This window comes from Streptomyces sp. NPDC004284 (genome assembly GCF_042874035.1).
Lineage (GTDB): Bacteria > Actinomycetota > Actinomycetes > Streptomycetales > Streptomycetaceae > Streptomyces.
In genome coordinates, this window is record NZ_JBIAMJ010000018.1 from 54,367 (window position 1) to 112,037 (window position 57,671).

Here is a 57,671-nt window from a genome sequence, read left to right on the forward strand (position 1 = left end):
CTGGAGAGGGCCCGCGAAGGACTTGCGCAGAGACGAAGGACCGACCAGGGGCAGCAGCGAGGCGAGCATCTTGCCCTTGACGGTGCTCGGCTCGCGCGTCAGCTCGACGTCGACCCGCGTGCCGTCGCCCTCCGGGGTCATCTTGAAGACCCAGCCGCCGCCGGTGCCGAAGAGCTTGGAGTCGAGGGTGGTGATGGTCACCGTGTCACCGTCCGGTTCCCACTCGTACCGCGCGCGCTCCCAGGCGGCGGCGGTGCCCTCGGTGACCTCCGCCCACGTGTCGCCGAGGTCGTGGACCTGGAAGTGCTCGGCGTCGATCGTGGGCCAGGCCTCGGCGCGGGACGGGCCGAAGTCGGTCAGCACCTCCCGTACGTCCTTCGGGCTGAGCGTGGAGACAAGGTGGAAGCGTACGACTGCCATGGAACATCCCCCATCAAGGAGTAACCTCTGTAACCGGTGACTGAGGCTCCCATGTGTGCAGAGCACCTGTCAAGGCGGTGACAATCTGAACCGGGTTTCACACCTTCGCTCCTAAGGGGAACAGCGCTCCTCGACATGCCGGTGAACCCGAGAGGGCGATCGGAACGTTCCTCAGGTGGGAGCACCTGCCGCCGAACAACGGCCCCGGCGTCAGGTGAGGGGGAGTCCTCGTTCCCCGTGGTCGCGACGAGGACCTCCCGGCCGGCGACCCGACCACCACCATGCGCATCGGGTCGCCGGCCTCTCCCGGGCGTGCGTCGCCACGCGGTGGAGCCGTCGGGGGAGACGTCCCCCTCAGTGCGACGGCGCGATCCGGATCGTCGCGGCCCTCGCGTCGGCGTTGCAGAGAAGGAAGCCCGCCACCCGGCCGTACTTGGCGCGGAAGGCATCGTCGATCTCGGCAGAGGGCTCGACGCCCTCGGCGCGGAGCAGGACCTCGTGGGTGACGCCGTCCACCCGGATCCGCCCGTGACCGTGCTCCTGTGCCGCCTGATACCAGCGGGAGCGGACTCCGCCGTAGGCACGGACGTACAGCTGACCGCCCGCGGTGACCATGCCGACCTCCACACCGAGGTCGCCGCTGTCACCGGCGGTCAGGACCAGGGCGTGGGCCTCGGAGAACAGGGCCAGTTCCTCCTGCGTCCAAGCGGTCATCGGGGCAGCTCCTTCGTCCGGTCGGGGGCGAATGGCTCGTCGGTCCAGGTGGTGAGGATGTGGAGGGCGTCGTGGGAGGGGGTCTGGGGCGGGGCGGTGAGGAGCATGAGGCGTTGTCCGGAGTCGTCGGGGCTGTTCCAGGTGTCGCAGTCGAGGGTCAGGTGGCCGACGAGGGGGTGGTGGTAGTGCTTGGTGCCGTGGGCGGTGGTGGTGACGTGGTGTTGGGCCCACCAGGTGCGGAAGTCCTTGTCGGTCACGGAGAGGGAGCCGACGAGGTGGGCGAGGTGGGGGTCGTCGGGGTTGGTGGCGGCTTCCATGCGGAGGGCGGCGACGGCTTCGCGGGCGTCGTGTCGCCAGTTGGTGTGGAGGCGCTTGATGTCGGGGTGGGTGAAGAGGAGGTGGATGTAGTTGCGGTCGCTCGGGGGGAGGGCGGCGAAGTCGGTGTAGAGGCGGGTGGCGGCGGTGTTCCAGGCGAGGACGTCGAGGCGTCTGCCGAGGACGAGGGCGGGGGTGCGGGGGAGTCGGTCGAGGAGGCGCTGCATGGCGGGGCGGACGCGTGGGGTGCCGCGGCGGCGGGGGTGTGGGGCGGTCCGGCCGGCGAGCCGGTAGAGGTAGCGCTGTTGGTCCTCGTCGAGGCGGAGGGCCTGGGCGAGGGTGGCGAGGACCGGGGCGGAGGCGCGGACGCGGCCCTGTTCGAGACGGGTGTAGTAATCGACGCTGATGGCGGCCAGGCGGGCGACCTCTTCACGGCGCAGTCCGGTGACCCTGCGGGCGGAGTCGGTTTCGGGCAGGCCGCACTCCCGGGGTGACAGCTGTCCCCGACGAGCCTTGAGGAATGCACCGACATGGGGATGGGTATCCGCGTTCATGCCCTCCAGTGTCGCGCCGCCTGCCCCGGCCGCGACACACATGTGAGGGGTCGGAATCCTTCCCGGGCAGAATCATGTCTCTCCCACCTGCTCCGACCTGCGCGATCTCAGAAACGTGCTGAAGTGTCGATGAACGTGTTCGTGTCGACACGTTCGCAAGGTGACCGTCATCTGACTGATTCCGTACCGGACGCCGCAGCGCACAGTGAGAGCACGAGGAACGCAAGTTCACTGGCTCGCTCCCGAGCCGCGCCGGAACCACCCGCTCACGGATGAGGACCGCACTTCCATGACCGTCATCACCGGACCGCTGCCGGAGAAGGACCGCGAGATCGCCGGATCCGCCCTGCAGGCCACGCTGGTCGACCTGCTCGACCTGTCCCTGGTGGCCAAGCAGGCGCACTGGAACCTGTACGGCCCGCGCTTCCGCTCCGTCCACCTCCAGCTCGACGAGGTCGTCACCACCGCCCGCGCGTTCGCGGACACCGTCGCCGAACGCGCCGCGGCGCTGGGGGTCAGTCCGGACGGACGGGCCGCCACCGTCGCCGACACCAGCAATGTGCCGGCCTTCCCGCCCGGCTGGACGAAGGACGCCGACGTCGTCGACGCTCTGGTGCGCGCGTTCTCCGCTGTCGTCGAGCGGGTGCGGGAGCGCGTCGACGAGCTGGGGCCGGTGGACGCCGTGACCCAGGACCTGCTGATCGGACTGACGGCCGAGTGGGAGAAGCAGAGCTGGATGTTCCAGGCGGAGAACAGGGTCTGAGGAGGCGTGGCGCCGTCGTCGTCCGCCCGGTCCTCCGGGACGCGGCTGCGCGGGGCTCCTTCCCGGCCCGTACCGACCTACGCCTCCCGCCGCTCGGCAAGGCCCGCCCACATTAAGTCATTCGACTGTCGCCCGTGAGGCGTGGCCGAAGGATTCTGGAAGCGTCGCCCGCGTTCTGGTGCCGGGTGGTCGTCGTGGTCGGAGGAGCCAACCGTGGACCGTACTCCCGTCGTCTTCGTCCAGGGAGCGTGGCTGAACTCGCTGTCCTGGGAGTCGTGGGTGGATCGCTTCGCCAGTCGCGGATTCCGTGCCGTCGTCCCCGGATGGCCGGGACAGGCCGACGCGTCGCCCGACGCGCACACGTCTCCCGAGACGCTCGCCGGCATCGGGCTGGACGCGCTGACCGATCACTATGCCGCGATCGCGCGTTCGTTCGACGTCCCGCCGGTGATCGTCGGCCATTCCGTCGGAGGCCTCATCGCGCAGCACCTCGTCGGCCTCGACGTCGCCCGGGCCGCCGTGGCCATCGCGCCCGCTCCGGTCAACGACGTTCCGTCGGCCGCGGGACCGCCCCGGCTGTGGGCCCCCGAACAGTACGGGGGCACCGACGACCTCGTGGCCCTGTCCGCCGAGCAGTTCCACCGCCTCTTCGCCAATACCGAAGAGCCGGCGGAGGCCCACCGGCTCTTCGAGCGGTACGTACTGCCCGCGCCGCGCCGGCTTCTCACCGACCTGGGGTGTGCCGGCTCGGCCCGCAGTCCACGGGCCGCGGCCGACATCGCCAACGCCGGTCGCGGCCCGCTCCTGCTGGTCTCGGGGCAGGAGGACCGACTGGTGCCCGACTCCGTCACCCGCGCGGTCTACAAGGAGTACGGCGACAGCACCGCGGTGACCGACCTGAAGCAGTTCGCGGACCGCGGCCACTCCCTGGTCGTCGACAGAGGGTGGCGTGACGTCGCCGACCACGTCCTCGGATGGCTCGACGCGCACGGCGTACACGCCCGCGCCACGGAGGTCTGAACGCGGAGTCACACGTTCTGATCTCCGGGAAGTCTGCCCAGCGCGTCGCGGAGCGCGGCGCGGGTGGTGATGCCGAGCTTGGGGAAGACGCGGTACAGATGGGAGCTGACGGTACGGGGGGACAGATGCATGCGCTGGCCGATCTCCTTGTTGGTCAGACCGCCGGCGGCGAGGGCGGCGATCCGGCGTTCCTGCCAGGTCAGTGCCGCGAGGTTCGGCGAGGAGACGAGGGCGGAGGGAGCGCCGGTCGCCCGCAGTTCGGCTCGGGCCCGCTCGGCCCAGGCGGTCGCGCCCAGCCGCTCGAACGTCTCGGCCGCCAGGGTGAGGGAGATCCGCGCGACCTTCCTGCCCTGGGTGTGCCGGAGGTGGATGCCGTGGGCGAGGCAGACGCGGGCGTGTTCGAAGGGGAAGCGGGAGGCGGCGGGGTGGTCCTTGGCCCGGTGGTACAGGTGGTCGGCTTCGGCGGGGTCGGTGGCGGTCATGGCCAGTACGCCGTAGGTGATGAGGGCGAGGCGGGGCGAGACGTCCGGGAGGCCGGCGTCCCGGGCCGCGAGAGCGTGCTGACGGGCTTGTTCGGAGCGGCCGGTGTGCAGCGCCGCCTCGACGAGGTCGAGGAGGGTGCGGCTGGCCTGGTGCGCGTACGGCTCGAAGGCGCCCGGGGACGTGATGCCGATGGCGTGGAGGTACGCGGCTTCGTAGTCGCCGTCGCTGAGGGCCGCGGTGGTGCCGATGGAGTCGGCGATCTGGGTGAGGAAGCCGACGCCACGGGGGCGTGCCCAGGAGTCGACGGCGGCCTGCAGTTCACGGGCGCGGTCGGTCTCGCCCCGCATCGCGGCCAGCAGCCCCAGATACGCCCGGGTGTGATGCGCGAAGAGCGCGTGCCGATGGGAGGTCGTCAGTTCCAGGTTCCGTTGTCCGGTGCGCTCGGCCTCGGCCCATTCGCCGACCGCCATCTGGTCCAGCATGATCAGGTGCAGCATGGTCATGGCGGCCGCCACCGCACCGGTCTCCACCTCGCGGTCCACCGTGCGCTGCAGATGGGGGCGGTACCGGCTGAGGGCGTCCACGTGGTAGGCGGCGACTCCCAGCCGTGTGAGGTCCCACGGCTCCAGGCCGCGGAGGTCGGCGAAGGCGGTCTCCACCCGCTGATGCACATCGGTGCCACGGCGCACCACGTCGCTCCACGCGTCCTGGTACATCCGCGAAGCGGGGGTGACCAGGTCGCCCAGGGAGCCGAGCAGCTCGTGGGTCCGCTCCCACTGGGCCGCGTCACTCGCGTACTGGTTGATCGCCAGCAGCAGGTTGACCAGGCGCGTCAGGACCTCGCCCGGTTCCAGTGCCCCACCGGCGCGCAGCTGCTCGATCGCCCCCGTCACCTGCAACTGGGAGGAGCGTACGTCCCCGTCCTCGTACAGGGCGACGTACGCGGACGTCACCACGGAGGCCGGGGATTCGCCGGTGCCGGACGCGACGTCGGAGTGGACCAGCCGCTGGGCCTGGTCCAGTCGGCCGGCGTGCCCGGCGATGAACGCCGCGTCGCCCAGCCTCCTGGAGCGCGCCTCGGGGCTCTCGCTCAGCTCCGCGGCCCGGGTCATCCAGGCGACGGCGGCCATCGCGCCTCCTCGCCGGGTCGCGGAGTCCGCGGCCGCCTCCAGGGCCGCGGCGGCCTCCTCGTCGGGGTCCACCGTCGAGGCGCCCAGGTGCGAGGCGTGCCGTTCCACATCCTCGATGTGCACCTGCGCGAGGGCCGCGTGCGCCGCGCGCCGCTCGTTGGGGGTCGCCATCTGGACGACGGTCGACCGCACCAAGGGGTGACGGAAGACGAAGTCACCGGTGAGCGGGTCGATGTCCAACAGACCGAGGGCCGCGGCCTGGTCGGCGTCCACCATGCGGTAGCGCGTGGCCCTGGTCAGGCCCGCTCCCGCACCGGCTCCCACCCCGTCCAGGGCGCCCCGCAGCAGCACCGCGCGCACGGCGGGGTCGAGCGCCTCGATGCGTGAGCCGTAGACGTGCTGGAGACGCTGGGGCAGCGGGACACCGCTGTAGCCGAACGGTTCCCCGCGATCGCTTCCCGCCCGGCCGCCCCGCACGTACGGCGGCAGTTCCAGCAGGGCCAACGGATTCCCCTGGGCCTCGTCCAGGACCAGACGGCGGATCCGGGCGTCCAGTCCGGGATGGTGCAGGTCCAGGAGCTCTTCGGAGGCCTTCTCCGACAGCGTCGTCACGGGCAGCGCGGGGAGGGCCGCCGTGTCGAAGCCCGAGGCCACATCGGCGCGCAGCCCGACGACGAGCTTCACCGAACTGCCGGTGAGCCGACGTCCCACGAAGCCGAACACCTCGGTGCTGGACGTGTCCAGCCACTGTCCGTCGTCGAGCACCAGCGCGAGCGGCTTCTGCGACGCCGCGAGCGCGAACAGGTCGAGCACCGCGATGCCGAGGGTCATGACCGAGGGAGGTGCGCTCCGGCTCCTGCCGAAGACGACGTCGAAGACCTCCCGGTGGCTGTCGTCCAGCCGGTCGATGTACGACAGCAGCGGGTACAGGAACTGGTGCAGGCCCGCGAAGGGAAGACCCGACTCGGCCTCGACGCCCGCCGCCCGCATCACCCTGTGCGTCTCGTCCGCCGCGAGGCCGGCGACATGATCCAGCAGGGCACTCTTGCCCACACCGGTGTCACCGCGCAGGACCAGAGACCGCCCTTCCCCGGCCGACACGAACCCGGCCAACACCTCCTGCTCACGCTCACGGCCGACCAGAGTCCCGGTGATCGACTTCAACGTCCCCCACTCCCTTCACGGCTCCCCGGTCTGGTACGGGGCGCCCTCATGCCCGGACATACATATCGCGCCGGACACAGTGGCCTGGGTACGCGGCTGATCCCGGACGGTCCGCCGTACGGCGCGAGCACAGGTGACCGAATGAGCCGTGCGACCCCACACGCGGGGTTCCACTGCGACCGAGACACGTTTATCACTGTTCCGCGCCCTGCCCGGGACAAAAGAGTAAATCCCTCCAGGGGCTCCCGTCACTGGTTATGGCCGAAGTGCCTCTTGCGCGACGCGCATCAGGTTGCCTGAAGAGGTCGCTCCTCGCAGTGGTGATCCTCACACGACCGGTCACACCTGCTGTGCACACGTATCATGATCTGGATCAGTGAACGTTTGCCGAACGAAGCGGTCCTGAACATGTCGAGGCCGATGCGGGAAGAAGCTGATGCACGATGACGGACGGCGGCAAGACCGTCTGGCTCCCCCGTCCACCGAACCGGATCCCCGGCCTGCCTGCCGGTGAACAGGCGGCCTGGACAGATGCCGATGTTCGCGCATGACGACCCACCGGATCCGCTCGGCCCCACGGCCGGCCTCGCGGGGGTGCTCTCGTCCTACGAGGCGCAGGGCCACGCCGATCCCGCGGAGGCGTGGCGCGCCTTCACCCGTACCTGGAACTGGGCCGCGCCCCTCACCACCGCCGTTCCCCCCGCCGGCCTGCCGAGGATTCCGGTGACACAGCCGTCCTCCGGCGGCTTCGCGCTGTCCGGGGTGTGGCACCTGCCCTCGCGCGAGGAAGGGGAAACGGGACCGTGGGTGGCCCTGCCGAACGTCGGCGGTCGGCGGCAGCCCGTGCGGGGTCTCACCGAGGCCGGCGGCCCGGATCTCTTCGTGGTGCCCGCGAAGAGCCTCCCCGGCGCCAGGGGCGGGCACGACCACGACGCGTCGCCGGGGCCGGGGTTCCGGCTGATCGACCTGTACGTGCCGACCGGATTCGCCACGTACACCACGGGCACGCCGTTGCGGACCGGGGACGCGTCCTTCCTCGGGACGGCGGTCGCCGCCATGGCGCTGGGGGCGGCCCGCCGGATGACCGACGTCCTGTCCTTCCGGCCCCCCGGCGGGAACGCGCTGCGGGAAGCGGGCGCGCGCACCGCCCTGCAGACGGAACTGGCCGCCGTGCTGCACGACGAGCGGCTGAGCCTGACGGCCACCCTGATCGGGTGTCCCGCCGCGCGGGACGACCTCCCCCCGGACGTCGAGGAGCGGCTCGCCGTGCGGGCCCGACAGGCCGCGAACGTCGTCCACCACGTCCTCGCGGAGGCGTACCAGCACGTGCTGGCACTGGGCGGGAACAGCGACCGGCACCCCTTGGTGGCCGTCATCGAGGCCAGTACACCCATACTTCAGCAGGCGCGGTACGCAACGGAGCTCCTGCCGCCCGACAGAACAGCCCGCAGGAAGGCAGAACATGGTGACGACCGTCGCGTACCAGGGTGAACCGGGATCCAATTCCGCGACCGCCGCCCGCGCCCTGTATCCCGAGAGCGTGGGACTGCCCTGCACCGGCTTCGAGCAGGCCCTGGACGCCGTGACCTTCGGCGACGCCGACGTGGCCGTGATCCCGGTGGACAACTCCGCGGCCGGACGCGTCGCCGACGTGCACCACCTGCTGCCGGAGTCGGGACTGTTCATCGTCGCCGAGTACTTCCTCGCCATCCGCTTCGACCTGATGGGCGTGCCCGGAGCCACCCCGGACCAGGTGGAGTGCGTCCGCAGCCACGTGCACGCCCTGGGACAGTGCCGGAAGCTGCTGCGGGAGGGCGGCTGGCGCACCCTCGTCAGCGACGACACCGCCGGCGCCGCGCGCGAGGTGGCCGAACTGGGCGACCCCCGGCACGCGGCCCTCGCACCCCCCGCCGCGGCCGAGCTCCACGGCCTCCACGTGCTGCGCCCGGGGGTCGAGGACGACCCGGACAACACCACGCGGTTCGTCGTCCTGTCCCGGGAGGCGGCCGGGGCCACCGACCCGGCGCAGCCGTCGATGACGAGCCTGTTCTTCAGCGTGCGCAACATCCCGAGCGCGCTGTACAAGGCCCTCGGCGGGTTCGCCAGCAGCGGGGTCAACCTCACCAAGATCGAGAGCTACCAGATCGGCGCGGGCCTCGGTGCCAGCCGCTTCTACGTCGAGATCGAGGGACACCCCGACGACGAGCGCGTCGCCCTCGCCCTGGACGAGCTGAGGTTCTTCTCCTCCGAGGTGCGCGTCCTGGGGGTGTACCCCGCCCATCCGCACCGGCTGAAGAGCTGATCGGGGCAGCCGGACGAGGAGGCGCGGTCCGGAAGGAGCCGTACTTCCGGACCGCGAGTCCCGCCGTCGAGACCGTCGAGACCAGTCGTCCCACGGGCCTGCCCGTTCGCCGCAGGCGCCGGTGTGGCGGCGAACGGACCCTCCCTCCGGACAACGCGGTCGGTCGTTCCGTGGTTCACCCCGGATCCCACCGTCAAGTGACTGATGTGCGTGGTTCGTCCGCCGGGGCACGGTGAGACAGGCCGACACGTCCGGCAGGTCCGTCAGCGTCCGGGACGCCCACGAGCGCCGGCACGTCCGACACGGAGATGAGGAACCGACGTGGCCTTCGTCGAGCAGCGAACGCTGAAGAGCAGCAACCCGATCCTTTCCCGGCCCCAGTTCAGGCGGCGGGGCGGACAGAAGACGGCGGCCGGGGACCCGCGGACCGGGATCGCCGTCGTCCGGGACCGGTTCGGGGCGGGCAACGACCTGGACCCCGGCCACGGGCCCGCTCCGCTGCCGTTCTTCGTCGGTGATCTGATGACGAGGGGAGCCGTCCTGCCCCGTGCCGCGGCCTCCCTCGGCGTCACGGCCCTCGCGGCCGTGCTGACGTGGACGGTGGTGCCCCTCCAGCGGATCGGCACGCTCGCGTCGTACGGCATCGTCGTCGCGGCGGCCGCCCTCACCGCGGCGCTGGTGGTGACGCAGTACCGCCGGAACCTGCCGTCCCCGACCCGGACCCTGCTCTTCGCGGCGTCCCAGGGCCTGTTCCTCGGCACCCTTTCCGCGACGGTCTCCAGCCACCTGTCGCCGGGTCTCCTCGTCCAGACCGTGCTCGGGACGATCGCGGCCTCCGCTGGGGTCCTGATCGCCTCCGGACTGCACTGGATACGGGCGAGCCGCCGGGGCCACGCCTTCGTCGGCGCCGCGCTGCTCGGCCTGGCCCTGCTCGCACTCGCCGACCTGCTGCTGCTTCCCCCCATGGGCGCGGACGCGCTGGGCCTGCGCCCCTTCGGCCTCGGTCTCTTCATGGCCCTCGTGGGCGTCGTCCTGGGTGCCTCCTTCCTGCCGCTGCACCTGCGGCAGGTCGAGGACGCCATCACGTACGGCGCCTCCCGTGCCCAGTCCTGGCCGGCGGCGTTCGGACTCACCCTGACCCTGGTGTGGCTCTACGTGGAGATGGTGCGGCTGTTCACCCTCTTCGAGGGCGACGACTTCTACTGACCGCGTCAGACGGCCTTGATCACCATCGTGGCCAGGAGCCCGGCCGTGTACGCGACGCCGTAGTGGCGCAGGACCGGTTGCCGGGGTGAGAAGCCCCGCAGCGTCAGTGCGAGCACGGCCGTCACGCCGACCACGAACGGATCGGATCCGGCCTTCTCGAAGGCCAGGTCGGCGGTGATGCCCGCGCCGATCGGAGCAGCAGCGTCCGTGCAGGTGGCCGGTGATCTCGTGGTCGCCGAGGCTGCGGAACCACCCGGTTCATCCCGCGCCTCACCGGACCTCGGGTATGGGGGTGCCGGAAGCGGGGCACAGCGTTCGCATGACCGTCTCGAACAGCCGGCGCTCCCGGGCGCGAGGGTCCCGTGAGACACGTGTTTTCGTAGGACCGTCACATGACGGATGTGTGGAGGCCTCGCCTCCGCAAGACTGAGGTTCGAGACACTCACACATGGAGGGCGGAGGGGGAGACGTGACGAGACCCTACAGGTGCGGTCGGTGGTGCTGCGGCCGTACGCAGGCCAGGCCCTCGTCGTCCGGGCGGCGGCTCAGGGCCGTCGACGGCAACGGGCCGGTTCTCACCTTGGTCCGGAGCTCCGGCGAGGGCTTCCGGTCCCCGGTCGCGCTGTCCGCGGTGACCCGCGAGCCCATGCCCGCCGGCGTCCGGGGCGCGACGGTGACCGAGGCGGGCGGCCGGCTCATGGCCACCTGGATGCCCTCGGGCGGACCGTGCCGTGTTCCGCCGGGCCGTGTCCTGCTGTCCTGGACGCCCGCGCCCGCCGGCCGGACGGACGTCACGGCACACCTGGGCCTCGCGGGGGCCCAGGTGCTGGTGGCGGTCTGGCCGGGCCTGCGCGGCGAGTGGTCCGGTGTCGTCCGCCCCACCGTCGCGGAGGTGAGCGGACTGCACGCCGCGCTCCGCCTGGCGACGGCGGCCCTGGAACGGCTGACCGACTGACCGGCCGGCGGACGGCCCCGCCTGCCGGCGCGCGTGGGCGGGGCGGGAGACGGCGTGAGCCCTACGCCCCGGTGTCCACCCGGCTCTTGAGCTTCCCCAGTTCACGGCGCGGGTTCGATTCCCGTCATCCGCTCCATGACAGAGCCCCAGGTCAGCGACCCGGGGCTTCGTCGTTGTCCGGACTCTCGGAGCCGGGCGCCGATGCCGCCCTGCGCTCCACCCGCTCGTGCACGCCTTCCGTCCCGACGGGCTCTACCGCACGCGAACGCCACAGCTCCATAATGAGGCCCTGGTTTCCGGGTGGGGGAGGCTTGGGTGTCGTCGGAGCGTGGTGTCGCACGGGTCCCGGACGCGTTACGTATCGCAGCGCAGGAGCACGGACTGGGGGCCCGCAAGGGGCTGGTGCAGAACGAGCCGAAGCGCTTCCCGTGGGGCGGTGTGCTGCCAGTGGGCGCGCTCGGCGTGTTCCTGGGGTGGCTGGCCCTGTCGTACGCGATCGAGGACCAGCGGGAGCAGGGCGCCTGGTACTACTCGCTTCCGCTGCTCGTTCTCGCGGCGATCCCGCTGGGGTTCGTCGGGTTCTTCCTCTTTGCTTGGCTGTTCCGTCCCCGGCCGCCCCAGGTCTGGGTGGCCTGGTACGAGCACGGCGCCCTCTGGCACATCGACCGCGGGGAGACACCGGCATACACCTGGGACGAGATCGCCTCTGTCACCCGGCAGGACATCAAGGTGACCAACGGGGTCACCAGCGCCACCACGCACCGGCTGACCATCAGGTCCGAGCAAGGTGCCGCGATCGTGGTGGGGGACGAGTTCAGAGGGATGGTCCCGTTCGCCGAGGGCCTCGCCAACGCGTTCAGCCGCGCACGGGTGCCGCGGGACGCTGCCCGGCTGGAAGCCGGTGAACGGATCGACTTCGGCGTGGTCGACATCGACATCTCCGGCATCGGGCAGGGCAGCCGCCGCATCGGCTGGCGGGAGGTGGAACGGATCGATGTGAAGCAGGGCCGCGTAGAGATCCGCCGTCGCGGCGACCGCAAACCGTGGATGACGCTTGCGGCTGCCGGCTTCCCCAACCTGCCCGTCTTCCTGACCCTCGCCGACGCGCTGCGGCGGCAGCACGAGTCCTGAGGAGTTCGGCACCCCCCATCGCGGCCCCGCGCACCGTTCGGGCCTTCGAGCGCACGCCTTGCCCAGCGTGCCCCCGGCATTGCCCGGCCCACAGCGCACCATCGGCGCCGCGAGGGCCACCGCGGGCACCTCGGCGGGCGGGCGGTGCCAGCCGCACGGTCGCGGTCGAAGTCGGCGAGCCAGGCACAGGGGATTCTTCCCGACGGCCTTCTGCCCTTCCGGTGTTCACCGTGACGGTGGGGACGGAGGACGGCCGTCAGCAGGCGCCGCTCGGGGGCGGGACGGCACGGGGAGGCCTTCGGCGAGCTCCACCGAGTGCTCAGCGTCGACAAGTCGGTCCCCCATGGCCGCGACGGCCAGGGCCGGCGAGGTGATCGCGGGGAGGTCACCGCGGACATCGAGGTCCAGGGCGAGGGCGATCTGTGCGGCGGTTCCGGGAGCGGACGCTTCCCGCCGGGCGGCTCCGGAGAAAGCCAGCGAGGTCAGGAACGCGTCCAGGGCCGCGTCGCGGCCGGCCGGCGACGAGGACCACTTCTCCAGGTGGAACCAGAGCGTGGTGCGGGGCCGGGCGAAGCCGGAGAGGGGGAACAGGCCGCGGACCCGGTCGGGACGGAGCGCGGCGATCCTGACGGCGACGGCCGCGCCGAGCGAGACCCCGGCGATCACGAAGTCGTCCAGGCCCGCCGCGTCGGCGGCGGCCACGACCTGGCCGGCCACGTCGTCCAGTGCCGGCGGACTGTCGGGGAGCGGGCTGCACCCCGATCCCGGCAGGTCGGGAAGCACGACGGTGTGCTCCGCCGCGAGGGCGTCGGCCAGCGTGCCCCAGGTACCGGCGGCGGTGCTTCCCATGCCGTACGGGCACGAGGGCGGGGAGTCTGCGGGTTCACCTGGTGGCGGGGCCGACGAGGACGGAGGCAGAGGCGCGGACGCGGCCGGCCGGAGGAGCCCGGTGCGCGCAGGCTCCTGAACACGGCGGTGCCGGGAGGAGCGGTGCTCCTCCCGGCACTGTGCGCACGGGTTCCGGGCCGGGCCCCAAGGCGCCGCCTCTGCCCGAGCCCGAGCCCGAGCCCGAGCCCGAGTCCGAGTCCGAGTACGAAGTACGACGCGCCGGTCGCCGTCGAGCCGTGCTCAGCGCGAGGACCGCGTCATCGCGTCCTCCTTCGCCCACGGGTCCCGTACGAGGGCGTCGGCCAATGCCCGCGCGCAGCCGGCCAGCAGCCGCTCGCCCTTCGCCGGGCTCGCCCCCCGGGCGTCGCCGGCGACACCGGACGCGGTGATCCGGTCGAAGGTCACGGCCATGTACACGGGGTCGGTGGACTCGGCAGGCAACGTGATCCGCGGCCCGTGGGCCTCGTCCAGGTGCTCGGTGCGGATCAGCTCGGGCGACAGGGCCATCATCATGGACGTCTCGCCCTCGCAGGCGTGCATGAGACCGTCCTGGGCCTCCAGGGTGTCGCGCACCACGTCCCGTCCGGCGCCGAAGTAGCTGGCGAAGGCGATCGGCGTCGCCAGTTCCACGGTCAGCTCGGTCGTGAGGGCGTGCAGGGCGGTCATGTTCCCGCCGTGCCCGTTGACGATCAGGATGCGGGAGAAGCCCGCCCGCACCACCGAGCGGCAGATGTCCCGCAGCAGGGCGTGGAAGGTGGGCAGGGTGAGGGAGATGGTGCCGCCGAAGGGCATGTGGTGCTCCGACAGTCCGATCGGGATCGGGGGCGCCACCACCACACCCGTGTGCTCGGACGCCAGTGCCGCCGCCCGGCGGCACACCTCCGAGGCCAGGAAGTCGTCCACGCCGGTGGGCAGATGCGGACCGTGCTGCTCGGTGGCCCCCACCGGCAGCAGGACCACCGCGTCCCGCGCCGCGAGGGCTCGCAGTTCGGCGGCGGTCAGACGGTTCCACTGGACTTCGTTCATGGGGAGACTCCTTCAGGAAGCGGCCGACGAGGGGGCGGGCCACCGGGCCGGCGTCGGGCGCGGGCTCAGAGGTGATCGGCTTCGACCACCGCCCGCGCGAAGGCGGTGGGAGCCTCCTGCGGCAGGTTGTGGCCGACGTTCGCGAAGGTGTGGTGCGCGTACGGGCCGGTGAAGTGGTCGCGGTAGGAGGAGCCGTCGCCCGGCGCGGTGAAGGGGTCGAGGGCGGCGTCGAGGGTGACGGTGGGGACCTGGATGGGAGGCTGGCCGGCCAGCTTCCTCTCGTAGCGGTCGTAGCGGGCCTCCCCGTCGATCAGCCCGATGCGCCAGCGGTAGTTGAACAGGACGATGGCGGCGTAGTCGGGGTTCTTGAAGGCCTCGGCGGTGCGCGCGTAGGTGGCGTCGTCGAACTTCCAGTGGGGGGAGACGAGCGTCCACACGAACCGGCACAGCGCGATGCGCTGCTCCTCGTTCTCCATCGCCTTCTTGCCGCGGTCGGTGGCGAAGTACCACTGGTACCACCAGTTGTGCTCGACGGCCGGGGCGGCGGGCTCCAGCTGCATCTTGCGATCGGTGATGACGTATCCGCTGGTGGAGACCAGAGCCTTGACCCGTTCGGGCCACAGCGCGGCGATGATGTCGGCGGTGCGCGAGCCCCAGTCGAAGCCGGCCAGGACGGCCTGGTCGATCTTGAGGGCGTCCATCAGGGCGATGATGTCGAGCGCGATGGCGGACTGTTCGGCCGTACGGGGGGTGCGGCGGGAGAGGAAGCGGGTGCTGCCGTGGCCGCGCAGGTAGGGAACGATGACGCGGTAGCCCAGGTCGGCGAGGAGCGGGGCGACGTCGGCGTAGCTGTGGATGTCGTACGGCCAGCCGTGCAGGCAGAGGACGACCGGGCCGTGCCGGGGACCGAGCTCGGCATAGCCGATGTCGAGGACGCCCGCCTTGACCTGCTTGATCGTGTGGAAACCGGTGTGCGTGCCGGGGGTGATGTCCGGCACCGTGGGAACGGGCGTGACGCCCGGATGGTGCGCGGCGGACGCGCCGGTCTGCAGGCCGGTCAGCGAGACCGCCGCCGCACCGGTGCCCAGGCCGACGGCCTTGCTGAACGTACGCCTGTTGATCATGCGAAACCCTTCGTCGCGCGTTTCCAGTGACCGGTTCACACCGGGCCGACGCCCATACTCTGACGCGTGGCCAAAGCGGACACATCAGTCAGATGACGGTCCGGCACGGGCCGGGCCACCGAGGTCTCCGCTCTCCGCCGCCTTGGGTCAAACGACCGACATGTGTGTCGGACGGCCGGAATTCTCAAGAGACATGTGTCTGTTGCAAGCTCACACCTGATCACCTCTTGCGTATACACTCCCGGCATCGAGTACGACCCGTGCGCCGTCTGTGCATGCGTCCTTTCGTGCGCCTTCAGTACCGGGTCTCGGTGTCTATGTGAGCCAGGAGCTGCACACCGTGAGCAATTTCCCTTCCCCGCCGCCCGTTCCGCAGGACCGCCAGTTCGTCCTGGGGCAGCATCTCCGTCTGTCCATCCTCACCTCCGCCGAGGAGACCGACGGGCGCCACGACATCTCCGACGTCTGGCTGCCGGCCGGCGCGGGCACGCCCCTCCACGTGCACACCGGCTACGAGGAGCGCATCTGGGTCGTCGAGGGTGCCCTGACCGTGTGGTCCGGCGATGACACCTACACCCTGCGCCCGGGCGACTTCTACCGCGTGCCGATGAACACTCCGCACACCATCAAGGCGGGTGAGGACGGGGCCCGGACCCTGGCCATCACCTCTCCCGCCCGGTTCGCCGAGCTCATCCGCCGCACCGGTACGCCCGCCCACCTGGCCACGGCCGAGACCGAATGGGACATGGCGCTGTTCCAGAAGGTGACCGAGGAGTTCGGCGACATCATCCTCGGCCCGCCCGGCGCCACGCCCGCCGGCCTGGGAGCGGACAAGCGGGTGTGAGAGGCGGGAGGGGCTGAGGCCCCGCGACGCCCCGAGCGATGAACGATCGTGTGTGCTGCGTACGGTCCCGGTGCGCAGCGCACACGATGTCCTTTTCACACACGGCCGTCCGGCCGTGGACCGAGCGAGGCGGGAGGCGGGCCGGCTCCCGGGATCGCATGCGCCGCGGCGGGCCGCGCCCCGCTCAGTCGGTCCGCGGCTCGGGATCCCGGAGCAGCGCCGTGGTGGCGATGTCCCAGTCGACATCGGTGAGTTCGGAGCCGGCGGGGACGAGCTTGTACGTGTACTCCAGCCAAGTGGCCAGCGGCGGCACGGGCAGCTCGAACAGGGCCGCCGTGTCGTGGGACGTCAGCTGAAGCCATGCGGTGGCCCGTTCCTTCCGGTTCGACGGCCATATCCGCATGTTGCCGAGGCCGCTCATCGAGGTCAGCCCCTGCTGGAGGAGATCCCGCCCGATCCGCCACAGGACACGGGGGCCGCCTTCGACGATGAACTCCACGCACACGGTGAGGGGGGAGTCCAGGTCGAAGCGGAACTCCGCCCTGATGGCCTGTCGGGCGGTGAGGCCCAGCACGCGCTCGATGTTCAGGGTCAGATGGAGCGGGTCGTGCGTGGTGCTCCGGCGGGTCTGAACTCCTGACCTTTTGCCGCTCATGTGCCTGGGTCCCCCTCGTCGCGAATCAACGATCCATGATGGAAGATATCACTGGAACAATCAATGGTTCGCAAAACTGATACCGTTGATTCATGGCTAGGGAGACGGAACCGGAGCAAGCAAGCCCGACGCTGCGGCAGAAGATCGTCCTGGCCGCGGCGGCGCTGCTGGAAGAAGAGGGACTGGAAGCGCTGTCCACGCGGGCCGTCGCCGCCCGCGCCGGTGTGCCGGCGCCGTCGATCTTCCGGCTGTTCGGTGACAAGGACGGCCTGCTCGACCAGGTGGCGCAGCACGGCTTCGGCCGGTACCTCGGAGAGAAGGCCGAGCTCCTGCTCCTCACCGCCGACGACCCGGTGCAGACCCTGAGCGACGGCTGGGACCTGCACATCGATTTCGGCCTTGAACACCCGGCGTACTACGCCCTGGTCTACGGCCAGGTGCGGCCCGGATACATGCCCCAGGCCGGACGCATGGCCGCCGCCCACCTGGCCCACATGATGACCATGGTCGCCGCCGTCGGCCGACTGCGGATGAGCGTGAAGCGGGCGACCGAGCTCATGCACTCCGCCGGTGTGGGCACGGTCCTCACGCTGACCGCCCTCCCCGAGGACGTGCGCGACATCCGGACCTCGTACGCCGTCCGGGACATGGTCGTCAGGACCATCACCCTTCCGGCAGAGGAGCAGGGCGAGGACACCACCGCCTCCGGCGGTATCGCGGCGGCTTCCATGAGCCTGCTCGCGGCCCTCGACCAGGACGACGCCGGGGTGCTCAGCCCGGCCGAGCACGGCCTGCTGCGCGAGTGGCTCAACCGGTTGGCCGACGGGACCGGCGGGGATCGCTGAGACGGCACTGCCTCGTCTCGTCGGAGGGGTACTCGGCGGGGTCCGGGACCGGCGCCTCCGCCACGGCCACCCGGTCAGGCGTCAGGACGAGGACCACTTCTGGTTGTCGTGGCCGTTGCAGGACCACAGCTGGAGCCGTGTGCCGTTCGACGTCAGGTCGTCCCGTACGTCCAGGCACTTGTCGGCCTGGCTCGCGGCCAGGTCGTGACGGACGTTGAGGGTGATGCGCTGCGCGGCGCCGCCGTCGCACGATGCCATCCGGAGGTCCGCTCCGTCGGCGGTCGAGCCGCCCGCGACCTCCGCGCACAGCCCCAGTGCGCGCATCGTCCCGTCCGAGGGGAACGTCCATCGCTGCGAGGCGGAGCCCGAGCAGTCCCAGATCATCAGCGCCGCGCCCGGTGCGGCCTTGCCGCCGGCGACGTCGACGCAGCGCTGCGACGCGTGGCTGAACACGCGCGTGCCCGGTACGGACGTCGGGGTGGGCGTGGCCGACGGGGGCTCGTTCGCGGCCGGGGCGGTCTTCTGGGGGCCGGGAGCCACGGAGGGCTCGACTCGCGCGGGCCCTGTCGGGCCGCTGCCGGGGGAGGCGGGCGCGGTGGGCTTCGCCGGGCGAGGGGTTTTCGTGCGGCCGGATGTGCTCGCCGGGGGATCCGCCGGCTCGTCGAGTCCCGTGACGTCGTCCGGGCCGTAGCCGGAGCCGACGACCACCGATGCCCCGCCGCGGCTGCCCTCGTCGTCCTGGCCGCTCAGGGTGAGGGTCAGCACGAGGGCGCCCACCGACAGCAGGCCCACCACACCGACCACGCCCAGCGCTCCTCGGGATCCTCCACGCCGATCCTCGCCGCCGCGACGCCCGAAGAAGCCCTTGGACCCGCCCTTCGAGGACTTCTCCGTCGGGGCGTCCACGGTCGGGGCGTCCGTGGACAGGGTGTTCGTGGGCGGGGAGGGATCCCTGCGGGAGCGCTCGCCGTTCGCGCGGGAGCCCGGTGACGAGAGCCGGGCGAGCCGGGCGAGGGATTCGACCCGGTCTTCGGCGAGGGCCGGTCCGGACCTGCCCACCGGAACCGACAGGCCGAATTCACCGGCCGCTCCGTTGCCCCGCGGGGAAGCGGAAGGAGAACCGACCTGCTTCCCGCTGCCCGGGACGCGCCTGGGAAGACCTCTGCCCGGTCCGGGCGTGGATGGAGGGTGCATGGGGTCCTTCCGAACGAGACGCCCTGACACGGGGCGGCGGACTGCGTGCATCGGGGGACGTCGAAACGAAACCGGCGCGCACCCTATCACCGGCATGTGTGCCGATAGTAAACACGTATCTGGCTGCCGGTGTGCGGTGGAGTGACACACCTGTTGGGGCCACCGGGCGAGGGAACCTCAACTACTCTGGACGCGGGGTCGGTCGTCTGGTCGGTGAGGCAGTCGAGTGGGGTGCCGGCGGGAAGCGATGACGAGAGAGGTTTCCGCCGCACGGCTGCCCATGTGTCCGTCCGGCCCGTAGCCGTGTTTGTCCGAGGAGGAACCACGCGTGTCTCGCCAGGTACTCACCGTCGGCCCGGACAGTGCCGACGGCCTGTCAACCATCGGGGAGGCGCTCGCCAGAGCGCGCAGCGGCGCGGTCCTCAGCGTCCTCCCCGGGACCTACCCGGAGAATCTGACGATCACCACACCGGTCACCATCGTCGCCGCCCAGGCACGCGGCACCGTGGAGATCGCCCCGCGCCGGGGCACCGCGCTGACGCTGAAGGTGGATGCCGTCATGCTCACCGACCTCGTCCTGCGCGGTCGCGACGAGGACCTTCCGGTCGTCGACGCCCCCCGGGGGCAGGTGGCGATGGACGGCTGTGAGATCGCGGGCGCCTCGTGGACCGCGCTGCTCGCCCGTAACAGCGGATCGCTGGCCCTGCGCGACTGCCGGGTGACCAACGGGACGGGCGCCGGGGTCGTCGTCACGTCGCCCGCGGAGAGCTCCGTGGAGTCCTCCACCCTCGAACACCTCGGCACGACGGGCGTCGTGATCGGTGAACAGGGACGGGTCACCGTGCGGGGCTGCACGATCCGCGACGCCCGCGGCAACGGCGTCCTGGCCAACGGCGAGGCCCGGGGATCGGTCGAGGAGTGCGACATCTCCTCCACGGACCAGCCGGCGGTCGCGCTGGAGGGCCGCAGCACCACCACGGTGCTGCGCACGGTGGTGCACGACACGTCGGTGGGCCTGCACATCACCAGCGAGTCCCGCACCCTCTTCGAGGACGTGCGGGTGACGAACACCTCCGGCGTCGGCATCGCCGTGGGAAAGGGCAGCGATCCGCTGCTGCGCCGCTGCCGGGTGGCCCGTACCAAGCAGCACGCGGTCCTCGTCACGGATCGCTCCCGCGGCACCTTCGAGGACTGCTGGGCCGACTCCTGCGAGGCGCCGGCGGTGCGGGTGACGGGATCGTCCTCGCCGGTCTTCGTCGGCCTGACGGTACGGGACTGCGCCGGTACGGCACTGCTCCTGGAGGAGGAGTCCGCGGCCGAACTGGACCGGCTGGAGATCGTGGACGCCAAGGGCGTCGGCATCTCCGTGCGCACCGGCGCCCATCCACTGGTCCGCCGGGCCCGGATCATCTCCCCGGCGGGACACGGCGTGGAGGTCGTCAAGGACGGCCGGGGCCGCCTCGAGGACTGCCTGATCGAGCGGCCCGGAGGCGCGGGAGTCCGCGCGGAGGGCGACGGCAACGTCTACATCGGCGGGGGAGCGGTGCAGACCCCGCAGGGCGCGGGGCTCTCCGTGGGCGCCGACGGCAGCATGACGGTGCGGGACTGCGTGATCACCAAGGCCGTGCTCCACGGCATCCTGGTCGAGACCGACGGCGACCTGACCGCGACCCGGGTGACGGCCCACGAGAGCACCGAGCACGGCGTACTGGTCTCCGACGGCGGGCGGGCCGCCCTGAACTCCTGCGAGCTGAGCGGCAGCGGCAAGGACGGCGTGCGCATCGAGTCCGACTCCCCGGTCTCCGTGGTCGACTGCACCGCCCGCGACAACGCGGGCGGCGGCCTGATCCAGGCCAGGACGAGCGACCGGGTGGCCGTGGAGGGCCTGACCAGCGCGGGCAACGGCAAGCGGGACGCGTGGGGAGTCGGCGACGCCCAGGACACCGACCCGGCGGCCTCCCCGGGCACCCAGGAGCACGGCGACGGCTCGGGCGAGGACGCCTCCCTGGCCGCGCTCGACGCACTGATCGGGCTCGACAACGTCAAGCAGCAGGTCCGTACGCTGGTGAACCTCACCCAGCTCGCCCAGCGCCGTGCCCGACTCGGCATGCCCGCGCCCCCGATGAGCCGCCACCTGGTCTTCGCCGGCCCCCCGGGAACCGGCAAGACCACCGTGGCCCGGCTCTACGGCAACGTCCTCGCCGGGCTCGGCACCCTCCGCTCGGGACACCTGGTCGAGGTCTCCCGGGCCGACCTGGTCGCCCAGATCGTCGGCGGCACCGCGATCAAGACCACCGAGGCCTTCAACCAGGCCCTCGGCGGCGTCCTGTTCATCGACGAGGCGTACACCCTGCTGTCCGACGGCAAGGGCTCCGGCGCCGACTTCGGCCGCGAGGCGGTCGACACGCTGCTCAAGCTGATGGAGGACCACCGCGACGACGTGGTGGTCGTCGCCGCCGGCTACTCCGCCCAGATGGACGACTTCCTCGCGTCCAACCCCGGCCTCGCCTCCCGCTTCTCCCGGACCGTCGAGTTCGAGAACTACACCGTGCCGGAGCTCGTCGCCATCGTCGAGAAGATGTGCCTCGGCCACCAGTACCGCCTGGACGAGTCCACCCACCAGGCGCTGACCGTGCGCTTCGACCGCATGCCCAAGGACGCCACGTTCGGCAACGGCCGCGAGGCGCGCCGGGTGTTCGAGGAGATGGTGGACCGCCAGGCGACCCGGCTGGCCGGGCTCGCCGAGATCTCCGAGAGCGACCTGCAGCTGCTGCTGCCCGAGGACGTGGGTGCCGAGGCGGCCGCGGCGGCCTCGGGCGGGACGGCGCCGGACGGGACCAACCCGCTGGAACGGCTGGGCGACCTGGTGGGCCTCGCGGGCGTGAAGCGCGACGTCACCGACCTGGTCAACCTGCTGTCCACCGCGCGTCAGCGCGAGGCGGCGGGCCTGCCCGCGCCGCGCATCAGCCACCACCTCGTCTTCACCGGCCCGCCCGGCACCGGCAAGACGACCGTGGCCCGTCTGTACGGCGAACTGCTCACCTCGCTCGGCGTCCTGCCCCGGGGCCAGCTCGTCGAGGTCTCCCGCGCCGACCTGGTGGGCCGGTACATCGGCCACACCGCGCAGCTCACCCGCGACGTGTTCCGGCAGGCCATCGGCGGCGTGCTGTTCATCGACGAGGCCTACACCCTCACCCCGGCGGGCTCCTCGGCCTCCGACTTCGGCCGCGAGGCGGTCGACACGCTGCTGAAGCTGATGGAGGACCACCGCGACGAGGTGGTCGTGATCGTCGCCGGATACACCGAGGAGATGGAAGGCTTCCTGGCCTCCAACCCGGGCCTGACCTCGCGCTTCTCCAGGCGCGTCGAGTTCGCCGACTACTCCTCCGACGAACTGGTCACGATCGTGCGGGCCCACGCGACGGCCTCGGGCTACGAGTGCGGCCCCGGCACCGGACAGGTGCTCCGCGAGTACTTCGAGACCCTGCCGCGCGACCGTTCCTTCGGCAACGCCCGCCTGGCCCGCCAGGTCCTGGAAGGCATGATGACGCGCCAGGCGGGACGGATCAGCCGCATGACGGCCCCCGGCCTGGAGGACCTGCGGTCGCTGCTGTCCCAGGACGCCCCACAGCGGCAGGGACTGTCCGCGTGATCCGCCGAGCGGGAAGGCGGGCCCCCGGCAGGCGCAGGCGTACGGGCCGGGGACCGGCGCTGCGTCTGGAGGCGTCGATGCTCCTGCCACCGGCTCTGGCCGCGTCGGCGGTGCTGACCGCGGGGCCCGCCGCCCTCGCCGCCGAGAGCCCGCCGACCGTCAAGCTGCCCGTCCTGACCGCCGTACGAGCCGACGGCGCCGGCTGCGTCAAGGAGTCCCCCACCAGGGCGACGGCCATGCCCTGGGAGCACCAGAGCCTGGAGCTGAGCCGTGCCGCACGGATCTCCCAGGGCGCGGGGGTCAAGGTCGGCGTCGTCGACACGGGCGTCTCCACCCGGGCACCCGCCCTGGCCGGACGGGTCCAGGCCGTCGGCGGCGCCGGAGACGACTGCGTGGGCCACGGGACCTTCGTGGCCGGACTGATCGCCGCCGCACCCGTCGAAGGGGTCGCCTTCCACGGCGTCGCGCCCCGGGCGAGCATCGTGGCGGTCCGTGCCACCACCGGACGCGGAGCACCCTCCGTGGCCGGCGTCGCCGCGGGCATCCGCGCCGCCGTGGACGCCGGCGCCCGGGTCGTCGAGGTGTCGGCGGCGTTCGGGACCCGGTCGCCCGCGCTCGACGCCGCGGTGTCCTACGCCGCGAAGCACGACGCCCTGATCGTGGCGGCCGCCGTACCGGACGCACCGCGGAACACCACGACCGCCGCACCGACCCCCCGGGACTACTGGCCCGCGGCCTCCCCCGGCGTACTGAGCGTGCTGGACGTGGACGTCGAGGGCGTCCGCCGGGACGACGCACCGCTCCCGGTCCACGCCGACCTGGCGGCCCCCGGCGACGGCCTCGTCGGCATCGGGCCGCGCGGCGGCGGGCACTTCATCGGCAGCGGAGCCTCGCTGGCCGCCGGGTACGCCGCGGGGGCCGCCGCCCTCGTGCGGTCGGCCTTCCCCCACCTGTCGGCCGAGCAGGTCGCGCGGCGCCTGGTCTCCACGGCCTACCCCGACTACGTACCCCGGCTGGACGCCTACGCGGCGGTCGCCTCGGTGGCACAGGACCGCGCGACGGGGGCCGGTACCGATCGCGAGGCGCACACCGAGGTCGTACGGATGCCCGACCGGACGCCGGGGGAGGAGGCCACCAGGACCGCTGTGCCGGTCGCCGGAGGTGGTCTGACGGTGCTCCTCCTCGCCGGCTGGGCGGCCCTGGCCGTCCCGCGGGGCCGGGCGCGCGGCTGGCGTCCGCCAGGGCGCTGACCGGGCGTCGAGACGGTCCAGGGGGCGGGGTGTGTGGCACACCCCGCCCCCTGGCGTCGTACCGGCCTACTGCTCCTCCGCCTCCGGAGGCGTCTCGACCGACGCCGTCTGCAACAGCGTCGCCTTGTTCCGGGCGATGTACCGGGCCCGGCCGGGCGGCAGGTTCCTCGCCTTGACGTTGCCGAAGACGAACCCCTCGGTCGGCGGACAGGACAGCAGCAGGCCGGGGGTGTTGACCTCGCCGAGCCGCCGCAGCAACTGGTCGTTCAGACCGCGGCCGGCGCCGGTGGCCGACCGCGCGATGACGAAGTGCAGGCCGACCTCGTGCCCGAGCGCCAGGAACTCGAAGAGCGGCGCGAAGGGATGGTCGAAGGCGTTGCCGCCGCCGACCATGTCGTAGTCGTCGACCAGGACGAACAGGCGCGGCCCCGCCCACCAGTCCGCCTGCCGCATCCGGGCGGGGGTGATGTCCGGCCCCGGCAGCCGCGTCTTCAGCGCCTGCTGGGAACCGCCCATCAGCTCCTCCAGCGCGCTCAGGGACACGGCGTGACCCAGGCGGTACTCCTCCGGAACGGCCTCCACCAGCTCCCGCCGGTAGTCGACCACCAGGATCCGCGCCTCCGAGGGGGTGTACCGGGCGGTGATCGCGGAGGTCACCAGCTTCAGCAGGTTGGACTTGCCGCTCTCGGTGTCGCCGACGGCCATCAGGTGCGGGGTGCGGCTGAAGTCGTGCCAGACGGGGGACAGCGTCTCCTCGTCGAGCCCGAGCGCCATGCGCAGCCCGCCGGTGCTCTCGGGCGCGGGCAGTTCGGCGGCGGGAAGCCGGTGCGGCAGCATGCGGACGGCGGGAGCGGCCGGACCGTTCCAGCCCGCCGAGATCCGCTCGACCAGATCCGCGACGCCCTCGGTGAGGTCGTCGACGGAGCCGCTGCCGTCGACGCGGGGCAGCGCCGACAGGAAGTGCAGCTTCCCCTCGACCGTGAGACCGCGCCCGGGGATGCGCGGCACCTCCGCCGCCCGCCGCACGTTGACCACCGAGTCCATGTTGTCGCCGAGCTTGAGTTCGAGGCGCGTGGCGATCTGGTCGCGCACCTGGGTCGTCATCTCCATCCACCGGGACGCCGTGACGACCAGGTGGACGCCGTAGTTCAGACCGCGCGCGGCGAACTGGTTGAACGTCGGCACCAGGTGGTCGAAGTCCTGGCGCAGGGTCGTCCACCCGTCCACCACGAGGAAGACGTCGCCGTGCGCCTCCTCGGCGAACTCACCGGCCGCCCGGCGGCGCCGGTACGTCGCCATCGAGTCGATGTTGTGGTCCAGGAAGAACTGCTCGCGGTGGTTGAGCACCGCCGTGACCTCGGAGACGGTCCGGCTGATGCGCTCGCTGTCCAGCCGGGAGGCGACGCCGCCCATGTGCGGCAGCCCGGACAGCCCGGACAGCGTGCCGCCGCCGAAGTCCAGACAGTAGAACTGCACCTCACGAGGCGTGTGGGTGAGGGCCAGGGAGGCGATGAGGCCGCGCAGCAGGGTGGACTTGCCGCTCTGCGAGCCGCCCGCGATGCCGACGTGGCCCTCCGCGCCGGACAGATCCACCACGAGCGGGTCGCGGCGCTGCTCGAAGGGCTTGTCGACCAGGCCGACCGGCACCTTCAGCCGCCCGGACCCGGCCCACGACGCCGCCGTGAACCCGCGCTCGGGACCGACCGCGAGCGGCGGCAGCAGCTCGTCCAGCGGGGACGGCAGACCGAGCGGCGGCAGCCACACCTGGTGCGCCCCCGGCCCCGCGCCCCGCAGCCGGTCCAGAGCCACCGACATCAGGGTGTCGCCCGTCTCCCGCTCCTCCTCGGCGACGGGTTCCGCCTCGGCGGGCTGGACCGTGCGCGGCACCACGTACCCCGACGTCCACGGCACCACCTGGCTGGCCACCCGCGCCTGCGCGACCGCCCCGCCCCGCCTGCGGTACTCGCCCGACACATACGCCGCGCGGAAACGCGTCAGCGCCTCGACACCGCTCTTGAGGTACCCGCTGCCGGGCTGCGAGGGCAGCTGGTAGGCGTCGGGGACACCCAGCACCCCCCGGCTCTCCATCGCCGAGAAGGTACGCAGACCGATCCGGTACGACAGATGGCTCTCCAGCTGGTGCATCCGCCCCTCGTCCAGGCGCTGCGACGCCAGCAGCAGATGCACGCCCAGGGAACGCCCCAGCCGGCCGATCATGACGAAGAGCTCCATGAACTCCCGGTGGGCGGAGAGCAGCTCACTGAACTCGTCGACGACGACGAACAGGCTCGGCAGCGGGGCGAGGTCCGTGCCCGAGGCGCGCGCCTTCTCGTACTCCAGGGCCGAGGAGTAGTTGCCGGCGGCCCTCAGCAGCTCCTGCCGGCGGATCAGTTCGCCGTGCAGGGCGTCCTGCATGCGCGCGACGAGCGCGACCTCCTCCGAGAGGTTGGTGATCACCGCCGAGGTGTGCGGCAGTTCGTCCAGGCCCAGGAAGGTGGCACCGCCCTTGAAGTCGACGAGGACGAAGTTGAGGGTCTCGGAGGAGTTCGTCAGGGCCAGGCCGAGCACGAGGGTCCGCAGCAGCTCGCTCTTGCCCGAACCGGTGGCGCCGATGAGCATCCCGTGCGGCCCCATGCCGCCCTGCGCGGACTCCTTGATGTCCAGCTCGACCGGGAGGCCGTCGCTGCCGACCGCGACGGGCACCCGCAGCCGCGAGGAGCCGTTCGCCCGCTGCCACAGGGTCTGCGGTTCGTGCCGGTGCAGGTCGCCGATGCCGAGCAGCGTCGTCAGCTCGGTGTTCGCGTCCAGCGGTTCGGCGACGGAGTCCGCGAGACGCATGCGGTACGGCGCGATCACCCTGGCCAGCGCCTCGGCCGCGACCGGCCCCATGAGGTCCGGCCGGCCCAGCCGCGTCGTCTGCTCCTTGCGGGTGCGGTCGGTGCGCACCAGGGCGAGCCGGTCCGGCTGGACTTCGAGGCGGAGCGTGCTGCGCCCGGGCCGCCACTGGAGGGTGTCGGCCAGGTCGATGACGACCGCGTTGCGATGGCCCTGACCGTCCATGCGGTGTCCGGCCGGCACCGTCACCCCGTCCAGGACGACGACCGTGTACGGCTCCTCACGGCCAGGGGGCGTCTCCGGATCGAAGCCGGGACGCTCGCCGAACTCGGCCCCGAGCAGGTCCTCCAGGTCGTTGAACGCGGACGTCACCATCCGGGCCGGGCCCGCACCGTCCTTCTCCTGCGGATGCTGGCCGTGCGGCAACCACTTCAGCCACTCCCATTCGGCCCGGTGCTCGTCCGCGGCGCACACGACGATCCACAGGTCCTCCGGAGCGTGGAAGACGGCGAGCTGCGCGAGCATCGCGCGGACCAGACTCCGCCGGGCGGCGTCGTCACCCCGCATCAACACCCGCGCCCAGGAACGCAGGTACACGGCGACCGGCTGATCGGGCACCGTACTGTAGGCACGTATGAAGCGGCGCAGCGCATGTGCCGCGAGCGGATCGAGGTCCTCGACCGGCTTGGTGGCCAGTGGCGTCAGCTTCATGGCCAACTGCTGATCGCCGACCGCCATCCGGACCTCGGCGAAGTCCTCGTCCTTCACCCGGCGTTCCCACAGCCGCGTGGTGCGCACCAGGGAGCGCAGCGCCGCCGGTTCCGGATGGCGCCAGGCCAGCGCCAGCTGCTGTTCGGTCACCGCGCGCCGGATCTGCTTGCGGACCTGCCCGAGATACCTCAGGTAGTCCCGCCGCTCCCCGCGCAGCCGCTGCTTGCGCTCACTGCCGCGCTTCATGAACTGACCGATGATCATGGCGGCCGAAGCGAGCAGCATCAGACCCAGCGACAGGTAGACGAAGACGCCGTTCGACCCGCCGGGACGCAGGAAGATCAGCATCATGGAGACGGACATCATCGCCATGGGCATGTACGTCCACACCGCGGAGTTGTCCGGCACCGACTCCGCGAGCACCGGCGGCTCCTGAAGGCTCAACTCCCCCTGGGGCATGTCCGGTCCACGGCGACGCGCGGGACGACGAAACAGCACGGAACTCAAGGCATCGGCTCCTTCGGGCGGCAGCCAGTGAGGTGTCACCTGGCCCGTCGGGGAGAAACGCGGGGCGACGAGGACGGCCCGGTGGACAGAGGTACCCTGCACACGATAGACGGATACGTACCTCGCCGGAGCACACACCTATGTGTCGACCGGTCTCCCGCTCCCCCGTCCGTCCGCCCTGATCACCTTCCGCGAAAGCGAATGTGCCGACCATGAGCGACACCTCGGTGGCCAGCCTGTGCCGCCTCACCGTCCGGGCACCCTCCAGGACGATCGACCTCGCCGTCCCGGTGGACGTGCCCGTGGCCGACCTCCTCCCCACCCTGCTCAGGTACTGCGCCGAGGACATGGAGGAGGAGGGCCTCGACCACGGCGGCTGGGTGCTCCAGCGCCTGGGCGGCCCCGCCCTCGACGACGAAGCCACCCTGGAGGCCCTCGATCTGCACGACGGCGAGGTGCTCCATCTGCGCCCCCGGACCGAGGAGATGCCCGAGGTCCGTCTCGACGACCTGGTCGACGGGATCGCGAACGTCACCCGGGACCGGCTGCACGCCTGGACGGCGGACCGCAGCCGGCAACTCCTGCGCGCCTTCCTCGTCTGCGTCCTGGCCATCGCGCTGGGCCTGCTGGCCTGGCCCGGTGGCGAGGTCGTGCCCCGCGTGGCCACCGCCGGCGCGGCCGGACTGCTGATCCTGGCGGGAGCCGCCACGGCCGCCCGCGCCGTCGGCGACGCCGCCACGGGCGGCACCCTCGGTGTCATGGCCGTGCCGGCCCTGGGACTCGCGGGCTGGCTGTTGCCCGACGGCGAGAGCGCGGGCCCCCACGCCCACCACGTCCTGGGCGCCCGGCTGCTGGCCGCCGGCGCCGCCGGTGCGGGCGCCGCCGTCCTGGCGCTGGCGGCCGTCGCCGTCTACGCCCCGCTCTTCCTGTCCGCGGCCGTGGTCTGCGTGTCCGCGGCCGTCTCCGGGGTCCTGATGAGCGTCTTCGACGTCCCCGTGGACAAGGCCGCCTGTGTGATCGCCGCCTGCCTGGTGGTCGTCGGCGGCTTCGTGCCCGCCCTCGCGTTCAAGCTGGCGGGCATGCGCATGCCGCCGCTGCCCACCCACCCCGGGCAGCTCCAGGAGGGCATCGAACCGTACGAAGTCCCCGAGGTGACCACCCGTACGGAGCTGGCCGGCGGCTGGATGATCGCCCTGTACGGCGCGATCGGCCTCGTCTGCGCGACCTGCCTGATCCCGCTGGTGCGCCGCCCCGGCCTCCCGGAGGCGCTGTTCGCCGTCCTCCTGTCCGTGATCCTGCTCCTGCACGGCCGCGGCATGGTCAACGTGTGGCAGCGGCTCGTCCTGGTCGTGCCCGGCGCCATGGGAGCCGCGCTGGTCCTGGTCGGCGCCGGCGCCCGCCTCGCCCCCGGCGACCGGCCCGTGTTCGTCGCCGGACTGCTGGGCCTGGCCGCCGCGCTCGCCCTCACCACCTGGTCCGTCCCCGGACGCCGGATGCTGCCCTACTGGGGCCGCGCCGCCGAACTGCTGCAGTCCACCCTGGCCGTCGCCCTGCTGCCGATCACGCTCTGGGCCGTCGGCGTGTTCGGCCGACTGCGCGCCCTCACGGGCTGACCGCAGACCACGCCGACCCCGAAGAAACCCGCGAGGCAGGTCACCACCATGCAGTCGAAACGCGACCAGGTACAGGCGCACAGCTTCATCATGAGCCGGCTCACGGCCGGCATGCTCCTCGCCGAACCCGACGCCCCGGACACCCCGCTGGGCCGGACCACGCGCGGCGTGTTCATCGGCGTGCTCATCGCGGTGCTGATAGCCGCCGGAGCCGTGGTGTACGGGCTGATCTCACCCGGCGGCAACACCTCGTGGAAGACACCCGGGGCCCTCGTCGTCAACAAGGAGACCGGCGCCCGCTACCTGTACGCCGACGGGCGGCTCAGGCCGGTGCGCAACTACGCCTCCGCGCGCCTGATCGTCGGCGGCGGCCCCAGCACCTCCACGGTGGCCACCGCCTCCCTCCGGGGAACCCCCGTGGGGCAGCCCATCGGCATCCCCGGCGCCCCCGAGTCGGTGCCGCCGGCGGGCGACCTCGACCAGGGCGCGTGGCTGGTCTGCTCCACCGCCGGCGCCCGGACCCCGGACGCCCGCACCACACTGGTGGCCGGATCCCCCCTCGACGGCACCGGACTGGGCACGGGGCAGGGCTTCGTGGCCGAGGGCCCCGACCACACGACCTACCTGGTCTGGCAGGGAAGCCGACTGCGCCTGGACGAGGAATCAGGTGCCGCCGTGTCCCTCGGCTACGGCTCCGTGACGCCCCGGCCGGTCTCCGCCGCCTTCCTCGACGCCCTGGTCCCCGGACCGGACCTCGTGGCGCCCGAGGTACCGGGCCGTGGTGACGCGGGACCGTCGCTCGACGGCAACGCCGGCACGACGGGCCGGGTGTTCCGGGCCGAGGTGCCCGGCTCCGACGAGCATCCGTACTACCTCCTGCGCAAGGAGGGGCTGGCACCCCTGACCGCCACACAGGCCGCCCTCGTACTGGGCGATCCGCGGACGCGGGAGAAGGCGTACGCCGGGAAGACCCCGCTCACGGTGCCGCTGAGCGCCGACGCGCTCAAGCAGCACCTGGCGCCGGGCGCGGAAGGCCGCTCCCCGGTCACCGAGGGCCTGCCCACCGAGCCGCCGAAGCCGGCCGTCATCGCCGGGGACCAGTCCGCCTGCACGAGGGTGGAACCGCGTGAGGACGGCACGCTGGTCACCACGCTGCTCGTGCCGACGGACGCCCTGCCTCCCGCCGCCCAGCCGTCGCCCGACGCCGCACCGGCCTGCCTGCGGGTGGACGCGGTCGTGGTGCGTCCGGGCAGGGCGGTGCTGGTGCGCGCCCTGGGTGCCGGCGGCTCCGCCCTCGGCACCACGACCTACCTGGTCGACGACACCGGCACGAAGTTCCGCGTCCCGACGGCGAAGGCGCTCGGCGCCCTCGGGTACGGCGAGGGGCGGGCCGTCGCCCTGCCCTCGCCGCTGCTCTCCATGCTGCCGACGGGACCCGCCCTCGACCCGGACGCGGCGGCCGGAGCGGTTCCGCCCACGGTGCAGACGCAGTGCCCGCCGCAGGGGCGGTAGGACCCGTGTCGGTCTCTTCGTGTGCGGCTCATACGTATTCTCGTGGAAGACACACCTTGACGGGGTACGGTAGACACCGCGCCGGGTTCGGCCGTCACCGACCGCGGCGGACCGTACGCCACTGACACACGTGTCGAGAGAGTGTCGACTCCTCGACGGAGCAATCGGGAGGCTGTCCATGGCCGAAAGCCCACTTCGCATCTCAGACGCACAGGCCGTAAGCAACGGCATCATGGCCCTGGAATCCGCGCGCACGGGCGTGAGGAGGTGCCGTGCGGACGTCGAGGCCACCCGGATCGGCCTGAACACGGGTTACAAGGGCAGTGACGGCCGTGCCTACTCCGACCTCATCGAAGACTGGGAGAGCCAGGTCGACAAGATCCTCGTGAACCTGGACGAAATGATCGCGAACCTCCACACGAACGTCCAGGAGGTCAACAAGAACCAGCAGGCGGTGAACGAGGCCATCAAGAACGCCCGCGGCAACGGGGACCCGACGTACCACACGCTGATGGGCAGGTGACCCGGGCCCCGTGCCCCCACCTCCTCGACCGCACCGCTGACCCTTTCGAGACATCACGAGGCAGACATGTCCAGTCCGTTCGAAGACGGCGTCATCCACGTCGACTACCGGCACATCGACAACGCGATCGACAACATGGTCCAGCAGACCAAGGCCATCGACCAGACCCTCACCAACCTCGACGCCGAGCTCGACGTCCTGAAGCAGGGCTGGGAGGGTGACGACAAGAGCGCGTACGGCGTCTGCCAGGCCAACTGGAACCGGGCGGTGGCCGACATGGAGGCCCTGCTGGCGAAGTACATCGAGGTGCTCAACGGCGCGCAGAACACCTACAAGTACACGGAGCAGTCGCTCGCCCAGCTGTGGTCCGACGTGAAGGTCCAGGCCTGACCGCTCTGTCCACGGGGCCGGACCTCCCGACCGGGCGGTCCGGCCCCGTCCGGCGCCCCGCACCCGAAACCGCGCGTCCCGCTTCTTCTGGAGGTCCCATGGGAAACCTTTCGCATCTCGACGGGCAGTCGCTGCAGACGTTCGTCGACCACGACATCAAGGACTTCCTGACGAAGACGGAGGAGATCCGAAGGGACAAGGACTCGGGGGACGCCACGTACCCGATCAGGGCCCTGAGGAGCCTGGTCGACGGGGAGACGACCCCCGAGACGATCGGGCAGAACCAGGTCCTGGCCCTCGGGCCGATGGCCGGCGACGACACCACCCACGGCAAGAGCCTGATCGAGGCGGTGAAGGGAGCGGCCAAGTCGATCGACGAGATCCTGGAGAGGCAGCAGCGTCTCTTCCGGGACATCGACCGGGACTTCCGGCAGACGCTGAAGCTCATGGGATCCGCGCAGAGCGACAACCTGACCGAGATCAACGCCGAAAAGATGCTCGAACTGTTCGAGGACGTCGACAACGACATGGGTCCGTCCGGCAAGGCATCGAAGACCGACGCGTAGCCCGAGCGCCCCTCCTCCGTCGGCCCCCGCCCCCTCTTCATCACGCGGAGCGCGTACATGGGAATCAACTTCGACACGGACGACTACTGGGCCCAGGCCGTCGGTCTCTACACCGGCTACTCGCTGCCGAGCCGCAAGACCCTCTTCGACAAGCTGAAGAGCAAAGAGGGGATTCCGCTCATGCGGGTCAACCTGGTCGAGCACCTGAAGCGCGCCGTCGACCCGCAGGACTACTCCGCTTCCAGCGGCTGGCAGGCCTCCCACGGCGAGGACTACCGGCTGGCCTTCTACACGCACCACGGGAAGGACGACGTCAGGCTGTTCACGGCCGACATCGTCTTCATCGGGGTCCTGGCCGACGAGCACGGCAAGAGCCACCTGACGGACGCCGGCGCCACCCGCGAGGGCGGCAAGTTCAGCGGCAAGTACAAGGACGAGTGGGACGACACCGACCTGTGGCGCTACGTCTCCGCCCCGAAGTTCGCCCTGGACACCCTGGTGAACACCCACACGACGAAGCACTTCTCGTACAACGGGACGGGCGTGCCGGACGACAACGCCGTCGACCTGGTCTCCTTCGAGCGGACCGCGGCGGCCTTCGACCGGGCGGCGCAGTTCTTCCGGGAACAGATGAATCCGCTGGAGGACTGGTACACCTCGCTGGGCGGTGACAAGGCCGCCTGGAAGGGCGAGTCCGCCGACGTCGTACGGAGCCTCATCCAGTCCCTGCACAAGAGCTACGAAAGCTACACGGACCAGATGGGAGGCCGTGAGTACAAGTCCGACCTCACCATGCTCGACGGCTATCAGCCCAGGTCCACCTACTCCGCCGGCCTGCGCCAGGCACAGTGGGAACTCCACTGGGAGGCACGGGAGATGCAGGCCGCCTGGCTGAACTGGGCCAACTCGGGCGAACACGATCCGCACCGGGCGCTGCTCGAAGAGCTGGACGAGCTGACCCGGTGGATCCTGATCAACAACGTGCCGCTCGTCAGCGTCCAGCGCACCGGTGCCCCGACCGCGTACGGGGACAGCGCCGACACCGTCGAAGACCTCTGGACGACGGATTCCGACACCTACGACACGTTCCCCGGTTTCAGTGACGATCCCGGATTCGGCGCCCTGGACGACATCAACACCTGGAAGGCCATCGGGGAGACGGCGGTGGCGCGCTGGCAGAGAAACGTCGAAGGCTATCTCGTCGAGGCCGCCAAGAGGTCACTGTCCAACCTCGGGAAGGGCTGGAACACGGCCACCACGGATCTCGGGAAGGAGGTGATCGACCGCAATCCCCACAGCCTCACCCAGACCTACGAGAAACAGGAGGCGAAGAAGACGAAGGAGGAGGCGAAGAAGTCCGCGGAGGACAGCAAGAAGACCTGGGAGAGCCTCAACAAGAACCTCTCGGCCGCCGCCGGCGGCAACAAGGAGCTGTTCGACGACCTGAGCAACGGCCTCAAGGACGCCAACAGCAACCAGGTGCGGCTCAACAACGGGCTGAACGGGCTCGGCAGCAGCCTCAACAAGGGTCTGAACAACCTGACCGACGGTTTCACCCAGAGCCTCAACGGCGGTCCCAAGGGGCTCGGCGGCGGCCTGAACCTCGACGGCGGCCCCACGAGGACCGCGCTCAACGGCGGTCTGAACGGAGCGCTCGACAACCTCGGCGGCACCCACGCGAACAGCCACCCCCTGAACTCCGGCACCCCCCTGCCGCTCAACACCTCCCTGCTGAACGGCGGCTCCCTCACGGGCGGTTCGTCGACGGGCGGCCCGCGCCCGCTCGACCTCAACGGCTCCCTCACCGGCGCCGGACCCCACCTCGACGCGAACGGGAACCTGGTCCAGACGTATCCGGGCGGCATCAAGACGGTGCTCAACCCCCACACCGGCCGACTCGTCACGACCACGCCGAACGGCCACACGACCACGACCCAGCACAAGCCCGGTGACGTCATCACCAACCCCGACGGCAGCCACACGCGGTTCAACGCGGACGGCACGATCACGACGGAGTTCCCGGACGGCACCAAGACCGTGTTCGACCCCTCGGACGGCACCCTCCAGACCACGAAGCCGGGCGGCCACACGAGCACGACCCACCCGAACAGGCCGATCGACCTGCCCGACCGTCCGGTCATCGGGAGCGACGTCCCGCACGGCGGGGTACACACCTCACTGAACGGCGGGCCCCGTTTCCCCGGTGGCGGCAACCTCAGTCACAGCCCTGACTTCGACTACGAGGACTACGACAGCACACCTTTCACGGGCGGTGCTCTGGGGAGAAACGTGTCAGGTTACGATTCTGTCGGCGCCGACACCTCGCAGTCGCCCGCCGGGGGAACACCCCTCAACCCGGGTTTCGGCGCAGGTGCCGGGGCAGGCGCGGGAGCGGGCGGGGCGAACGGGGAACGTGTGCGTACGGTGCTGAGCGACGCGAACAACCTGTCCGTGTCGCGCCGCAACGGCTCGATCGAGGCGGCCGCCCACGGCGAGGCCCTGCCCTTCCGGCAGAACGGCACCCAGACCACGAGTACGCCCATGGGCGGCGGTGCTCCGATGGGCGGCGGCATGCAGGGCGGCCAGTCGACGGAGAGCGGGGAACGACAGCGTACGAACTGGGTGGAGGAGGACGAGGACGTGTGGGGAACCGAGGAGGGCGGAACGCCGGCGGTGATCGGATGAGCGGGACCGAGTACGGCACGGGAGCGGGGCGGGCCCGGCAGGACGGGTCCGACGCCGGTGCGGCGGCGAACCCGTTCACGGAGTCGATCGACGCGCGACTCGCCGAGACGCTCTCCGCTCTGGAGTCCATGACCGCCGGCATGGCCAAGGCCAAGGCGGAACTGAGCCGTGCCACCCACGTGGTGCGATCCCGGGACCGGACGGTGGAGGCCACGGTCGGACACCAGGGACAGCTCCTCGACCTGAGGTTCCTCGACAACAAGTACCGCACCATGAGCTCCACCGAGCTCGCCGCCTCGGTGCTGGAGGCCGTGTCCCGGGCCAGGGACTCGATGTCCCGTCAGGTGATGTCCACCATGTCCCCCTTCACCCGGCCCCTGCCGGGGACGCGGGCCACGGAGGGGATGGACATCGACTGGGCCGAGCTCTTCGGACCGGGCGTGCTGGAGGACCCGGAGACGGCCATGGACAAGGCCAACGCACGGCTGCGGGACGAGATCGACGAGGAAAGGGAGGAGTAGCCGTGGGCGACGTGTTCTCGGCGGACGTGTCGAAGGTCAAGCGGTTCGCGGACCTCATGCGCGAGATCGAGGCGATCACGGGCGACGCCGTGGGCCGGTTCGAGGACGGGGCCCGTACCTGCCTCGACTGGGTCGGCCGGGACGACGAGATGTCCGAGCAGCTGAGGCCCCGCGACCGGAAGGAGCGCGAGGACACCACGAAGACCGGGACGTCACTGATGGAGGCCGTCGCCGGCATCTCCAGGGCGCTCAAGGTGAACGGCAACATCATCCAGGGCGCCCAGAACGACGTCCACGAAGCGATCGACGACGCGTCGCGCAAGTCCGGGAGGCACTGACCCGTCATGGCGATCGTGGTTCCTGAGTGGGCGAACGCCCTGCTCCTCGTCGTCATCGGCAGTCGCATGCCGCAGGCCGATGAGGACCTCGCCTACCAGAGCCACGAGTCGTTCAAGGAGTTCTCAGGAAACCTGTACAAGCTGGACGAACTCCTTGAGGAGTCGATCAAAGCGTCGAGCGGAGCGCTCCCGCCCGAGATCGCCGAACGCTACGTCCGCGCCACGCGGATGGTGACCGCCGACGGCGGCACGAACTACCTCCTGGAGTTCGCCAGGCAACTCGACGACATCGCCGAAGGACGCGTGCAGACGTCCATCCAGATCGCCGAGAACAAGGTCAACATCATCGTCGAGCTCGCCGCTCTGGCGTCCCTCCTGTTCACCCTGGACTCCCTGGCGGTCTTCGTCTTCGGTGGAACGGAGAGCCTCGCGACAGCGGCCAAGCTCGCCTACCGGTACAAGATCCTGGGCATGATGGCGCTGCTGATCAAGCGCTTCCACCTCCTGCCGACGCTCGACGAGACGCTCGAAGAGATGTTCACCGCGCTCGCGTCCCGCCTGATCCTCATGGCGACGGCGGCCCCCGGCCGCAAGCCGCACGGCATCGACGTGAAGGACCTCTTCCTCAGCGGCGCGGCGGGAGCGCTCAACGCGGCCTTCGAGCAGCTGTTCCACGGCGCGAAGAACATCATGAAGGGGCTCTTCAAGGACAAGCTCGACCTCGGCCCCGGCTTCGACAAGAAGTTCGACCACAAGAACCAGCTCACGGCGCCCGCCCCGAGCAAGGCGCCGCCGCCGACCACCGGACAGAAGATCGCGGCGACCTCCGCCGACCAGACGGTCGACGCCGCCGGCGCGGGACTGGCGGAGTACCTGACCGGAGGTGTCCTCTCCGGCTTCAACCCGATGGACTTCTGGGGTGGTGCCGTCAGCACCCTGACCATGTCCGCGGCCATCCTGGGGGCACAGAAACTCGGCTTCAAGCCGCCGGACCTCTCGTCGTTCCTGAAGAACCTCAACACCGTCCCGCACGCCCCCTCGAAGACGTCGGCAGGGGGCACCACCACCGGCACGGACACCGGCGCCGGCACGAAGCAGCACCCGGCCGTCACGGATCCGGGCCCGGCCGTGCCGGGCCCCGGCACGCCGGTACCGACCACGGGCTCGCACGGCCGGGGGCCGGACCTCGACCACTCCGGCGACCTCGGCAACGGCGCTCCCGTGCCGGCCCCCACCACCTCGCAGCCGGACGTCGCGGACCGGCCCTCCGTCACCGGGGGCGCCCCACCGTCCTCGGGCCCGGTGACCGTGTCCGGCGACGAGACCGGTACGCGGCCCCCTGCCCCGACCGAAGACGGCACTCTTCCCGCGCCGGGCCGTGGCGCCCCCAGTGCCAACGGCGGCACCCCGTCCGGAGCACCTCACACCGAGCCCGGTTCCAGGCCCGCCCACACCGGAGGCGACGCACCCGCCCGGAGCGGACCAGAACCCGAGAACGTCCAGGTCGACCCCGACGCTGAGGACGTGCCAGGAACCCAGGCCGACCCCACGTCCGTCAGCGGTCCGGCGACAGCCGCCGGTACAGGCGTGGGCGCAGGAACAGGTACCAGTACCAGTACCGGCACCGGTGCGGCCCACAGGACGAACGGCGTCGACGACCGCGACACGGAGCGCGAAGGCGCCGCGGACACCGACGAGACCGCTCCGCGTCCCGGAGGCTCGCCGACGTCGACGCACACGACCGCGACCACCGTGGACGAGCAGGCCGACATGGTGCACGCCACCGACGCGTCCGGGGAACGGCCCGCGCCGCACGACGACCGGCCCGTCACCGGCTCGCTCACCACCGTCTCGGCCCCGGGAGCCTCCCCTCGCCCTGCCGACGACACGTACGGCCGGGCCACGGACGCCGCCGCGGAGGAATCGGAGGCGCCCGAAGTCCTCCAGGCCGCCCCCGCCGACACGGGCCTCATGAACAGCCCCGCCGCTCCGGGCCGCAAGGAGCGCAAGCGGCTGCCCGGCTCGGCCACCGACACGGACCCCGATCCCCGGTCCTCCGCGTCCTCGCCCACCGCCGCGCACGACGCCGGCACGCAGGACGAGGACGTCGCCGCCCCTGTGCCGTTGTCCACCGTGTCCCGGACCGACGACGCACCGGCCACCACGGCGGAGAACGTCGCCGTGGTCGGCGACGCGTTCACGACCCCGGACGATTCGGCCACCGATCCGGACGACGACGCGATCACGGTCGTCGACACGGTGTCGGACTCCGGCGACACGCTCGTCGAGTCCACCGACGAGACGAAACCGACGACCGACGAGGAGAAGCTCGCCCGCGCCGGCCGCCTGCCCCGCTCGCCGGAGGACATCGCACGCTGGATCGACGGCCTCCCCACCGCGAGCGGTGAGACGGACGCCCTCGTCGCGCCCTCCGACGCGAAGCAGCACCCTCTCGCGGGAGCCACCGCCGAGGACGTCACGGTGCGGATGTTCACCGGACCGCAGTCCGACGGGCGAACCACGCCGGAGCCGGAGCCGGAGCCGGAGCCGGAGCCGGAGCCGGAACAGGGACCGGCCGACCGGACATCCGCGCGACCCACGCCTCCGGCTCCCGCGCCGTACCGATGGGACGCCCTGATCGCGCCCCACGAGACCGCGTCGCCGGCCGCCCCGTCCGGGGCAGGACCGTCCGCCGCCCGCCGCCCGGGCGACGGCTCCGCCACCGGGTTCGGCGGCGACTGGGGCGGGTGGAAGCCGGACCTCGACGGATCGGCCGAGGGCGTCGGCGGCATCTCGGCGAAGAACTCGGGGAGGCTGCGGAAGATCAGCCGCGACCTGAACCTCGTCATCGTGACCCGGGACGTGAACGAGTACGCGGCGGCCTGGCTCGACAAGGGGGCGATGCCCAAGCCGATGGACATCAAGGCGAAGTCGCTCACCCCGCACGACCGGATCATCAGCGGTTCCCGGTTCTCGGAGGAGCAGCTCGGCCTGGTGGCACTCTTCGACCCGGAGCTGCCCGCCGACCTCTCGGCGTACAGCGAGCAGGAACAGGGGGCGATCCGACGGCGGTACGAGAGCCGCAAGAGCGAGTTCGGGAAGTACGGGGCCGAGCTGACGGGGCCGGACGGTTCCTTCGCCGTCGTCGACGGGATCGTCCATCACAAGGAAGGCGACGGCCTCCGGCCGGTGGCCGCCGACATCGACCTGTTCGACCTCTTCACCCCGGTCAACGGGTCGTCCCTCTCGCCGGGGACCTACGAGCGGAGCTCGCAGCAGATCCAGGACCGGTTCAGTCCGGTCGCCCACGGCGCCCTCATGTACTGGGACCCCCAGGACGACGAGGGCAAGGCGATCTTCAAGGGTCTCGTCGGCGACGTCGAGAACGGCGAGAAGGTCAACACGTTCTTCCCCGACGACCGCCCGCCCACGTACGCGGGCGATTTCTCGCGGAAGAACTCGCTCGCGCCTGCCGCCCTGCCGACCCGCGGCGCGGCCCCGTTCAAGACGGACCCTGATCCGGACCTGGGCAAGAGCACCAGGCCCGACGCTCCGGGAGCCCGTCGGATACCGATCGGCGGAGAGACGCGGGAGACGATTCACGAACGCGGCTTCTACCGGTTCGTCGTCCCGGTCGAGGGCGGAACCGTCTACGTCAGGGACACCCTGGTCGGCGACCAGGGGAGCGGCCCGGCCGTGGACGACCTCGTCACGAGGTTCGTCCACGGGGGCCTGCCCCTGTTCCACGTGCAGGGGCAGGCCGATCCGGAGCCGAGGACGGGGTACCAGGGTGAGTCGGTCACCCTGAACCCGACGGGCACCGAGGACTTCCCCCGGTACGACGGTGCCGGCGCGACCAGGTTCGTGGAGCTGTCCACCACGCCCGAGGTCGCCGAACGGCGCTTCCGCGAGGCGGGCGCCGCGGGGTCGGCACCCGGGTACGGGCTGCGCGCCGACACCGTCGTCGCGCCGTACCAGGACATCGTGGTCATCGACGAGAACACGGTCCAGGTGGGCGACGCGGTCGTCGCCATGCTCACCGACGACCCGCCGGTCACCCTCGTGCCGCGGCCGGCGGCGCGGACGGAGATCACGGTCATGGCCGCCCGCGTCGACGGGGACCCGTACAAGCGGGTTCTCTCGGAGCACCTGTCCAAGGCCACGCTCACCGACGAACAGCGGGCACGCTTCCAGCAGGCCCTCGACACCCATGGGCCGACGGCGGGCAGCACGTCGACGGCGACGCACTCCGCGGTCGACGGGGCGGCCGACACCCCGCCCGACGAGGCCTCCGAGGAGGACCCCCTTCTGCCGGGGCTGACCGACCAGGCGGTGAGGGACGCCGTGGCGCTTCTTCGCGCCGAGGGCTTCAGGTTCCCGCTGACGATCGGTACGAGCGAGGCCGATCAGCGACAGCGGATGGCCAGCGAGTCCGCGATCCGTACGGTCGCAAGGTTCCTGGAGTCCCGGGACCGGGCCCAGGCCGCGCCGTTCACGCGGGCTTTCACCTCCCGGATCTTCGAGGTGTTCCCCCACCTGCGGAACGTCGACTCCCTGCCGGGCGGAGCCGGCGGGGTGGAGATCGAGACGAACTTCGGTCTCGGGCTCGGAAAGACGGCACTGAACTTCCCCACGCACCTGTTCAGGGTGCCGGGCATGGTCGAGGCACACTTCGACCGTAACAGCGACGGCAAGCCCATCGTGGAACTCGTCACCGCCCCGATGGCGCATCTCGACGAGGAGGCGCGTCCGGACTTCGAATCCGTTTTCCCCCTCCTCTCGTCCCTCGTCGAGCAGCTCGAAGACCATCCTGGGGAAATCCTCGAAGATGTGTTTCCGCCCGACATCCATCAGTATTCGGAGGGTGCGGACGGGGCGGGGCTCGTCATCGGTGACCAAGAGGCGTCGCCCTGGTGGCTGCAGTTCACCACCGGAATACCGATCTACGGGCTGTACGACTTCTATACGTGGGTCGTCGCGAGTTCCGGCGTCCGGGACTCTTTTCTGCACGACGTTCACAGGAAAGCCGCGGATGAGTTCGCCAGGAGCGTGACCGCCAGGTTCGCCCGCGTACCGGTCTCCCAAGTCGACCTGCTGAGGGGCGACTACGCCGCATGGTCGCTTCTCGGCTACTCGAAGGTGATGCTCTACCCGCACGTCGAGGCTTCCCTGAGAATGAGGATGTCTCTCGACCTGAACGAGGCGTACGGGGCTCAAGGAAGGCTCGGCCTCAAGAAGAACATGCTCGATCTCGCTTCGAGGACATCCTTCAACGGGACGCTTCAGGGGCTCCCGTCGGTGGCCCGTGCTTTCCTCGCCAAGGAGCGGGACTGGATTCATGGAGAGTTCGAAAGGGTCTTCGCCCGGAACAACGGTCTGCTCGTCGAGGAATACCTGCAGGGGTCGGAGGACCAGTCGATCCTCGATGCCGGACTTTTCGACTCCGATGTGACTCCCACTCATTCCCAGTACCTCGACGACGGCCTCTTCGAAGACATCGAAGAACCTCTGACGCAAGGCGTCATGGGGGTGCGCAACAACTCGCTCGACCTTGATTACGGTGATTCCGGAGAGCTGGCCGTACCCCTGGTGGTCCTGGAAGAGCGGAATCCACGGGACCAGGGTCGGGACGTGGAGCAGGTGGAGTCCAGCTGGGCGCTGAGAAGGGACGTGGCCCGGGCGTTGTACACCGCCGCCCTCCAGGTTTCCAAGACCTTCGACGACCTGCCCCCCGACCCGGATGAGGACTGGTCGCAGCCGGTCCCCGAGGAGCCGGCGGACGAGCATGCCGGGGCGGAGGAAGCCTCGTTCGACTGGCGGTTCCCGGACGATGGTGACGAATCGCTGGAATACTGGGCACCCCAGCTCAACGATGCCAGCGCGGAGATTCATCGAAAAAAGTCGAAGAATCCGGGGAAGGTGTTCCAGGCGCTCGATGCGGCTCGTTCCGTCATGAGTGCCTATCACCGACCGCCGCCCGCGCCGTCGGCCCGTCCCACCGACGACGAACAGACCTATCGCGACCTGTACCAGAGCATTCTGAATCATGCCGCCCTCATCATCCTGAACACGCGCGATCACGAGGAAGCACGTGCCCGGATCAAGGACGACATGGAGGACCTCAGCCATGCGTTCAGGACCGCTCCGCCCTCCCCGGACCAGGTGACCCGGCAGCCGCACCGCACCGGGCAGGGCCGGGAAGCACAGGTCCTCATGGCCCGGACGGACCACGTGCTGTCCGCCGGGATCGACCGGCTCCTGGCCGATCCGCGCATCACAGGACGGCTCTCCGACCGGCACCTCGACGTCCTGCGCCGCGCGCAGCGGTCCGCCCCGTCCGATGTGCCCGCCGTCGTCGTCACGCCCCCCGACGACGCCCCGGCGCCCGTACGCACCGTCGCCGCGGCCCCGGACACGTCCGCCGCCCCGGGCCCGAGCGACACGCGCCCGGCCGACGGAGCCCCCACCGAGCCGTCGGCCGAGGCCGCGCCCTCCGAGCCGCGGGCCGAGGCGGCGCGTGTGCGTTTCGCCGACGGCACCAGGCCCGGCACCGCCGCCGCCGAGTCCGAGACGGTCGAGTCCGAGACGGTCGAGTCCGAGACGGTCGAGTCCGAGACGGCCGAGTCCGAGACGGCCGAGTCCGAGACGGCCGAGCTCGATGCCGGCACGTCCGTGACCGACACGCCGGTGCAGACCGTCGACGCCCAGCTCGCGACCCGCCGGCCGACCCGCATCGTCCGTTCGCTGCCCGCGCCGCCGGCGGACGGCCGGCGCGTCGTGTTCAGCGACGGCAGCGAGCTGCCCTTCTACGTGACGGGCGGCGGCGTCGTCAGCGGCGCGTACGGACACGCGCACGTCACGCTCCGCGACGCGACCGCGGTCGTGGCGGAGATCGCCTCCCGGACCGGCCTGTCCCGTACGGAAGAGGGCAGCGGCCAGGAGCGCGTGCTGGACGACCTCACGCGTGCCCTGCGGGACACCCCCGCCGTGTTCCACGGCGAGGGCCACCGGTCGCCCGTGTTCCTGGACCGGCACGGCCGACCGCGCATCCTGCGGGTCACCACCCGCCCGTACGACGACTGGGAGCGGTTCGCCGACAGCTTCGGCGACCCGTACAAGTTCGACACGGTGCAGCGGAGCCAGTTCTCCGTCGGGTCCAACGTCACGCAGAGCTCCTCGCGGCGGGTGACCCCCTCGCTCGGGATCGGCCCCACTCCCGGAGACATGGGCGCCGCCGTCCGGGTCGGCGCCGGCATGGGGCTGACGAAGTCCTACGACTACGCCCTGTACGACCAGACGCTGCAGCAGAGCGAGACCCGGTCCCAGGAGGGCTCGCACCTGCATCTGGCCGACGTCCACTACGAGGTGGAGATCGTCAGCCCGGAGCACGGGCCGAGGGACGAGGTCTTCCCCGGGGAGAGCCACTTCTCCTTCGCCGTGCGCTCCGGCCTGACGGTCCGCCTGCCGGACGGCGTGACCACGCCGACGCGCGGCACCTGGGCGCCGCGCGTCCTGGACTTCGCCCCGAACTCCCACGTCCGCTTCGTGCGCACCGAGGAGTTCGGCCCCGTCGGCCCGCTCCGTGCCTGGGCCCTGAGCCAGGTGGACGCCAAGGCGGACGACCCGGCGTACGAGACGATCAGCGCGTTCTTCAGCTCCGAGAACTTCGGGCTGATCGCCCAACGGGCGGTGCAGGGTCCCGTCCCGACCGGACCGCTGCGCGGTGAGCGGGGCCGGCGCCCGCTCGGAGCGTTCGTCGTCGAGCGGATGGTGCCGGTCCAGGGGCTGCTGTTCAACGAGACCACGGCCGCCGAGATGCGGTACACGGTGCAGCAGGCGGTGCGCAACGAGCAGGTGATCGGACGGACGTTCTCCCAGCAGGTCTTCGGCAGCGTGGGCCCCAGCGTCACCTTCGACGAGTTCTTCGGCGGCGTGGCCGGACTGCGTGCCCTGCTCGCGCTCTACGTCCGGCACGGCCGCTCCAGCGCCAAGTCGCAGGCGTTCGGCGGCACCGCGAACCGCAAGATCGCGGGCCAGGTGAAGGACACCCCCACCGAGCTGTACCTCGTCTTCAAGGACGTCCACGTACGCCGGACCGGCGACGCGGAGCCGCGGAAGTTCCGGGTGTGGAGCCTCGACCGGATCCCGCGCGGCGAGGCCCGCCGGCTCGCGGGCTGGGACGACGGCACGGCCCGACCGCTCCCGGAGGGCCTCGCGCCGGTTCCGCCCCCGTACCTGAAGCGGGACCATCCGGTCGTCCTCGGCATGAGCCGCCCCGAGGCCCTGCTGTTCGACTCGGACGTGACCCCCGCCGGCACGGACGCGGACACCGACACGGCGGACTCCTCGTCCCCGGGCACCTCCGTGGCCAGGTCCGTCGCCGACACCCTGCGGCCCACCCCGCTCCAGGTCTTCGTCGAGCGGGTCGTCGAGGAGGCCGCCGCCCGCTACCCGGACATGCTCGCCCCGCTGAAGGAGCTGGGCGCGCCCCGCACCCGCGGCTGGATGAAGACGCCGGAGGCGCTGACGGGCGAGATCGAACGGTACGAGCTCAAGCTCCAGAACACCCTGACCGTCCTCAACGCGCTGTCGCCGGACGCCGTGGCCGCGAACCTGGAGACCCTGGCCACCACCGGCGTGACCATCCAGCTGGTGGCCCCCGGCCCCGGCCCCGGCCGCATCAGCAGGGCCCACCGGTACATCCGGATCAGCGCCGACCTGACCGGCCTGCGCCACGAAGGCGCCCAGGACGACCGGCTGCTGCGCCTGGGCACCACCGCCACCGCGCGGCTGGACGCCTCGCAGAACGTGGTCCACACCGACGAGTTCGGCGTCGACCTCACGGCCGGGGTGCGCGACGGCATGCGGGACGAGCTCGGGGTCCCGGCGAACATGGGCTACGTCGGGGTCGGGCCGCGCAAGGTGCTCAGCACCGGTCGCCGTTCGGGCTACGGGTCCACGGCGTCGTACGAGACGATGCACATCGGCACCACCACCTCCCAGCTGTACTCGTACCGCTTCTCCCTGCGCGCGGAGATCGGCGGGTACTGGCGCCTGCGGAGCCTGCTGCGGGGCTCCCTGTCCCTGGGCGTCCTGGGCACCCAGTTCTTCGTCATGCACGAACCGCTGACGGAACTGGTCGGCGGCGACGAGACGACGGGCCGCGTCCTGCTGGCCGTGTCCGACGAGCACACCACCCCGGCCCCCGCTCCCGTACCGCCGGGGCGGGAAAGCGAACGGCGCGCGGGACAGGGGGCGTCGGAGCCGCGCGTCACCAGGCTGAACGCCCGACGGGCCAGGGACATCATCACCGGCACCGCGACCCCGGGCACCCCGTTCCGCGACCTGCCGTACCACGTCCTCGGCGTCGGGGCGCACCCCGAACTCGCGCAGGCGGCCGCGGCGGCCCTGAGCGAGGCGTCGCAGGGCTCCTGGCACCTCGGCGAGCCCGGCGCGCCCGCGCACGAGACCGCGCTGCGCTCCCTGCTGTCGCAGTACCTGACGGCCAACCACGACCAGTCCACGGGCCCCGTCGGCCACTCCGTCAACGGCCTGTTCGGCGCGGGCCCCTACTACGACCGGCGCGGCGTCCTCCACCACCGGCTGCGCGTCGAGAACCCGAGGGTGGTGACGGAGCCGACGAACCTCGAGATCGAGCAGGTCCTCGGCGCCGACACCCAGACGTCGGGTGCCCTCGTGACCGTCGACGGCATCACCTGGGGCCTCGCCCTCTCGTACTGGCAGACCCACGACGAGGGTCCCGGGATCTACGGGGCCTACGGCGGGCTCGGCAGCAGGACCATGTCGTCGGTCCAGTCCGGCACGGTCACCCGCTCCGCCCTGGAGGACGTCAACCCGACCGTCAAGGGCCGTCACGTACTGGTCGTCGGCGACACCGTCCACGAAGTCGCCGCGCACGCCAACGTGGACGGGCTGCTCAAACCCGCGCACGCCCTCGCGACCCTGCACCGCGACCACTGGGCGGCACGGCGGCTCGACATCCCCGCCGGCTGGTACGGACACCTCTCCGAGAAGTCGGCCCACCGTCTCGGCCTCCTCCAGGACCACCTGGGCGACGTGCCGCTCTACACCGAGCGGCGCTGGGATCCCCTGCTGCCCGGCGACCCGCTCGCGACCTACCCCGTCGACAGCCTCGACACGAGCGAGGTCCTCGCCGGGTTCGAGCGCAAGCTGCGGGACGCCGGCGTCGGCCAGACCGGCCGGGAGCGCATCCGTTCCCTGCTCGCCTCCCGGCCCGTGCGGGCCCTGCGCGGCCAGATGTCCGCGACCGGGAAACAGACCCAGGTACGCGCCGGTGTGTCGGTCCGACGCTGGAGCCTCGGCGGAAACAGGACGGTCGAGATCCGGCTGGTGCCCGGTACGCCGCGGTTCGACGGCCTCGGACACGGCACGACCCTCAAGATCGGCCGACAGGCCACCGAGACGAGCGAGCAGTCCTCCGGCAAGCTCAAGCACTGGGCCCTCGCGGCCCTCGTCACGAGCAACATCCGCACGGGCCACGGGCTGTTCCGGGCGGCCGGCCCCAGCTTCGTCGAGCGCGGCACCAGCACCCGCCAGAGCGCGAACAGCCGTACCGAGGCACGGCTGAAGGGCAAGGCGCTCACCCTCGACGAGCCGTACACCGAGCAGCTGACGCCGTACGAACTCCACCTCTCCTTCCACCGCGGCGACGGAAAGCCGCCCGTCGTGCACTCCGGTCCGGTCGGCACCATCCGCGACCAGGTCCCGGTGTCCATGAGCGTGCCGGTCACGGACACCCCCGCCGCCTCCGGCGTTCCGGCCGTCGCCGACGACCCGCTGGGTCCGCCGCGGCCGACGGAGCCCGAGCGGACGATCACCCCGTGGGCGTCGGGAGACGTCGACCGGCAGAAGATCGACGCATGGCGCACCCGCGGCCTGCCCGGCGGCCGGCCCTTCACCCCCGACCGGACCGGCTGGTTCCCCGGGGAGGTCACCGGCCTCGCCACCCTTGAGGAAGCCGCGGCCGTCGCCGTCGCCCGCGCCTACGGCACCGAGCTCGACCTGCCCGCAGGACGGCGCGCGACCGACGCGTCCCTCGACAGGGCCCTCACCGAGATCCGCACCACGGGACTGACCAAGACGGGCACCGCGTCCGCACTGGCGCTGCGCGAAGGCCTGGGCAACGCCGCCCTGACCGCGTTCTACGACGACACCACCACGGCCTCCGGCCACCAGGTGGTCGGGCTGACGGACGACGCGCTGATCGGCAGCGCCTCGGGCTCCCTCCGCCTCTACTCCCGGCCCGACCTCACCGGTGCCCGGCTGATGTCGGTGGCCCCGGCGGCCAAGATGGAGGCCACGCTCAGGAACACCGCCGGCGGCGACAGCCTGGTCGGCATCAGCCACGACCAGCAGCTGATGTTCGCCGCCAACGCCCAGGCCAGCACGGCGGAGGCGGGGCAGGCCCTGCCCTCCTTCTCACCCGCGGACGGCTCGGGCACCGAGGCCGAGGGCAGCAAGCAGGCCGACGCCAACGCGGGCCAGATCACCCTCAAGCCCACGGTCGGCCGGGCGTTCCTGTTCGAGGTGCCGACCGCCTGGCTCGCGGTGAGCGAGGTGGAGCACCGGATCAAGGACAGCAGGCCGGCGAAGTGGCTGGCCGAACAGCTGGGCCCGTTCGGACGCGTACGCCCCGGCCCACAGGCCGTCGAGACCCGCGGCCACGTCCTGACCTGGCTCAGCGAGGACGTCGCGCGACAGCACGGGCTGATCACCGACGAGAACTTCCCGGCCGACGTCGCCAAGGCCTGGGACGAGGTCGCCAAGGCGGGCAAGGCGTGGGAGAAGGCGGACAAGACCTACTGGGACAGACGGCGCGCGCTGCAGAAGGGACGCGACGAGCTGCGCGCCGAGTACCGGAAGACCCGGGGCTGGATCAGCTCCGCGAAGCACCGGCTGAAGAAGTACGTCGACGCCTTCGGGCGCCGCTCGCCGGAGGCGGTCCAGGCCCAGGCGGCCGTACGCAAGGCCAAGGAGGCCGCCGCCGCCTCGCAGGCCGCGCTGAACGAGGACCATGCACGGCTGAGCCCCTGGCACACGGCCGCCGTGGACGCCGCGACCGAGTACCACCGGGTGCGGCTCGCCGCGGACCGGCTCACCCGCTGGCACCGGCCCGCACCCGACGCCGTGACGCAGGGGCCGGAGGAGCTTCGGCACGGCATGCCCCGGCCGTCCGCGGCGATCACCTACCGTGAGCCCGCCCCCGTGGAGCCGGCCGAGCCGACGCCGGCCCCCGACCGGTTCGGCGAGACCACGACGGACGACGGGATCCGTACGCTCACCTCCCCGCCGGAGGTCGGCGGCAGCCCGTGGCCCGGCGCGGACACGTACACGGTCCACGACACCCGGCAGGACCACGACGCCTTCTTCCACGCCCTCGCCGGGGCGCTGGACGCCAGTGGCGCTCCCGACGACGGGGAAGCACGCGGCGGCGCGGGCACGCGCACCACCGTCGGGGCCCTGCGGTCGCTGTTCGCCGGCACCCTGACCGCGCACGAGAACCATCACCTGGCGGGGGACCTCGACCCGGAGTCGTTCGGCGCCGTCTCGGCGGACGAGCTCGCCGAGGCGGGCATCACGTTCCGCGAAGGCGGCCCCGAGCACAAGGAGTTCACCGAAACCCGCCGGATCCCCCTGCACCACCGGCTCCCCGCCGACCAGAGGGCCCGCCTGGCCGCCGTACTGCTCCAGCGCGACGGCAGCCGCCCCGACGACACCGCATGGCAGGCGAGCGTCGCGGACCTGCTGCCCGCCCTCGCCGCCCGGACTTTCGGCGCGCGGGTGACCGTGGTGCGAACCGGGGGCCTCGTCACCGAGTTCGGCACGGACAACACGCATGCGGGGGCACCGCACCTCGTGCTCCAGCGGGCGGGCGGCCACTTCCGGTACGCCCTGCCCACCGGCGTCCTGCCGTCCGAGCCCGCTCAGGAGCAGCCCGAACCCGCGAAGGGCAAGGACAAGGGGAAGGGCAAGGAGAAGGCCGAGGAACAGGGGCAGGCGAAGAGCGAGGAGCCGGGCAGGGCGCAGGACGGCGCGCGGCAGACGGTCGCGACCCGCTCCGGAGAGGCGCCCCCCGCACCCCTCCCGCCGGTGGTCCGACCCGCCCACACCAGCGCCCCCTGGAACACCCGCCAGGCCGAGGGAACCGGCTACACGCGCCGCGACTCCGCCGCGCTGATCGGCCCCGACGGCACCGAGTACCGGCTGCACGAACCGACCGGCGACGGCAACGGCTTCTGGCAGGCGTTGGAGCAGTCCCTGGCCCCAGCCACCACACCCGCCACCGGCGACGACGCCTACTGGCAGGACGTGGAGAGGGCCCTCGACCGCAGGGACCACCTTCCGGTCAACCGGGTCATGGGCCGGCGGCTCCCGGACGACGCCGTACTCGACCGTGACACCCCCTTCCCCTACGAGATCCTGCTCTGGGCGAAGGTCGACCTGTCCCCGGTCGGGCAACCGCGCACCGAGCACGGCGAACCCCCCACCCCCGAACAGGAAGCCGACGCCCGCGCGGAGAGGAAGCCGCTCACCCCCGAGCAGCGCGAGCGGTTCCGGACCAACGGCGGACGGCTGCCCGATGACGTCGAGCTGAGCGACGGCCAGCGCCGGAACCTGATCAAGGCCCAGCTGTTCCTCGGCAACGCATGGAACGCCGCCACCGCGGCCACCGCCGCCCAAGTGGCCGCCGACAGCTACGCCGCCGAGATCGTCGTCGTACGCGAGGACGGCACCCACGAGACGTACGGCCCCACCGGCCAAGGCGCGGGCGCCCCGAGCCCCGGTCGGCGGATCACACTCTTCCGGCGTGGCTCGGAATACCTCCTGGCGCGCCCCGAGAAGCGCACCAAGCCGGAGAGCGGCGTCCCGCAGGACAGCACCCCGGAGAACAGCGCCCCTGAGCCCACCTCCGAGGAAACTCCGGCGGACGGAGGCCTCGGGGACCGGCTGACGCAGCGGCTCGACGCCTCCCCCCTCATGGGGACCCATGTCTCCCGGCAGGACCTGGCCGGCCTGAGGCACAGCGCCGCGCTCGACGTCACCTGGACCCTCAACCCGACCGCGACGGTCCCCGTGAGGAACGCCGGCCTGACGTCCCTGGACCGGGCCCGTCTGCTCCTGCGCCGACCGGGACTCGACGAGGACCTGGCCGAGGAGCTCCGTACGCTGCCCGCTCTCGGCCCCCTCGCGGCCGCCCCGGGGGACGACGCCGGCGACGTGCTCGTCGACCCGGACACCGCCGGTCCCGGGCCTGACGACGCACAGACCGTGCCCGAGCCCGCCCACCAGGACCGGGACGAACGGATCCCCGAGGACCTCCGCTCCTGGGTGGGCCGGCTCGACCAGGACGCCGCCGGCCACGTACCGGACCGCACCGGGCGGCCCGAGCACTTCCCCGCGACGCGGGCCGCGGCCTGGCAGCGCTACCTCGCGTCCCACGAACGGCTGGCGCGGCTGCACGCACTCCTCCGCCGCCGGCGCGTCGACGCGGCCCGCGGTGCTCCGGGGCCGGACACCGACGCCCCGGCCCGGGAGGCCATCGCCCTGGCAGCCGCACGCATGCGCCTGCGCATCGACGAGGAAGCGCTGCACGCCTGGGGACACACCGACCCGGAGGGCCTGGTCGTTCGGTACCGGGCTCAGGTGCCGGCGTCGTCTCCGTCTGTCGCAGGCCCTTCCACGGTGTCGGGCACAGGAGCAAGGCCGCTCCGCCCGATCCTTGAGGAGGGTGCCGAAGCCGAGGACGAGCACGAGACGCCCGAACCCGATGGAACCGTCCAGGAGGCCCTGGACATCCTCCGCGCGGAACGGTTCGCGTACCCGATGGTGATCGGCACGAGCGAGGAGGACCAGGCACGGCGGGGCCTCGGCGAGTCCGTGATCCGCTCCGTCGCCGAGATCCTGGATACGCGGGGGAGGACGGCGGCCGTCCTCTTCGCCCGGGCTCTCACCTCCCGCCTGTACGAGGCGTTCCCGGACTTGAAGCGGCGTAGCGGTGTGGCAGGCGGGTCGCCGGCCACGCGCCCCCGAGGGAGCGCGAGCACCTCGGTGTCCGAACCGTCCCACGCTGCCCCGTCCCCCGGCGTTCCGATGTCCGAGGAGCCGCCCCCTCGGCCGCAGGCCGACTACAGCAAGCTCGGCGGCGAGTTCGAGACCAACTGGCTGCTCACGGTGCCCAAGGAGTTCGAGCACGGCGAGAGCCTGGCCCGCAGCTCCGAGCTGGAGCTGACGGTGGAGCAGATGGGTGACCTGCCCCCGATACTGGAGGTCGTCGGCAGGCCGATCACCTATCAGAACGAGGCGAGCGGCGTCGAGGAGGACAAGTTCTGGGAGGCCCTGGAGAAGACCGTACGGATCCTGCGCAGTGGCGCGACTGTCGCCGGCCTGTTCGGTGAGCACAACGGCTTCGAGCGTTTCCAGGACGCGGGGCTGCACTCGGAGCCGGGCAAGGAGTTCATCCTCTCCGCGCAGTGGACCGTGGGCATGCACCCGTCCGAACTCCTCGACTTCCTCCTGGACGACGCACGGCCGATGGCCGAACCGGTTTCCGGTACCGCTCGTCGGGATCTGGAGGCCGGGGCCGCCTTCGCGAAGGAAGTGGCGGCCCGGTTCTTCGCCGAAACCCACTACGCAGACGGGCTCGATCCTTCGGTGGCCTGGCACCTGCTCGACGACGTCGAATACCGGTCGCTGGCGGGTCTGCTCACGCTGGTGTACACCCATGCGGTGACGGGCGTGCGCTATGCGGCGGACCGTGCGGCGAAGCGGCAGCCGCAGCGCTGGCTCAAGAGCTACCTCATCGCCGCGTCCCGCCACGACCCGGCAACGTTGGCGCGCGAGCTCACCTCCCGCACACGTGACTTCCTCGACGCCAATAGCGACTACGTGCTGCAGAAGTTCACCGGACATGCGACGAGCGCGATGGGCCAGCACGTCGGGGATCCGCTCGACAGCGACTTCCTCCGGGGAGCGAGCGTCAGGGACTACCTTGAGAACTTCACCCTGTACGAGCCCTCCCGGCACGTGACTCAGGAGCACCTCGACATCTACACGGTGTTCCCGGAGCTCGACAACGGGAAGGTGCTGGTCGAGGTACGCGAACTGCCCGACGTCTACAGCATCGACCAGGCCCACGAGACCTACGGGACGCTCAAAGAACGCGCCCACCTCCGCTGCGAGACGCTGGCCCGTCGGTCTACGTCCGGATCCGGCTCCGCGCTGCGCACCTACCGGGCGATGTCGGCCGACACGGACCTCGCCGGAACCGTCGAGCGCCTGGTGCGGAGCACGGACGAACTCGACGCCTTCCGACGCCGTCAGCAATACGGGAATCGGCCGCTCTGGCGGGAAGACGTCGGTCGGCAGGTGCGTCGTGCCCTCGCCATGGAGCCTGCCGACGGTGTCGGGCAGGACCCCCGACCACTCCCGGACGAACGGGAGCGCGCTCGTGCGTCCACGGTTCTGCGTGACTTCGACGAACGTCTGACCGAGTTCGCCGTCCACGTCAACACCTCAACCCCCACGTCGTGGCAGACGATCCGCAGCCCATGGGCACAGGCCGTGGCGGAGTCGTCGCGGCTGCACGAGGCACTGACCGGCGAGCGCGGCCCATGGCCGCCGGCGGGCACGCTGGACGACCTTGCCCCGACGGGGTCCGAGACCCTCGACGACGCCGTGGCACGCGCGGTGGCGGCCCCGGGCGACACGACGGCGCTGCTGGACATCCTTCACCAGCTCCGTGTCCGGAACCGCGAGGCCGAAGGCCGGGAACGCGATCCCGTGGTCAGGGACCTGGAACGTCGGACGCTGTACCGGCTGTCCGATGCGGAAGGCAACAGCGAGGAAGCGACCCGCTCCTCGCTCGCCACGGCATCCCCGCCGGCGGGATCGGGGACTCGTACCGGACAGCGGAGCTGGCCTCAGCCCTCGGCGGCGGCGCTGGAGGAGTGGGCCGACCGCTTCGACAACGCGCGCGACGTCCTCCCCGGGGCGGCGAAGGCCGACCAGCTCCGGCAGCGGGCCCGGCTGATCGTGGACAAGTACCACATCGAACCCCCGACCCGGCAGCAGGACGCGTCGGCAGAAGCGAGCGCGTACCGGAAACTGCACGGGCAGGTAGTCGACGTCGTGGCCTTCTTCCTGCATGCCAAAAGCCACACCACCCATGCGGAGGCCGGCGCGGTCCGCCTCGCCCAGCAGGCGGCCGAAGCCTTCGGCAGCGGTCGTCCCGCTGCCGGCGCGACCGGCCCGGTGGTCGAGGTGCGGTCCGCGAACACCGACGAAGCGTTCGTGACCGGCGCCCTCGCGACCGTGTGGTCCGCCGTGGGGGACGACCGGTTGCGGGGTCCGGACACACAGGCTCTGATCGGCCGCCTCGCCTCCTACCGGGAGGTGATGACCGTGCGGCAGGCGGGTCAGCTGGACTTCCTGGAGCGGTGGTCCCGGTTGTCCGAGCCGCAGCCGCAGCCGCAGCCGCAGCCCGAGAGCGGCCCTGGTCGCCCGGCGTTCTGGACTTCTCCGTCCAGAAGCCTGCTCCCGTCGCCCTGGGCGGCGGCCACGGACGGCATGTCGGTGCAGGAGCGCAGGGCGCTGACGCAGCAGCTGCGGGAAGAGCTGTTCCCGCGGGAGGCGCGGGCCGCCGGTCCCGCGACGGAGGCCGACGTCCGGCAGCGCTGGGCCCCGCTCTTCGCGCAGGCGCACACGGAGCTGGCCCTCCTCGGCGACGAGCAGCGGGACCGACTGCTGGCGGCCGCCGGGCGGATCATGGCGGCGCGTCACCAGCCGCCGCCGATCATCCGCGCGGACGTCACGCCCCGTTCCCCGGAGGCGGACCGCCTCTCCCTGTACGAGGACATGGCGGCGCTCGTCGCCGACCGACTGCGCCGTTCGCCGCGTCCCGACCTCCCGCCGGAACGGCAGCCCGCCCACCTGCTGTCCGAGCTTCTGCGCGAGGAGTTCGGGACCCGCGCCACCAGCGGTGGTGCGGGTGGCGGTCCCGGGAAGTGGCTCAAGAAGCAGCTGACCGGCCGCCGGTCCGAGACGGACGCGTCCGGCGCGGGCCCGTCCGGCACGAGCGGCCTCTTCCAGCCCGGCCCGTCCGGCATGCCCGGGCAGCCCCTGCATCCGCAGGGACCACAGGCACAGGTCCCCTACGCGCAGGTCCCCTACGCGCAGGTCCCCTACGCGCAGGTCCCCTATGCGCAGACCCCCTACGCGCAGGGACAGTACCTGCAAGGAAGCTGGACGACGCAGCACGCTCCGTACGGTCAGCAGCCGCACGCCTCGGGCAGCTCCGTACCGCAGCAGCAGCAGCACCAGCACCAGCAGCACAGCGCCGCGTCGCTCACGAGCACGCGGCCCCGGAACTGGCCGAGCGGGATCGCCGTGCGGTGGCGTGAGGGCGACAACGGAGGCGTCCACATCGTCAGCTCGGCTGCCGGTGGACGTGCGGTGGTGAAGTTCCACACCGACGTCGCCTCCGCCGTCTACGCCGACGAGTTCATCCGCAGCGTGTCGGACGTGCACACCCCCGTATCGCAGGTGTTCGTCCGGGGAGCCACCGACGCCCGGGCACTGGAGTCGGCGATCGTGAGGCACGACCCCTACTGGCTGAACTCCCACCGCGAACTCCTGCAGCGCTACACCCACGTCACGGTCAAGGAGTTCGCGGAGGGCGCCCCGCTCTCCCGGCTGAGCGTGACAGAACGCCGGGCTCTGATCGCCGACACCGAATCGCTGCGCCGTATCGGCGCACTGATGATGGTGACCGACCCCTTCCTCGGCAAGTCCGATCGCCTCCAGGTCTCCCCTTCCGGGAATGCGGTCATCAACTGGGACAACGTGCTCTACAACGCCCGAGAGCGTCGGCTGACGGCGATCGACAACGACACCGCGTTCATGGACGAGGACTTCAACGCCGCCGCCCACGCCGCGTCGCTGCAGCGGTACTGGGCCGACGACGCCATCGCTCATCTGGCGCATGAGCTCGTCACCCACCAGAGGGGATTCGCCGCGGGGACGCACCGCACCCAGGCGGCCGAGGTGCAGGACGAACTGGAGCAGGGCGCGCGGGAGGCACGGGGGAGGATCGGCTCCCGGGCCCTGCGCCAGGGGCCCGTCGTCCTGCGGCGCTTCGCGGACCTGCTCCCGCAGGAGGACGCGCCGAACCCGACCCTGACGAAGGCACTGGCGCAGTACGCGCACTCCCTGTGGGACACGGGAGGTGCCACCCGCAGATCGGAGAGCGCGCTGGCCGAGGTGGCGTCGGCGGCCGCGGCGGTGACGCCGTATCCGCCTGTCGACCTGAACGTACGCGAGCGCTGGGCCGCCCCTTTCCGGCAGGCGCGGCGGAACCTGCAGGGTCTCGACCCGCGGACCCGGAACCGGCTCCTGGCCGAGGCGGGGAGCATCATGGCCGGCCGTCACCAGGCGCCGCCCCTCGACCGCTCGGGAGGCGCAGGCGCGGCCGAGCACCCGTACACCACGCTGCACCACGACATGACCCTCCTGATCGCCGAGTCCCTCCACGACGACGGCACCCGACCGGACGCGGAGCGACAGGCCCGAACCCTCTCCGAGCGACTGCGCCGGGAGTTCGGCACCCAGGCGACCCGGGGCGGGGTGGCCGGGGCGAGCGGCCCCGGCACGGCGGAGACGGAGGGGGCTTCGCGGGGGGAGACGTCGCGGACCGGAGCGTCGTCGGCGACGCTCCCTCCCCGGAGCCCGGACGGCGGCGACCAGGCGCCCCGCCCGGTCGGTCCGACGGACATCGACGTCTCAGATGTCTCAGATGTCTCAGATGTCTCAGACGTCTCAGTGGAGGACCGGTCGCCGGACAGCGATCCGGACGACGCCCCCCAGAGCGAAGCGGAACATGCCCTGTCACTCCCGTACGGGGACCGTGTCGAGGCCTTGATCTCGGTGTTCCGGCAGATCGACCCGGATCGTCCGTTCTTCCGGCCGGACGGCCGTACGACGCTGCTCGCCGAGTTGGCCGACTCCGTGAGCGAAGCACTTCCGCATCCGCCCGGCGCCCTCGTCGAGCGGCGCCATCACGAGCTGGCGGACTTCGACGACGAACGGTGGCAGCAGCGCAGGACGGCGATCGATCTGTGGCGGCGGCTGGCCGCCACGAAACATGCCCGGGACGACGACGCGGCCGGCCTGGGGACCTCCGCCTCCGCCGTGGCGTTCCGCGCGCGGACGCGGAGCATCGAGGAGGCTCGCGCCCTGGCCGAGGAACAGGCCCGCGCCCCGATCACCGATGAACTCCTGGACAGCCCGACCACCCACCTGCTGCACGCCGTGAGGACGCGGGAGGCGCTGATCCGTCAGTTGGACCTCACCGTGCGGCAGCTCAGCGGTGCCGGGACCGAGCACGACATGGACGTGCTCCGGGACATCAGCGACCTGCTCGACGACCAGGTGGGGACACTGCGGGAAGAGGTCTGGAACCGCGGTGGGACCGGGAACACGCGGTGGGACCAGGTCGTGGAGGAGATCCGGGCCTGGGCGGACGACATCGGCGACGCCACCGCGGACCAGATGTCGGACCTCGGCACGGTCCTGCAGCAGACGGCCGACTGGGCCCGGAACAGCGGGGCGGACGATTCCGGCACACGGATCGAGAGATGGGAGCTGGGCCGCGCGGCGGCGGACACCGCACATCACGCCCTCTCGGCATGGGACCGGAGGGACATCCCCTGGCAGCTGATGGAACAGGGGGAACGCCGGGAGCTGATCACGGCCGAGCTGCTCACGCGGGAACTCGGACCGCTCCTGCGCGAAGCGGCCCTCCACCGCCTGCGGCACCTCGACGCGCGGTGGGGCACCGGCTACGGCTTGGACGACCCCGGTCGGGCGGCAACGCTCCTGAGCCGCCTGCACCGCCATCTGGCCTCGCCGTCGGTCAGTGCGGTCACGCAGGTCGACGCATCCGTCCTCGAAGCACTCATGGCGGACCCGGACGCATCCCTGGACGCACTGCTCGGTGCCCCGACGGACCTCGGCGCATCGCGTACGGCACCGCTGCGAGCCGTGTCGGCGGCCCTGGTGTCGCCGCGGGCGCAGGACGCCGGCGGGGCACCGCACGAGGGCATCGCGCTCCACTGGAAGCATCACGTCCGCCGGCGCGCGCTGCACGCGCCCGTGCCGACGGGCACGGGCGACCGGAGCGCCGACACCGCCCCGGCGGACTTCCGGACCGGCTTCACCGTGTCGTCGCTCCACGCTCTCCTCGCCCACGGCGACGAGGACGCCGTACGCCTGACACTGGCGGAGGCGACCGACTACGCCGCCGACCCGGAGCTCGCACGTGCCAGGGACAGCGGCCGGTTCGCCACGAGTGCGCACTTCGGCGCGACTCTTGTCGGAAGGCTCGGGTGGCAGGACGTGGACCACGTGGTTCTGCCGCACTGGGACCGTGACTCGTGGGACGAGGTCCATCGGCTGAACGGGAGGCTGCTCGCCTTCCGGCGCCGCGCCGAGCTCGGCTTCCGCATCGTGGGTGCCGAGGTCGCGCCGCGCATCGTCACGCAGAGCGCGGACAGGGTCCTGCACACGGTCGTGAGACTGGGGGACACCTCGTGGGCCTTCGACTATCTGCCGGCCACATGGTCTTCGCCGATGGCGCTGTCCGGCCTCGTGCAGGACACGATCCGCACAGCCGCCGTGACCACGGAGCAGGCGTCGTCCGGTGCGGAGGACCGGGTCGGGGCACCCTGGGCGCATTTCCCGGAAGCGGGCGAGGCGCTCCTCTTCGTACGGGCCGTGCGGGGCGAAGGCCCCCGGCAGA

31 protein-coding genes (2 of these 31 only partly in view) are annotated in these 57,671 nt (G+C 71.7%); 20 read left to right on the plus strand and 11 right to left on the minus strand.

Annotated elements, in window-relative coordinates; genetic code table 11:
• The 3 genes from ACFYUS_RS32755 to ACFYUS_RS32765 all read right to left on the minus strand — a co-directional run.
• On the minus strand, positions 1-420 hold the 5' portion of the coding sequence (locus ACFYUS_RS32755) for a hypothetical protein (RefSeq protein ID WP_388860421.1). The gene continues 9 nt to the left of window position 1, outside the view; 420 of the gene's 429 nt are visible here — the first part of the coding sequence; its start codon is at positions 418-420; its stop codon lies beyond the left edge, outside the window.
• A gap of 354 nt (positions 421-774) precedes the next feature.
• Positions 775-1,134, minus strand: coding sequence for a DUF2255 family protein (locus ACFYUS_RS32760; RefSeq protein WP_388860424.1), 360 nt, complete (start codon positions 1,132-1,134; stop codon positions 775-777).
• Entirely contained in the window at positions 1,131-2,003 is an 873-nt protein-coding gene (locus ACFYUS_RS32765) for a helix-turn-helix domain-containing protein (RefSeq protein WP_388860427.1), read from the minus strand. Before ACFYUS_RS32765 ends, ACFYUS_RS32760 begins: the two co-directional genes overlap by 4 nt.
• Before the next feature lie 289 nt (positions 2,004-2,292).
• Here ACFYUS_RS32765 and ACFYUS_RS32770 point away from each other — a divergent pair, with 289 nt between their 5' ends.
• Both ACFYUS_RS32770 and ACFYUS_RS32775 read left to right on the plus strand, forming a co-directional pair.
• The gene (locus ACFYUS_RS32770; RefSeq protein ID WP_388860430.1) at positions 2,293-2,766 is read left to right on the plus strand and encodes a DNA starvation/stationary phase protection protein; all 474 of its coding nucleotides are present in this window, start codon (positions 2,293-2,295) and stop codon (positions 2,764-2,766) included.
• Between the two features lie 213 nt (positions 2,767-2,979).
• Positions 2,980-3,786 (plus strand): alpha/beta hydrolase, encoded by an 807-nt coding sequence (locus ACFYUS_RS32775; protein WP_388860433.1) that lies wholly within the window; start codon positions 2,980-2,982, stop codon positions 3,784-3,786.
• Between the two features lie 8 nt (positions 3,787-3,794).
• On the opposite strand, the gene ACFYUS_RS32780 is transcribed toward ACFYUS_RS32775, so the two are convergent.
• The gene (locus tag ACFYUS_RS32780; RefSeq protein WP_388860436.1) at positions 3,795-6,563 is read right to left on the minus strand and encodes an AAA family ATPase; all 2,769 of its coding nucleotides are present in this window, start codon (positions 6,561-6,563) and stop codon (positions 3,795-3,797) included.
• Positions 6,564-7,100: 537 nt separating this feature from the next.
• Here ACFYUS_RS32780 and ACFYUS_RS32785 point away from each other — a divergent pair.
• The 3 genes from ACFYUS_RS32785 (at position 7,101) to ACFYUS_RS32795 (ending at position 10,071) form a co-directional block, all read left to right on the plus strand.
• Complete coding sequence (locus tag ACFYUS_RS32785; protein ID WP_388860439.1) at positions 7,101-8,054, plus strand: hypothetical protein; 954 nt, start codon at positions 7,101-7,103, stop codon at positions 8,052-8,054.
• On the plus strand, positions 8,029-8,865 hold the full coding sequence (locus ACFYUS_RS32790) for a prephenate dehydratase (RefSeq protein WP_388860685.1): 837 nt from the start codon (positions 8,029-8,031) through the stop codon (positions 8,863-8,865). The genes ACFYUS_RS32785 and ACFYUS_RS32790 overlap by 26 nt, the downstream gene beginning before the upstream one ends.
• Before the next feature lie 321 nt (positions 8,866-9,186).
• On the plus strand, positions 9,187-10,071 hold the full coding sequence (locus ACFYUS_RS32795; RefSeq protein ID WP_388860442.1) for a Bax inhibitor-1/YccA family protein: 885 nt from the start codon (positions 9,187-9,189) through the stop codon (positions 10,069-10,071).
• 5 nt (positions 10,072-10,076) lie between these two features.
• Here the strand turns inward: ACFYUS_RS32795 and ACFYUS_RS32800 are convergent, their stop codons facing one another.
• Positions 10,077-10,205 carry a hypothetical protein gene (locus tag ACFYUS_RS32800; protein WP_388860445.1) on the minus strand — a complete coding sequence of 43 codons (129 nt, stop codon included), beginning with the start codon at positions 10,203-10,205 and terminating at the stop codon, positions 10,077-10,079.
• Between the two features lie 446 nt (positions 10,206-10,651).
• On the opposite strand from ACFYUS_RS32800, the gene ACFYUS_RS32805 reads away from it, so the two are divergent.
• Both ACFYUS_RS32805 and ACFYUS_RS32810 read left to right on the plus strand, forming a co-directional pair.
• Positions 10,652-11,026: a hypothetical protein gene (locus tag ACFYUS_RS32805; RefSeq protein WP_388860449.1), complete on the plus strand. Its 375-nt coding sequence runs from the start codon at positions 10,652-10,654 to the stop codon at positions 11,024-11,026.
• A gap of 300 nt (positions 11,027-11,326) precedes the next feature.
• Positions 11,327-12,157 carry a DUF6585 family protein gene (locus ACFYUS_RS32810; RefSeq protein WP_388860452.1) on the plus strand — a complete coding sequence of 277 codons (831 nt, stop codon included), beginning with the start codon at positions 11,327-11,329 and terminating at the stop codon, positions 12,155-12,157.
• 225 nt (positions 12,158-12,382) lie between these two features.
• On the opposite strand, the gene ACFYUS_RS32815 is transcribed toward ACFYUS_RS32810, so the two are convergent.
• The 3 genes from ACFYUS_RS32815 to ACFYUS_RS32825 all read right to left on the minus strand — a co-directional run bounded on the left by ACFYUS_RS32815 (position 12,383) and on the right by ACFYUS_RS32825 (position 15,195).
• Entirely contained in the window at positions 12,383-13,006 is a 624-nt protein-coding gene (locus ACFYUS_RS32815) for an alpha/beta fold hydrolase (protein ID WP_388860455.1), read from the minus strand.
• Between the two features lie 279 nt (positions 13,007-13,285).
• A complete protein-coding gene (locus ACFYUS_RS32820) occupies positions 13,286-14,071 on the minus strand; it encodes a creatininase family protein (protein WP_388860458.1) in 786 nt (261 codons plus the stop codon).
• A 65-nt stretch (positions 14,072-14,136) separates the two neighbouring features.
• A complete protein-coding gene (locus ACFYUS_RS32825) occupies positions 14,137-15,195 on the minus strand; it encodes an alpha/beta fold hydrolase (protein WP_388860461.1) in 1,059 nt (352 codons plus the stop codon).
• A 340-nt stretch (positions 15,196-15,535) separates the two neighbouring features.
• Between ACFYUS_RS32825 and ACFYUS_RS32830 the strand changes: the two genes are divergently transcribed.
• Positions 15,536-16,039: a cupin domain-containing protein gene (locus ACFYUS_RS32830; RefSeq protein ID WP_388860464.1), complete on the plus strand. Its 504-nt coding sequence runs from the start codon at positions 15,536-15,538 to the stop codon at positions 16,037-16,039.
• A gap of 184 nt (positions 16,040-16,223) precedes the next feature.
• On the opposite strand, the gene ACFYUS_RS32835 is transcribed toward ACFYUS_RS32830, so the two are convergent.
• Entirely contained in the window at positions 16,224-16,694 is a 471-nt protein-coding gene (locus tag ACFYUS_RS32835) for an SsgA family sporulation/cell division regulator (protein WP_388860467.1), read from the minus strand.
• Between the two features lie 92 nt (positions 16,695-16,786).
• On the opposite strand from ACFYUS_RS32835, the gene ACFYUS_RS32840 reads away from it, so the two are divergent.
• Positions 16,787-17,539 carry a TetR/AcrR family transcriptional regulator gene (locus ACFYUS_RS32840; protein ID WP_388860470.1) on the plus strand — a complete coding sequence of 251 codons (753 nt, stop codon included), beginning with the start codon at positions 16,787-16,789 and terminating at the stop codon, positions 17,537-17,539.
• An 81-nt stretch (positions 17,540-17,620) separates the two neighbouring features.
• Here ACFYUS_RS32840 and ACFYUS_RS32845 read toward each other — a convergent pair whose 3' ends face one another.
• Complete coding sequence (locus ACFYUS_RS32845) at positions 17,621-18,598, minus strand: ricin-type beta-trefoil lectin domain protein (protein ID WP_388860473.1); 978 nt, start codon at positions 18,596-18,598, stop codon at positions 17,621-17,623.
• Positions 18,599-19,061: 463 nt separating this feature from the next.
• Here ACFYUS_RS32845 and ACFYUS_RS32850 point away from each other — a divergent pair, with 463 nt between their 5' ends.
• Together ACFYUS_RS32850 and ACFYUS_RS32855 are read left to right on the plus strand one after the other, a co-directional pair.
• Positions 19,062-22,385 (plus strand): right-handed parallel beta-helix repeat-containing protein, encoded by a 3,324-nt coding sequence (locus tag ACFYUS_RS32850; RefSeq protein WP_388860476.1) that lies wholly within the window; start codon positions 19,062-19,064, stop codon positions 22,383-22,385.
• 77 nt (positions 22,386-22,462) lie between these two features.
• On the plus strand, positions 22,463-23,635 hold the full coding sequence (locus tag ACFYUS_RS32855; protein WP_388860479.1) for a S8 family serine peptidase: 1,173 nt from the start codon (positions 22,463-22,465) through the stop codon (positions 23,633-23,635).
• A 66-nt stretch (positions 23,636-23,701) separates the two neighbouring features.
• Here the strand turns inward: ACFYUS_RS32855 and eccCa are convergent, their stop codons facing one another.
• Positions 23,702-27,640: a type VII secretion protein EccCa gene (gene eccCa / locus ACFYUS_RS32860; RefSeq protein ID WP_388860482.1), complete on the minus strand. Its 3,939-nt coding sequence runs from the start codon at positions 27,638-27,640 to the stop codon at positions 23,702-23,704.
• A 260-nt stretch (positions 27,641-27,900) separates the two neighbouring features.
• Between eccCa and eccD the strand changes: the two genes are divergently transcribed.
• The 9 genes from eccD to ACFYUS_RS32905 all read left to right on the plus strand — a co-directional run.
• Positions 27,901-29,301 (plus strand): type VII secretion integral membrane protein EccD, encoded by a 1,401-nt coding sequence (gene eccD, locus ACFYUS_RS32865; RefSeq protein ID WP_388860485.1) that lies wholly within the window; start codon positions 27,901-27,903, stop codon positions 29,299-29,301.
• 48 nt (positions 29,302-29,349) lie between these two features.
• A complete protein-coding gene (gene eccB / locus ACFYUS_RS32870; RefSeq protein ID WP_388860488.1) occupies positions 29,350-30,813 on the plus strand; it encodes a type VII secretion protein EccB in 1,464 nt (487 codons plus the stop codon).
• A gap of 232 nt (positions 30,814-31,045) precedes the next feature.
• The gene (locus tag ACFYUS_RS32875; RefSeq protein WP_388860491.1) at positions 31,046-31,336 is read left to right on the plus strand and encodes a hypothetical protein; all 291 of its coding nucleotides are present in this window, start codon (positions 31,046-31,048) and stop codon (positions 31,334-31,336) included.
• A 66-nt stretch (positions 31,337-31,402) separates the two neighbouring features.
• Positions 31,403-31,726 (plus strand): WXG100 family type VII secretion target, encoded by a 324-nt coding sequence (locus ACFYUS_RS32880; protein WP_388860494.1) that lies wholly within the window; start codon positions 31,403-31,405, stop codon positions 31,724-31,726.
• Positions 31,727-31,824: 98 nt separating this feature from the next.
• Complete coding sequence (locus tag ACFYUS_RS32885) at positions 31,825-32,292, plus strand: type VII secretion system-associated protein (RefSeq protein ID WP_388860497.1); 468 nt, start codon at positions 31,825-31,827, stop codon at positions 32,290-32,292.
• A 57-nt stretch (positions 32,293-32,349) separates the two neighbouring features.
• Positions 32,350-34,977 (plus strand): AAWKG family protein, encoded by a 2,628-nt coding sequence (locus ACFYUS_RS32890; protein ID WP_388860500.1) that lies wholly within the window; start codon positions 32,350-32,352, stop codon positions 34,975-34,977.
• A complete protein-coding gene (locus ACFYUS_RS32895) occupies positions 34,974-35,498 on the plus strand; it encodes a YbaB/EbfC family nucleoid-associated protein (protein WP_388860503.1) in 525 nt (174 codons plus the stop codon). Before ACFYUS_RS32890 ends, ACFYUS_RS32895 begins: the two co-directional genes overlap by 4 nt.
• 2 nt (positions 35,499-35,500) lie before the next feature.
• The gene (locus tag ACFYUS_RS32900) at positions 35,501-35,836 is read left to right on the plus strand and encodes a hypothetical protein (RefSeq protein WP_388860506.1); all 336 of its coding nucleotides are present in this window, start codon (positions 35,501-35,503) and stop codon (positions 35,834-35,836) included.
• Positions 35,837-35,842: 6 nt separating this feature from the next.
• Positions 35,843-57,671 carry the 5' portion of a hypothetical protein gene (locus ACFYUS_RS32905; protein ID WP_388860509.1) on the plus strand. 2,603 nt of this gene lie beyond the right edge of the window, so the window shows 21,829 of its 24,432 coding nt (coding positions 1-21,829); its start codon is at positions 35,843-35,845; its stop codon lies beyond the right edge, outside the window.

Coding starts and splice junctions, on each gene's coding strand:
- ACFYUS_RS32760 (WP_388860424.1), bottom strand. CDS start 1,134: ATGACCGCTTGGACGCAGGAGGAACTGGCCCTGTTCTCCGAGGCCCAC.
- ACFYUS_RS32765 (WP_388860427.1), bottom strand. CDS start 2,003: ATGAACGCGGATACCCATCCCCATGTCGGTGCATTCCTCAAGGCTCGT.
- ACFYUS_RS32770 (WP_388860430.1), top strand. CDS start 2,293: ATGACCGTCATCACCGGACCGCTGCCGGAGAAGGACCGCGAGATCGCC.
- ACFYUS_RS32785 (WP_388860439.1), top strand. CDS start 7,101: ATGTTCGCGCATGACGACCCACCGGATCCGCTCGGCCCCACGGCCGGC.
- ACFYUS_RS32815 (WP_388860455.1), bottom strand. CDS start 13,006: ATGGGAAGCACCGCCGCCGGTACCTGGGGCACGCTGGCCGACGCCCTC.
- ACFYUS_RS32820 (WP_388860458.1), bottom strand. CDS start 14,071: ATGAACGAAGTCCAGTGGAACCGTCTGACCGCCGCCGAACTGCGAGCC.
- ACFYUS_RS32825 (WP_388860461.1), bottom strand. CDS start 15,195: ATGATCAACAGGCGTACGTTCAGCAAGGCCGTCGGCCTGGGCACCGGT.
- ACFYUS_RS32835 (WP_388860467.1), bottom strand. CDS start 16,694: ATGAGCGGCAAAAGGTCAGGAGTTCAGACCCGCCGGAGCACCACGCAC.
- ACFYUS_RS32840 (WP_388860470.1), top strand. CDS start 16,787: ATGGCTAGGGAGACGGAACCGGAGCAAGCAAGCCCGACGCTGCGGCAG.
- ACFYUS_RS32855 (WP_388860479.1), top strand. CDS start 22,463: ATGCTCCTGCCACCGGCTCTGGCCGCGTCGGCGGTGCTGACCGCGGGG.
- eccCa (WP_388860482.1), bottom strand. CDS start 27,640: ATGCCCCAGGGGGAGTTGAGCCTTCAGGAGCCGCCGGTGCTCGCGGAG.
- eccD (WP_388860485.1), top strand. CDS start 27,901: ATGAGCGACACCTCGGTGGCCAGCCTGTGCCGCCTCACCGTCCGGGCA.
- eccB (WP_388860488.1), top strand. CDS start 29,350: ATGCAGTCGAAACGCGACCAGGTACAGGCGCACAGCTTCATCATGAGC.
- ACFYUS_RS32875 (WP_388860491.1), top strand. CDS start 31,046: ATGGCCCTGGAATCCGCGCGCACGGGCGTGAGGAGGTGCCGTGCGGAC.
- ACFYUS_RS32880 (WP_388860494.1), top strand. CDS start 31,403: ATGTCCAGTCCGTTCGAAGACGGCGTCATCCACGTCGACTACCGGCAC.
- ACFYUS_RS32885 (WP_388860497.1), top strand. CDS start 31,825: ATGGGAAACCTTTCGCATCTCGACGGGCAGTCGCTGCAGACGTTCGTC.
- ACFYUS_RS32890 (WP_388860500.1), top strand. CDS start 32,350: ATGGGAATCAACTTCGACACGGACGACTACTGGGCCCAGGCCGTCGGT.
- ACFYUS_RS32895 (WP_388860503.1), top strand. CDS start 34,974: ATGAGCGGGACCGAGTACGGCACGGGAGCGGGGCGGGCCCGGCAGGAC.